At 61.3% G+C, this 52,692-nt stretch carries 40 protein-coding genes and 2 tRNA genes; 11 read left to right on the top strand and 31 right to left on the bottom strand.

From position 1 onward, the window contains the following. The 5 genes from JMJ97_RS07595 to JMJ97_RS07575 form a co-directional block, all read left to right on the top strand. Nucleotides 1–1,292, top strand: a 1,292-nt coding sequence (locus JMJ97_RS07595; protein ID WP_260699777.1) for a DUF6273 domain-containing protein, incomplete at its 5' end; no start/stop codon positions are given. 571 nt (nt 1,293–1,863) lie between these two features. Continuing rightward, the gene (locus JMJ97_RS07590; protein ID WP_260699776.1) at nt 1,864–4,203 is read left to right on the top strand and encodes a heavy metal translocating P-type ATPase; all 2,340 of its coding nucleotides are present in this window, start codon (nt 1,864–1,866) and stop codon (nt 4,201–4,203) included. Nucleotides 4,204–4,350: 147 nt separating this feature from the next. Continuing rightward, entirely contained in the window at nt 4,351–4,572 is a 222-nt protein-coding gene (locus JMJ97_RS07585; protein WP_260699774.1) for a heavy-metal-associated domain-containing protein, read from the top strand. Between the two features lie 138 nt (nt 4,573–4,710). Further along, complete coding sequence (locus tag JMJ97_RS07580; RefSeq protein ID WP_226812542.1) at nt 4,711–4,980, top strand: metal-sensing transcriptional repressor; 270 nt, start codon at nt 4,711–4,713, stop codon at nt 4,978–4,980. A 146-nt stretch (nt 4,981–5,126) separates the two neighbouring features. After that, nucleotides 5,127–5,600: a hypothetical protein gene (locus tag JMJ97_RS07575; RefSeq protein ID WP_055310332.1), complete on the top strand. Its 474-nt coding sequence runs from the start codon at nt 5,127–5,129 to the stop codon at nt 5,598–5,600. A 107-nt stretch (nt 5,601–5,707) separates the two neighbouring features. Here JMJ97_RS07575 and JMJ97_RS07570 read toward each other — a convergent pair whose 3' ends face one another. The 5 genes from JMJ97_RS07570 to gltB all read right to left on the bottom strand — a co-directional run bounded on the left by JMJ97_RS07570 (nt 5,708) and on the right by gltB (nt 15,891). Continuing rightward, nucleotides 5,708–7,078 (bottom strand): amidohydrolase family protein, encoded by a 1,371-nt coding sequence (locus tag JMJ97_RS07570; RefSeq protein WP_260699771.1) that lies wholly within the window; start codon nt 7,076–7,078, stop codon nt 5,708–5,710. A 297-nt stretch (nt 7,079–7,375) separates the two neighbouring features. Then, nucleotides 7,376–8,452, bottom strand: a complete 1,077-nt coding sequence (locus tag JMJ97_RS07565; protein ID WP_260699770.1) for a hypothetical protein — start codon at nt 8,450–8,452, stop codon at nt 7,376–7,378. A 193-nt stretch (nt 8,453–8,645) separates the two neighbouring features. Next, on the bottom strand, nt 8,646–9,353 hold the full coding sequence (locus JMJ97_RS07560) for a hypothetical protein (RefSeq protein WP_138375206.1): 708 nt from the start codon (nt 9,351–9,353) through the stop codon (nt 8,646–8,648). 353 nt (nt 9,354–9,706) lie between these two features. Beyond that, the gene (locus JMJ97_RS07555) at nt 9,707–11,188 is read right to left on the bottom strand and encodes a glutamate synthase subunit beta (RefSeq protein WP_260699769.1); all 1,482 of its coding nucleotides are present in this window, start codon (nt 11,186–11,188) and stop codon (nt 9,707–9,709) included. A gap of 5 nt (nt 11,189–11,193) precedes the next feature. Next, nucleotides 11,194–15,891 carry a glutamate synthase large subunit gene (gltB, locus tag JMJ97_RS07550; protein ID WP_260699768.1) on the bottom strand — a complete coding sequence of 1,566 codons (4,698 nt, stop codon included), beginning with the start codon at nt 15,889–15,891 and terminating at the stop codon, nt 11,194–11,196. Between the two features lie 554 nt (nt 15,892–16,445). Here gltB and JMJ97_RS07545 point away from each other — a divergent pair. Further along, nucleotides 16,446–17,702, top strand: a complete 1,257-nt coding sequence (locus tag JMJ97_RS07545) for an Nramp family divalent metal transporter (RefSeq protein ID WP_260699767.1) — start codon at nt 16,446–16,448, stop codon at nt 17,700–17,702. Nucleotides 17,703–17,855: 153 nt separating this feature from the next. On the opposite strand, the gene JMJ97_RS07540 is transcribed toward JMJ97_RS07545, so the two are convergent. The 6 genes from JMJ97_RS07540 to JMJ97_RS07515 all read right to left on the bottom strand — a co-directional run bounded on the left by JMJ97_RS07540 (nt 17,856) and on the right by JMJ97_RS07515 (nt 20,437). Further along, nucleotides 17,856–17,999 carry a rubredoxin-like domain-containing protein gene (locus JMJ97_RS07540; RefSeq protein WP_035137395.1) on the bottom strand — a complete coding sequence of 48 codons (144 nt, stop codon included), beginning with the start codon at nt 17,997–17,999 and terminating at the stop codon, nt 17,856–17,858. Nucleotides 18,000–18,087: 88 nt separating this feature from the next. After that, nucleotides 18,088–18,591, bottom strand: coding sequence for a flavin reductase family protein (locus JMJ97_RS07535; RefSeq protein ID WP_260699766.1), 504 nt, complete (start codon nt 18,589–18,591; stop codon nt 18,088–18,090). Nucleotides 18,592–18,797: 206 nt separating this feature from the next. Then, nucleotides 18,798–19,268, bottom strand: coding sequence for an SsrA-binding protein SmpB (gene smpB, locus JMJ97_RS07530; RefSeq protein WP_260699765.1), 471 nt, complete (start codon nt 19,266–19,268; stop codon nt 18,798–18,800). Continuing rightward, a complete protein-coding gene (locus JMJ97_RS07525) occupies nt 19,258–20,175 on the bottom strand; it encodes a tetratricopeptide repeat protein (RefSeq protein WP_260699764.1) in 918 nt (305 codons plus the stop codon). Before JMJ97_RS07525 ends, smpB begins: the two co-directional genes overlap by 11 nt. A gap of 94 nt (nt 20,176–20,269) precedes the next feature. Further along, nucleotides 20,270–20,346: transfer RNA gene (locus JMJ97_RS07520), tRNA-Glu, on the bottom strand. A gap of 17 nt (nt 20,347–20,363) precedes the next feature. Further along, nucleotides 20,364–20,437, bottom strand: a tRNA-Gln gene (locus JMJ97_RS07515). A gap of 276 nt (nt 20,438–20,713) precedes the next feature. Here JMJ97_RS07515 and JMJ97_RS07510 point away from each other — a divergent pair. Beyond that, a complete protein-coding gene (locus JMJ97_RS07510; protein ID WP_006235322.1) occupies nt 20,714–21,124 on the top strand; it encodes a hypothetical protein in 411 nt (136 codons plus the stop codon). A 196-nt stretch (nt 21,125–21,320) separates the two neighbouring features. On the opposite strand, the gene JMJ97_RS07505 is transcribed toward JMJ97_RS07510, so the two are convergent. From JMJ97_RS07505 to rpmE, 16 genes are all read right to left on the bottom strand, one after another. Continuing rightward, nucleotides 21,321–21,680 carry an arsenate reductase family protein gene (locus tag JMJ97_RS07505; RefSeq protein WP_118226386.1) on the bottom strand — a complete coding sequence of 120 codons (360 nt, stop codon included), beginning with the start codon at nt 21,678–21,680 and terminating at the stop codon, nt 21,321–21,323. A gap of 92 nt (nt 21,681–21,772) precedes the next feature. Then, on the bottom strand, nt 21,773–22,825 hold the full coding sequence (locus JMJ97_RS09615) for a MupG family TIM beta-alpha barrel fold protein (protein ID WP_260699763.1): 1,053 nt from the start codon (nt 22,823–22,825) through the stop codon (nt 21,773–21,775). Between the two features lie 117 nt (nt 22,826–22,942). Further along, complete coding sequence (locus tag JMJ97_RS07495; protein ID WP_195625107.1) at nt 22,943–24,373, bottom strand: PTS transporter subunit EIIC; 1,431 nt, start codon at nt 24,371–24,373, stop codon at nt 22,943–22,945. Between the two features lie 57 nt (nt 24,374–24,430). Next, a complete protein-coding gene (gene murQ, locus JMJ97_RS07490) occupies nt 24,431–25,354 on the bottom strand; it encodes an N-acetylmuramic acid 6-phosphate etherase (RefSeq protein WP_260699760.1) in 924 nt (307 codons plus the stop codon). Nucleotides 25,355–25,364: 10 nt separating this feature from the next. Continuing rightward, nucleotides 25,365–26,216, bottom strand: coding sequence for a MurR/RpiR family transcriptional regulator (locus tag JMJ97_RS07485; protein ID WP_055310345.1), 852 nt, complete (start codon nt 26,214–26,216; stop codon nt 25,365–25,367). 204 nt (nt 26,217–26,420) lie between these two features. Further along, a complete protein-coding gene (locus JMJ97_RS07480) occupies nt 26,421–27,002 on the bottom strand; it encodes a VanZ family protein (RefSeq protein ID WP_260699758.1) in 582 nt (193 codons plus the stop codon). Nucleotides 27,003–27,106: 104 nt separating this feature from the next. After that, entirely contained in the window at nt 27,107–27,712 is a 606-nt protein-coding gene (locus JMJ97_RS07475) for a recombinase family protein (RefSeq protein WP_055285671.1), read from the bottom strand. Between the two features lie 177 nt (nt 27,713–27,889). Further along, the gene (locus JMJ97_RS07470) at nt 27,890–30,025 is read right to left on the bottom strand and encodes a ribonuclease R family protein (protein ID WP_260699754.1); all 2,136 of its coding nucleotides are present in this window, start codon (nt 30,023–30,025) and stop codon (nt 27,890–27,892) included. Between the two features lie 190 nt (nt 30,026–30,215). Beyond that, nucleotides 30,216–31,136 carry a permease-like cell division protein FtsX gene (gene ftsX / locus JMJ97_RS07465; protein WP_117769462.1) on the bottom strand — a complete coding sequence of 307 codons (921 nt, stop codon included), beginning with the start codon at nt 31,134–31,136 and terminating at the stop codon, nt 30,216–30,218. Next, complete coding sequence (gene ftsE, locus JMJ97_RS07460) at nt 31,123–32,343, bottom strand: cell division ATP-binding protein FtsE (RefSeq protein WP_260699753.1); 1,221 nt, start codon at nt 32,341–32,343, stop codon at nt 31,123–31,125. The genes ftsX and ftsE overlap by 14 nt, the downstream gene beginning before the upstream one ends. Before the next feature lie 504 nt (nt 32,344–32,847). Beyond that, nucleotides 32,848–33,789 carry a transketolase family protein gene (locus tag JMJ97_RS07455; RefSeq protein ID WP_117769460.1) on the bottom strand — a complete coding sequence of 314 codons (942 nt, stop codon included), beginning with the start codon at nt 33,787–33,789 and terminating at the stop codon, nt 32,848–32,850. 1 nt (nt 33,790) lies between these two features. Next, nucleotides 33,791–34,621, bottom strand: a complete 831-nt coding sequence (locus tag JMJ97_RS07450; protein ID WP_006235308.1) for a transketolase — start codon at nt 34,619–34,621, stop codon at nt 33,791–33,793. Between the two features lie 208 nt (nt 34,622–34,829). Beyond that, complete coding sequence (locus JMJ97_RS07445; protein ID WP_006235307.1) at nt 34,830–35,720, bottom strand: YitT family protein; 891 nt, start codon at nt 35,718–35,720, stop codon at nt 34,830–34,832. Nucleotides 35,721–35,885: 165 nt separating this feature from the next. After that, complete coding sequence (gene prfB, locus JMJ97_RS07440) at nt 35,886–37,034, bottom strand: peptide chain release factor 2 (RefSeq protein ID WP_195521201.1); 1,149 nt, start codon at nt 37,032–37,034, stop codon at nt 35,886–35,888. Next, the gene (secA, locus tag JMJ97_RS07435; protein ID WP_260699752.1) at nt 37,034–39,841 is read right to left on the bottom strand and encodes a preprotein translocase subunit SecA; all 2,808 of its coding nucleotides are present in this window, start codon (nt 39,839–39,841) and stop codon (nt 37,034–37,036) included. The genes prfB and secA overlap by 1 nt, the downstream gene beginning before the upstream one ends. Nucleotides 39,842–40,187: 346 nt before the next feature. Further along, a complete protein-coding gene (rpmE, locus tag JMJ97_RS07430) occupies nt 40,188–40,613 on the bottom strand; it encodes a 50S ribosomal protein L31 (RefSeq protein ID WP_006235303.1) in 426 nt (141 codons plus the stop codon). A 305-nt stretch (nt 40,614–40,918) separates the two neighbouring features. Here rpmE and JMJ97_RS07425 point away from each other — a divergent pair, with 305 nt between their 5' ends. From JMJ97_RS07425 to JMJ97_RS07415, 3 genes are all read left to right on the top strand, one after another. Next, entirely contained in the window at nt 40,919–41,206 is a 288-nt protein-coding gene (locus JMJ97_RS07425) for an ACT domain-containing protein (protein ID WP_006235289.1), read from the top strand. A 75-nt stretch (nt 41,207–41,281) separates the two neighbouring features. Further along, nucleotides 41,282–42,700: a citrate synthase gene (locus tag JMJ97_RS07420; RefSeq protein WP_161159999.1), complete on the top strand. Its 1,419-nt coding sequence runs from the start codon at nt 41,282–41,284 to the stop codon at nt 42,698–42,700. Nucleotides 42,701–42,787: 87 nt separating this feature from the next. Continuing rightward, nucleotides 42,788–43,630, top strand: coding sequence for a Cof-type HAD-IIB family hydrolase (locus JMJ97_RS07415; protein ID WP_195920061.1), 843 nt, complete (start codon nt 42,788–42,790; stop codon nt 43,628–43,630). Between the two features lie 138 nt (nt 43,631–43,768). Here JMJ97_RS07415 and JMJ97_RS07410 read toward each other — a convergent pair whose 3' ends face one another. From JMJ97_RS07410 to JMJ97_RS07395, 4 genes are all read right to left on the bottom strand, one after another. Further along, complete coding sequence (locus JMJ97_RS07410) at nt 43,769–44,563, bottom strand: HAD family hydrolase (RefSeq protein ID WP_260699748.1); 795 nt, start codon at nt 44,561–44,563, stop codon at nt 43,769–43,771. 206 nt (nt 44,564–44,769) lie between these two features. Beyond that, the gene (locus JMJ97_RS07405) at nt 44,770–46,590 is read right to left on the bottom strand and encodes an adenine deaminase (protein WP_260699747.1); all 1,821 of its coding nucleotides are present in this window, start codon (nt 46,588–46,590) and stop codon (nt 44,770–44,772) included. A 364-nt stretch (nt 46,591–46,954) separates the two neighbouring features. Next, nucleotides 46,955–48,166 (bottom strand): tyrosine--tRNA ligase, encoded by a 1,212-nt coding sequence (gene tyrS / locus JMJ97_RS07400; RefSeq protein ID WP_006235283.1) that lies wholly within the window; start codon nt 48,164–48,166, stop codon nt 46,955–46,957. Nucleotides 48,167–48,262: 96 nt separating this feature from the next. Beyond that, nucleotides 48,263–50,221, bottom strand: a complete 1,959-nt coding sequence (locus JMJ97_RS07395; RefSeq protein ID WP_260699746.1) for a U32 family peptidase — start codon at nt 50,219–50,221, stop codon at nt 48,263–48,265. Nucleotides 50,222–50,383: 162 nt separating this feature from the next. On the opposite strand from JMJ97_RS07395, the gene JMJ97_RS07390 reads away from it, so the two are divergent. Then, nucleotides 50,384–52,594: a transglycosylase domain-containing protein gene (locus tag JMJ97_RS07390; RefSeq protein ID WP_260699745.1), complete on the top strand. Its 2,211-nt coding sequence runs from the start codon at nt 50,384–50,386 to the stop codon at nt 52,592–52,594. The last annotated feature ends 98 nt before the right edge of the window (nt 52,595–52,692 follow it).

Here is a 52,692-nt window from a genome sequence, read left to right as displayed (position 1 = left end):
CATGCGAACCTCCAGTCCGGACCGCCCCACGGTCCAACTTTCTGTCCGCACCCCCCTTTGAGTCGACGGACGCCGCTGCAACCGGCTCGTTCTATCTCGTAAAGACCAAGACCAAGCCGGCACCGCTCGAGCCGCGCTGCGAGGGCGATGAGGCGCTCGTCCAGATCATCATGAAGGGTCTCTCAGTCGAGCAGTGCGATCGTCCCACCGAGCAGCAGATGCTCGAGGTGCTCTCGGCATACCTCACCGACGCCGAATCCGAAGGCCGCGAAGGTGCAGGAGACGAGGCCGCAATTGATATCGATTCTGGCACGCACCTTAAGGTCGACGTCGCCGGCGAGCACGCACGAGAGATCCTGAATCAGGCCCGCCACGATGCCATGACCCGCCGCCGCTTTATTATCGGCGGCGCTATCGCAGCCGTTGCGGGGCTCAGCGTTATCGGGGCGGCAACCCATGGCTTTGGCATCCCCGACTACCTCGACGGCATCCGCGGTTCACTTGACGACTACACCTGGGATCAGCTGCAGGAGATTTCGCTCAAGATTAAGGCCGCCGAGACCCGTAGCGAGGCACGCGAGATTGCCAAGCGCTATCACCTGCTCGATGCCGATGGGCATATCCCCTATCCGTGTACCAAGCGCGTGAAACTCACCAACGGGCTGGAGGTCGGCGCGCAGCTTGTGGGCATCCGTCACGATGAGCTTCTGGACGGGACGGGCAAGGCCGGACTGACGTTTATGTTCGACGCGGGTATTGCCGAGCGCAACGCTGCGGCTGAACCGCCGAGCGCCGGCTGGGCAGTTTGCGAGCTGCGGGAATGGCTCGACGGCGACGGCCTTAAGCTGCTGCCCAACAAGTTGCGCGCGCTCATCAAATCTGTCAAAAAGGTCTCGAATAACGCTGGCGCCGCCAACAGTGCATCGTGTCTGAGCGAGTTGCCCGCAACCCTTTGGCTGCCCGCCATGGTCGAGCTGTGCGGTACGCAACCGCCCGATTCGTTTGCCAAGGACTATCACTACCTGGCAGAAATCTACAACGGCGAGGGCAAGGAGTATCAGCTCTTCCGCGAGCTCAAGGTGAGCCCGTATTCCACGAACGAGACGATGGTCCGCCAGTGGAAGGGCAAGGACACCTGCTGGTGGGAGCGCACGGTGAGCCCCGACTCATCGGAGACCGAAGGCACGCTCTACATAAACCGTGTGGGCCACGACGGCGACGTCTTTACGTACGCAACGCCTGCGGAAAAGCCAAACAAGCTAACCTGTGTGATTCCCGGGTTCTGTATCTAGGCGGCGGGCGTCTTGCCGTGACGGGACCCCTCCCCGGCAGTTGTCTCGATTTGTAACACTAGCTCGGCAGATACAGGTCTAGATGCTACAGAACGAGACAAACCCCAATCCCGCGAGACAACATCTCAATCTGTAACAGTAAGGGGTCATATTTCCCGCCAGATGTTACAGATTGAGACATTGAGTTTATTGCTGAAGGTTCGTCTCGATCTGTAACATCTGGAATCCAAAAACCGGTCTAACTGTTACAGATGGAGACAAACTCAAACCTCTCAAAACAAAATCTCAATCTGTAACAGTTAGAGGTCATTTTCCCCGCTAGATGTTACAGATCGAGATATTGATTTGCCGCCGGAGAGTTTGTCTCATTCTGTAACAGCAGCTCGGCAAAAACTGGGCTAGATGTTACAGATTGAGACGAAGGGCGGGGATGGTGCACCAACCCGGCAGCCACCCTCATCTGTAGCGAAATGTCATACATTTCTTTCTGTACTGGACACCCCCAGGGGGTATGGGTGTATAGTATCGGCAGGTTAACATTTCCGACACTACGTCACAGAAAGGAGAAGCCATGGCTCAAGATAAGTTCGACGTGGGCGGCATGACATGCGCCGCCTGCCAGGCGCATGTGGATCGCGCCGTGAGCAAACTCGACGGCGTCCAAAGCGTCGCGGTCAATCTGCTCGCCGGCTCTATGCTGGTGGACTACGACCCTGCGCAGGTCTCCCCCGACGACATCTGCACCGCTGTCGACCGCGCGGGCTACTCGGCCTCACCCATCAGCACGGGCACCGACGCTGTCCAAAGCGGAAGTGCGCAAGCCAGGTCCGGCGCCGCCCATATGGAGTCACCGACCAAAAAGTTGGAGGCCGCCGCCTCTGCCATGCGCACCCGCCTCATCGTCTCGATCGTATTCCTCATCCCACTGTTCTACATAGGCATGGGGCACATGCTCGGCTGGCCGCTGCCCGGCATCTTCACCGACCACACCCACAGCATGACGCTCGCGCTCACCGAGCTCGTCCTGCTCATTCCCATCGTCTACGTCAACGACGCGTACTTTATCAACGGGTTTAAATCGCTCGCGCACGGCGCGCCCACCATGGACGCCCTTATTGCCGTGGGCGCCACCGCCTCCATCGCCTGGTCGCTCTACGCCATGTTCATCATGGCCGACCAGCTAGCCGCAGGTCAGGTGCACGAGGCCATGATGACGAGCATGGACAACCTGTATTTTGAGAGCGCTGGCACCATCCTGTCGCTCGTCACCGTGGGCAAATACCTCGAGACGCGCAGCAAGTCCAAGACCGGCGGCGCTATCGAGGCGCTCATCGACTTAGCACCCAAGACCGCGACCGTCGTGGCAGAGGACGGCAGCGAGGCCACCGTCGACGTCGATGCCATTCTGCCCGGCCAGGTGCTGCGTGTGCGCCCCGGCGAGTCCATCCCTGTCGATGGCGTGGTGCTCGAGGGCAGCTCGGCCGTGGACGAGAGCGCGCTCACCGGCGAGTCCATCCCCGTGGAGAAGACCGCCGGCGACACTGTCAACGCCGCCACTGTCAACCGCACCGGCTCGTTTACCTTCCGCGCCACGCGTGTGGGTGCCGACACGTCGCTCGCCAAGATTATCCAGCTCGTCGAGGACGCCAACGCCACCAAGGCGCCCATCGCCCGCATGGTCGACAAGGTCGCCGGCGTGTTCGTGCCCGTGGTGTTTGTAATCTCTGCCGTAACTTTTGTGGCGTGGATGGTGCTGACCGGAAGCGTCAACGAAGCGCTCACCTCCGCCGTCGCCGCACTGGTGATCAGCTGCCCGTGCGCGCTGGGCCTGGCCACGCCCGTCGCCATTATGGTCGGCACCGGCAAGGGCGCCGAGATGGGCATTCTGTTCAAGAGCGCCGAGGCGCTGGAGAACCTGCGCAGCGTGGGCACCGTGGTGCTCGATAAGACGGGCACCGTCACCCGCGGCAAGCCTGCCGTGACCGATATCGTGGTAGCCACGCGCGCTGACGGCTCGCCCGCCATGAGCGAAAAGGCGCTGCTCAAGTTGGCCGCCGCGTTGGAGCGCTCGAGCGAGCACCCGCTGGCCGAGGCGATTATAGCCGAGTGCGAGACACGCGGGATCGTCGCGCGCATGGTCGAGGACTTTACTGCCGTGCCCGGGCGAGGCGTTACGGCGCGCGAGGGGCAAAACGCCATTGCAGCCGGCAACGTACGCCTGATGGACGAGCTGAGCGTTACCGTGCCCGCGGGTCTTGCCGAACAATTTGCCGCCGAGGGCAAGACGCCGCTGTTCTTTGCCAAGAACGGCGAGCTTGCCGGCACCATCGCCGTGGCTGACGAGGTCAAGGAAACGAGTGCCGGAGCCATCGCCGCACTGCGCTCGCTTGGCGTCGACGTGCGCATGCTCACCGGCGACAACCGAGTCACCGCCGAAGCAATCGCCCGCCGCGTGGGGCTGAGCAGCGAACAGGTCATCGCCGACGTCCTCCCCGCCGACAAGGAGCACCACGTACGCGAGCTGCAGGATGCGGGCAGCAAGGTCGCCATGGTGGGCGACGGTATCAATGACTCCCCCGCCCTGGCGCGCGCCGACGTGGGCCTTGCTATCGGCACCGGCGCAGACATCGCCAAGGAGGGCGCCGACGTGGTACTCATGCGCAGCGACCTCATGGACGTCGCCCGTGCCATCGAGCTGTCGCGCGCCACAATTCGCAACATCAAGCAGGACCTGTTCTGGGCGCTGTTCTACAACGGCATCGGCATTCCGCTGGCGGCGGGCGTGTTCTTCCCGCTCACCGGTTGGCAGCTCTCGCCGATGTTTGGCGCCGCGGCCATGAGCCTGTCGAGTGTCTGCGTCGTAAGCAATGCGCTGCGCTTAAAATCCTTTAAGCCAAAAGTGGCAAAATAGGCTCACCATTAAGTCCATCTAGAACGGGTTTTCCAGACGCCCGAGATTGACCCGAAAGAGGAGCGACGCGCACTTTGGTACGCGAGCGACGGCTTGAAGGTCAAGGTCGGGTGCCTGGGAAAGCCGACACAACAGGGAGGAATACCCATGCGTTACACAATCAAGACTTCCGGCCTCATGTGCGGCCATTGCGACGCCACCGTCGAGACGGCGTTGCTCAACGTGGCCGGCGTGACCGACGCCGACGCCGATCACGAGACCCAGACCGTCCAGGTGGAGTGCGCCGACACCGTGACCGTCGAGCAGCTCACCGCCGCTGTCGAGGGCGCCGGCGAGAAGTTCCACGCCCTTTCGGTGACCGCCGCATAGCAGTCGCTGCCTACTGAATCCTCAGAAGTTGCGGTGAAATACGGACTGTTGTGCCGCCCTAGGCCTTTAAACGGTCCGTATTTCACCGCAACTGACGGGGACATCCGGAAGATCGACCAGAAACGAGGACCCGACATGATGGCAGACCATAAATCGGTGACCCGCATGCTCAAGACGGCACGCGGCCAGATCGACGGCATCTTGCGGATGGTCGAGGAGGACCGTTACTGCGTCGATATTTCCACGCAGCTCATGGCAACGCAGGCGCTCCTCGCGCGCATTAACGCCGACGTGCTCAAGGCGCATATCGAGGGCTGCGTGACTTCGGCAATCGAATCGGGCGACGAAGACCTCAAAGCCGCCAAGCTCGCCGAAATCGAACGCGTCGTCGACAAGCTCTCCAAGTAATAGGGGCATTGGGGACAGATTTCTTTGCACCGTCTTGGTATTCCGGGGACAGGTATGTTTGCACCACATTGGTGCAGATTAACCTGTCCCCCTTGCTCTAAATCGGGTATAAAGGCGTGCAGCATATCGAACGAAAGGCAATTTGCATGAATGACTTTATGAAGGGTCGCAATGGTGCCGATGAACTCACCATCGTGATGGGTTTTGCCGGCATCGTCATCGCGATGATCGGATCGATAGCCCGCATCCAGTGGCTCAGCTGGATTGCCATCGCCGTAATCGTGATTGGCGTGCTGCGCGGCCTGTCCAAAAATATCGACGCACGTCACAAGGAGAACGAGGCCTTTGTCGCCGCGACTGCAAACGTACCCGGCTTGGGCAAGTTTGTAGCTAGCTTGGGCGGCGGAGCTGCAGCGGCCAACGCCTCGCGCGCAGCCGGTACTAGCAAGGAAGACTTTGAACGTGCCAAGCGCACAGCCAAGAAGATGTGGAAGGGCCGCAAGACCACGGCCTATCTTAAGTGCCCCAACTGCGGCCAGATGCTCTCCGTTCCCAAGGGCAAAGGCAAGATCCGCGTCACCTGCCCCAAGTGCCATGCCAAGATGGAGACGCGCTCATAGCTGCCATACTATGGGACAAATAAAAGCCGAGGCCTCGCACTGGGACCTCGGCTTTTTCTGATTATGACAAAAGGATTGTCCCTTTGTCGCATCGCCATATCGCGCGCTTACGCCACGCCATCGCGGGCAAGCTCCTCGGCCAACGCCTCGGCAGGCATGGCCATAATCGCGTCGAGCTCGGCGTCCACCTCGGGAATACGCTTCACCTTGAGTTTGCGCACCAGATCACCACGGCACATCACGTGCATCGGCTCACGCAGGGCGCACGGGTCATCGAGCGGGTTCTTGCGCGTCACCAGGATATCGGCGGCCTTACCGCACTCGATTGTGCCGGTCTCGCCGCCCAGCCCCAGTAGCTCGGCATTGACTTGCGTGGCCGTATGCAGCGCGAAGGCGTTGCTCACGCCGACATACTTGGCAAAATAGGCCACTTCACGCCACATGTCATACTGCGTCACAAACGGGCAGCTCGAATCTGTGCCAAGGCCCACCTTAACGCCAGCTTCCAGTGCGGCACGAGCGCTCTCGATAATGCCCGAGCACACGATATCGCCGTTCTTCTTTTGCGTATCGGTCGAATGGGTCTTTTCCGGGTCGAGCAATACAAACGGCAGCGCCGGGCTGATGGTGCAGGTCACGCTGGGCGCACGCCCCTCAAGCTGCGTGCCCGCGGCGCCACGGTACAGTTCCAGGATCTCGGGCGTCAACGGAGCGCCGTGCTCAATCGTGTCAACGCCGGCCTCAAGCGCGGCCCTCACGCCCTCGGTACTCTCGACATGGGCCATAACCGGAAGGCCAACCTCGTGCGCCGCCTTGCACGCCGCTGTGGCAACCTCCACCGGCATACGCAGCACGCCCGGCTCGCCCACCTCGGTCGCGTCGAACACGCCGCCCGTTACGAACAGCTTAATGACGTCGGCACCGCGCGCATACAGGTCGCGCACCTGCTCGGCTGCCTCGGCGGGACCGTTGGCCACCTGGGCGAACAAGCCCGCACCATGGCCGCCCGGCACCGTGACGCCCGTTCCCGGCGCCACCAGGCGAGGACCTTGATACTTGCCGGCATCGATAGCATCGCGCACGGCAAGATCGGCAAACAGCGGGTCGCCCGCGCCGCGCACCGTAGTCACGCCACTTGCCAGCTGCTGCTGGGCGCTACCTTTGAGGATATGGCACACGATGGCGCGCCCCACGGGATTATCGAGCTTCTTCATCAGCGCGCCCGCATCGCCCGCCGAAACCGGCTTGCCCGAGCCGCACAGATGCACATGCATATTGATGAGGCCTGGCATGAGATACGCCCCTGCCAGGTCGATGACCTCGGCACCTGCAGGCGCCTGCGCCACAGCACTCGGCCCCATCCACGTGATGAGACCGCGCTCAACGGCCACGGCCATGTCGGGCTGTGGCTCCATATGTTTCGAGCCATCCAGGACGGTCGCATTGATAAACAACGTAGAACGATCGGCAGACGCCATATCGAGCTCCTCCCCCTCAGAAAACTTGAACATCTGTCCATTATTATCCAGTGCGGCAGGATTGCTGCGGACATATCGGTTAACGGAGGGAAGAGGGGATGTGGGGGGGACGGAATACGTTGCAGCCCCACCCCAGCAACATCAGGGGAATGTCTCGATCTGTAACAGGTACAGGGTTATTGGGCCCCTTGATGTTACAGATCAAGACATTCGGTCGACGTTTCACCGGTTTGTCTCGATCTGTAACAATTACGAACTCAAACAACTTCTAAACGTTACAGATCGAGACAAAACCTCTCAGCGCCCATACCACTGGCGTCTCCATTCCTCAGCCAGATCGGCCCGCTGTTGAATTCCCGCCAGTCTCATCTTTTCAGCCAGCTTCCCCGGGTTCTTGAGTTCATCAAACGTAAACCGAAGCACCTTGTGCCCGAGCATCGTCAGATGAGACTCTCGCTGACGTTCTGCCACGAATGGGTCGACCGACCCCCGATCCCCACCATCCTGCAGGGTATACTTTCCCTTCCCGTCGAGCTCGCCGATGACACACGTCCCGTTCTCGAGCCGCCAAAAATAGTCGACGCGAAACACCTGGCTCGAATCGAGCGGGTCGCGAAACTCCACCTGCAGCTCCGGAACTGGAAAGCCGTACGCAATAAAGAACGCTCGGAACCGAGACTCGCCGCCGTTTTCGGACAGCCCGTCCGCATACGACGCAATCACCTGTGCCCTGCAACACCCTCGCCTGCCCTCGCAATCGGCGCGGAGGCGCTCGCACAAATCCCAACGTGATACGCCTTTCGCCCGCAGTGCAGAATCGGCAATCGCCAACCCGTAGGAGAACGGCGCACGCAGTAAGCAATCCTCCACCGTGCGCCAAAACGACGTCACCCGCACGCCATCAACACGCTCGAGCACGCCCGCCATCTGCGGACGCAACAACCTGCACCCGCCGCTCAACGTCACCGAACAACCCGTCTTAACAAGAAAGCGCGGCCCGAGCAGATCATTCGGCACCTCCAGACCCCACAAAAGCGCCGCGTCATAGCCCCAAAACGCCCAATCGGGATGAAATTCCGCAAGCCCTTTGATAGTCCTCAGCGCTCGCTCCGCCGGCGTCAATGCATCCCAATCATGCTGAAAACAGAACAGGTACGGCTCGGGCTCCGCGATATCGTCGGTTCCAACATGGCGTCGCAGCCACATGAGCTCGGTATTGTCATGCGTTGCGAGCAGCGCACCTTGCTTGGCCGTCTCCGTGAGCCGCGCGAGCATTCTATTCCGCGCCAACGTGTTGCGAGTCGCATGTTTGTGTTTGAGAACGGTATTAGACACTTTCGTCACCACCACGTCAGACAAATGGACCATCGTCACCGTTGCCTCCGCTGACAAATGTCTTGATCTGTAACAGGAAGACAGTCTTTGAGCCTCTAGTTGTTACAGAACAAGATCTTTCGACAGCCGCCAACCTTCCGTCTCAATCTGTAACAGTTACGGGCTCAAACAGCCGCTAAACGTTACAGATTGAGACAAAGTCAGGGCTGTAGGGCGACACCAGTCACATCCCCTACTCCCATTCTTGTTCGTAGATGTTGAGGGACTTTACGTAGCGCCCCTGGGCGCCCATGATGTCGCGGACCAGGCGCAAAAAGAAGCTGATGCACGAGGTGTCAAAGCCATCCTGCAGGTCCTCCGGATGCACCGCACCCGGCCCATCGACTGCCGTGTCACTCAGGCGCGCGATGTCGTACAGATAGAGCTGTCCCGCCGTCAGCCAGACATCGTCGACGCAAGCGAGGCGCACCGCAATCGCGCCGTCGCTCCAATGCTCCTTTTGCACGATATGCGGGTCGTAGACATCAAAGCGACGGTCGGTGCGCGTATCCTTCAGCGCAACTATGCCGTTCGCAGGATCCTTGTCCAAAATGCCAAAGCGCGAGAAATACTGCGTGTCGCGTACCTGCTCGAGCCGCTTGAGCGAGGCAGGCGAAAGCGATGCCGGCGGCTCGTCAACATACAGCTCGAGCAGCGTCTTGCCATGGCGATAGGAGCGCTCGAAGAGCAGCCAATCGGTAAACGCCATGTTGTAGGCCATGATTTCGTTTTGCGAAGGCTCGGTGCAATAGCTGAGCCACGGGTCGACAATGATCTCGAACTGTTCGCGCGCCGGCTCCAAAAACTGGAACTTCCGCAGCATCCAAAAATGGGCTATGTCGGCAATATCGTTGCCGACGGCTTCGGCTAGCTGCGCTCGGTCTAAAGCGTGGTCAGTCATGGCATCCTCCTCAAACTGATAGACCTCAATTTGAGCTTACGAGGAGGGTGGTCGGCCACGACCAGCGCGGGCAAAATAGGCCTCCGGCTGCAAACCAGATGCTGACCAAACACTTGACGAAAAGCTTGACCGAAAATACGCACCGCAACAAAACCGCAGGTAAACATAGACGGCCAACCCGCCCTTTTGAGCCAGATACCCACAGCCACCACAGAAACAACAGGTGACCACAGCCCAAGAAGTCGACAAATAAACACCCGTACGTCGACAAACGAGCAAATCGCTCGCAAAGAGTGTCCCCAACGACTAGACAAAAAATGACTAGTCATTGGGGACGTTCTTAAATGACTACTTTACAGCTCCAGCGCCTCGGCGACTTCGGCAGCGCAGGCCAGGGCGTCGGCCATGGCGCTTACCACGAGCGAACTGCCATTGCGAGCATCGCCGGCCACGTATACCGGTGTGGCGCCCGCGGCGACGCCGTCGACACGGGCCGCAAGGTGCGAGCCCTCGGCAGCCATCACCGGCAGCGGACGACCAGCGGTGGCAACAGGCACGCCAACGGCGTCGAACACGCCATGCTCGGGACCCGTAAAGCCGCAGGCGATGAGCACCAGCTGGGCCGGCACCTCGTGCTCGGAGCCCGCGATGCGCTCGGGCTTGCCAGCCGACCAATCCAGATCGACCACGCGCAGGCCCGCGGCCGCGCCCTTCTTGTCCAACAGTACCTCGAGCGTATCCACACCCCAAGCGCGCATCTCGCCGCCCATGGCAGCGATGGCCTCCTGCTGGCCATAATCGGTCTTCTTCACGTTGGGCCACTGCGGCCAGGGGTTGCTCGCCGCGCGCGCATCAGGCGCCGCCGGCAAGAACTCAAACTGGCGCACGCTGCGCGCACCCTGACGTACCGCGGTGCCCACGCAGTCGTTACCGGTATCGCCGCCGCCAATGACCACAACGTCCAGGCCGCGCGCGTTCACCGCGGGCTCGCCGCCATCGAGCACCGAGACGATCGAAGCCGCCAGGTAGTCCACGGCATACACCACGCCCGGGGCATCAATGTTCGCAGCCGAAAGCCCACGCGGAGCACGGGCGCCGGCAGCCACCACGACGGCGTCAAAGTCGTCGAGCTTGGCGGTAACCTTGGAATCGCTCACGTCGGCACTCAGCTCGAACACAATGCCCAGCTCGCGCATGAGCGCCACGCGACGCTCGACCACGGACTTCTCGAGCTTCATGTTGGGAATGCCGTACATGAGCAGACCGCCCGGGCGGTCGTCGCGCTCAAACACCGTCACGCGGGCGCCACGACGCGCAAGCTCCCATGCTGCCACCAGACCAGCGGGACCGGAACCCACCACGGCAACCGTGGGTGCACCCTCCCCTGCCGGCTCAAAGCGGTGCGGACCGCCGTTGGCCCACTCATGGTCGCTGATCGCGCGCTCGTTGTCATGAATCGTCGTGGGCTGGCCATCGACCGAGCCCAGGTTGCATGCGGCCTCGCACAGCGCCGGGCACACGCGACTCGTGAACTCGGGCATGGGCGAGGTGAGTGACAGGCGCTCGGCAGCCTCGTCCCAACGGCCGCGGTACACCAGCTCGTTCCACTCGGGAATCAGGTTGTGCAGCGGACAGCCGCTCGGACGTGCCTTGCCAAAGCTCGCGCCCATCTGACAAAACGCCACACCGCACATCATGCAGCGGCTCGCCTGGGCACGGCGCGCATCGTCGTCGAGCTCCACGTACAGCGGATCGAAATCGCGGCTGCGCTCCTCCACGGGGCGCAGCTCGTGGGTCACGCGATCGATATCAAGAAAAGCACCGGGCTTACCCATGGCACTTACGCCTCCTTCTTGGTCGAAGCAACAGAGCTGGCGGCGGCGGGCACAGCGCCAGCGACACCACCCGCCACATCAAAGCGAGCGACATCGGCGGCGTCGGCGCGACCGGTCACAATGTCAAACGCCAGCTCCTCGGCCTGCTCATGCGTCTTGCCGACGGCCTCGGCGGCGGCGACAATCGCCAGCACGCGCTCGTACTCGGTCGGAATGACCTTCACAAAGTGCTTGCTCATCGTCTCAAAGCTGTAGAGCAACTTAATGCCGCGCGGGCTCTGCGTCGCGTCCACGTGCTCCTGGACGAGCGCACGAATCTGCGCCAGCTCACCGGCCGTCGGGGCTTTAAGCTCAACGCTCTCGTGGTTCACACGGGCATCGAGCGTGCCGTACTGGTCAAAGACGTAAGCCACGCCGCCCGTCATGCCGGCGGCGAAGTTCTGCCCGACCTCGCCCAGAATGAGCGCCAGACCTCCCGTCATGTACTCGCAGCCATGGTTGCCGCAGCCCTCGACCACCACCGTGGCACCGGAGTTGCGTACGCCAAAGCGCTGGCCGGCCAGGCCGTTAATGAAGCCGCGGCCACTCGTAGCGCCAAAGAACGCAACGTTGCCCACGATGATGTTCTCGTCGAACTTGTAGGTCGCATGCGGGTTGGGGCGCACCGACACCTCGCCGCCCGAAAGGCCCTTGCCAAAGTAGTCGTTGGCGTCGCCGCACACGTTGAGCGTAATGCCGCGCGGCAGGAAGGCGCCAAAGCTCTGACCGGCCGAACCATCGCAATCGATGGTGATGGAGCCGGCGGGCAGGCCCTCGGGATGCGCCTTGGTCACCGCGTTGCCCAAGATGGTGCCCACGCAGCGGTTGACGTTGGCGATATCGGCGCGGAAGCGAATCGGACGCAGGTGCGCACGGGCATCGGCCGTATAGGGCACAAACAACGTGGAGTCGAGCGTCTTTTCGAGCTCGCTGTCCGCAGCCATCTGCGGCAGGAAGTGACGACCGTCGGCACCCGGGATGTGGGCACCGAACTCGCAGGTTGCGCTCGCCAGCACGGGCGACAGATCGAGCAGGTTGGCCTTGCGGTTGCCCGGGACCTCAATCTGGCGCAAGCACTCGGGATGGCCGACCATCTCGTCGACGGTGCGGAAGCCCAGGCTCGCCATGACCTCGCGCAGCTGCTCGGCAACAAAGAGCATAAAGTGCTCGACGTGCTCGGGCTTGCCGCGGAAGCCGCGACGCAGGCGACAGTTTTGCGTGGCGATGCCGGCCGGGCAGGTATCCTGCTGGCAGTCGCGCTGCATAAGGCAGCCCATGGAGATGAGCGGCATGGTCGCAAAGCCAAACTCCTCGGCACCCAGCAGGCAGGCGACGGCGACATCGGTGCCGTCCATGAGCTTGCCGTCGGCTTCGAGCACCACGCGTGAGCGCAGGCCGTTTTGCAGCAGCGTCTGCTGGGCCTCGGCAAGGCCAAGCTCCAGCGGCAGACCCGCGTGCCAGATAGAGTCGCGCGCAGCGGCACCCGAGCCGCCATTATGGCCGCTGATCAAGATCTTGTCGGCGGCACCCTTGGCCACACCGGTGGCGATGGTGCCGACGCCGGCCTCGCTGACCAGCTTGACCGACACGCGTGCGCCGGGGTTGGCGTTCTTAAGGTCAAAGATCAGCTCTGCCAGGTCCTCGATAGAGTAAATATCGTGGTGCGGCGGGGGCGAGATCAGACCGATGCCGGGCGTGGACTGACGGACCTCGGCGATCCAGGGGTAGACCTTCTTGCCGGGCAGGTGGCCGCCCTCGCCGGGCTTGGCGCCCTGGGCCATCTTGATCTGAATCTCGAAGGCGCTGCACAGGTAGCGGCTCGTCACGCCAAAGCGCGCGCTTGCCACCTGCTTGATGGCGGAATTCTTGGAGTCACCGTTGGCCAGCGGGGTCTCGCGACGCGGATCCTCGCCGCCCTCGCCCGAGTTGGAACGGCCATGCAGGCGGTTCATGGCGATGGCCATGCACTCGTGTGCTTCCTTGCTGATAGAGCCGTACGACATGGCGCCGGTGTTAAAGCGGCGGACGATGTTGAGCGCGGGCTCGACCTCGTCGAGTGCCACCGGGGTGCGGCCGCTGGCATCAAAGTCCAGCAGGTCGCGCAGGCGCACGGCACGGCCGGTGCGATGCAGGCGGGCGCTGTACTCCTTAAAGGCGTCGTAGCTGTCCTCGCGACAGGCGGTCTGCAGCAGGTAGACGGTCTGGGGGTCAATCAGGTGGTCCTCGCCACCGAGCGGGCGCCACTTGGTCAGACCCAGCGTGGGCAGCTGATCGGGAGCCGGGCTCTTAAGGATGGCGAGCGCGGCGTCATAGCGTTCATTCTGCTCGCGCTCGACGTCCTCGACACCCATACCGCCCACACGGCTCACCGTGCCGGCGAAGTACGCGTTGACGAACTCCGGCGTAAAGCCCACGGCCTCGAAGATCTGCGCCGAATGGTAGCTCTGCACCGTGGAGATGCCCATCTTGGACATGATGGAGACGATACCGGCGGTTGCAGCCTTGTTGTAGTTGTCGATGCCCTGTTCGGCCGTCACGTCCAGGTCGCCGTGCGCCGCCAGGTCGCGAATGCACGCATGCGCGTTGTACGGATAGATGCCGCTCGCGGAGTAGCCCACCAGCGCCGCAAAGTCGTGCGGGGACACGGCATCGCCGCACTCCACCACGATGTCGGCAAAGGTACGCACGCCGGCGCGAATCAGGTGGTTGTGCACGCAGCCCACGGCGAGCAGCGACGGTACGGGCACCTCGCCCGCAGCGGCACGATCGCTCAACACCACGATGTTCACGCCGTCGCGGACCGCGGCCTCAACGTCCTCTGCAAGCTGCTTGAGCGCAGCCTGCAGCGCACCCTCGCCGGCATCGCGGCGGTAGACGGCACGGAAACGGCGGGTTTTAAAGCCCACGCGGTCGATGGCGCAAATGCGGTCGAACTCCTCCTCGCTCAGCAGCGGACGCTCCAGGCGCACCAGCTGACAGGCCGTACGGGAGTCCTCGAGCAGGTTGCCGTGGTTGCCCAGGTAGAGCGTGGTCGAGGTAACCATATGCTCGCGAAGAGCGTCGATGGGCGGATTCGTGACCTGAGCGAACAGCTGATAGAAGTAGTCGAAGAACGAGCGCGTCTTCTTGGACAGGCAGGCCAGCGGCGCATCGATACCCATCGAGGCGAGCGGCGCCTTGCCCTGCTGGGCCATGGGGCGCACGACCTCGTCAACATCATCCCAGTGATACCCGAGCTTGGCCATGCGCACGGCGGCGGGCACCTCGGTATCCTCGGCGGGCGTGGGCGCGACGGGCTTGTCGAGCGCGTCGACGGTCAGCGTCTCCTCGGCGATCCAGTCGCGATAGGGCTTTTCCTTGGCGTAACGGGCGCGCAGCTCGTCGTTGTAGATGACGCGGCCGCGGGCAAAGTCGACCTCGAGCATCTGGCCCGGCCCCAGACAGCCGCTCGTCAGGATGTTCTCGGGGCTTACCTCGATGGTGCCCACCTCGCTTGCCAGCATAAAGCGACCGTCGCGCGTCACATAGTAGCGGGCAGGACGCAGGCCGTTACGGTCGAGGGCGGCGCCCAGCGTGCGACCGTCGGTAAAGGCGATGGCCGCCGGGCCGTCCCACGGCTCCATGAGCATGGACTGGTAGGCGTCGTAGGCGCGGCGCTCCTCACTCAGGCTGTCGTTGTGGTCCCACGGCTCGGGCAGCAACATGGACGCGGCACGCGTGAGCGGACGACCATTCATGACCAGGAACTCGAGCACATTGTCCAGAATCGCGGAGTCGGAACCCTCGCGGTTGATGATGGGCATCACACGCTCAAGATCATGCTGCAACACGGGGCTGTACAGGTTGGGTTCGCGGGCGCGAATCCAGTTGACGTTGCCCTTGAGGGTGTTGATCTCGCCGTTATGGATGATAAAGCGGTTGGGGTGCGCGCGCTCCCAGCTGGGCGTGGTGTTAGTGGAGTAGCGCGAGTGGACGAGCGCTACGGCCGTCTTGACGGCGGCGTCGTTGAGGTCGATGAAGAAGCGGCGCATCTGCGTGGCGACCAGCATGCCCTTGTACACGATGGTATGCGAGCTCATGGAGCACACGTAGAAGATCTTATCGCGCAGGGCAAACTCGGCGTCGGCCTTCTTCTCGATGGTGCGGCGGCACACATACAGACGGCGCTCGAAGGCGTCGCCCGCCGGCGTGTCGTCCGGACGGCCCAGGAAGGCCTGCAAGATGGTGGGCATGCAGGCGCGGGCCGTCTCGCCCAGGTCGTGCGGGTCGACCGGCACCTCGCGCCAAAAGAGCAGCGGCACGCCGGCCTCGGCGCAGCCCTCCTCAAACACGCGGCGGGCATCCTCTACGCCCTTGTCGTCCTGCGGGAAGAACAGCATGGCCACGCCATAGTCGCCCTCTGCCGGCAGAATCTGGCCGCACTTTTGAGCCTCTTTGCGAAAAAAATGATGCGGAACCTGGAACAGGATGCCGGCGCCGTCGCCGGTGTTCTTCTCGAGTCCCGTACCGCCGCGGTGCTCCAAGTTGACCAGAATGGACAGTGCATCGTCCAGAATCTGGTGATGGCGCTCACCGTTGATATCGGCGAGCGCGCCGATGCCACACGCATCGTGGTCGAATTCGGGGCGATAAAGGCCCTGCTGCTGAGCGGAATCTGCCTGCATCGCGATCCTCCCCTAGATATTTAGTCAGTCAGTTGAATAGGCATACTAGGAGCATCGCCGGCCCGTTGTGTTTCCCACCCGTTTCGAAACAATCGCGTAACGCACGCCCTACGAGTGGGTGCCGCAGGTTGAGCATGCGCCCGAGATGTCGATGGAGCCCATCGACAACGCCACCTTCCGCGTACCGGGTGGTCTGTAAACTCACTGCATCTAACATCTCAATCTGTAACAGGAAGACCCAATTTTGGCGCCTAGATGTTACAGATTGAGATCTTCTGCAGGACGGTTTTGGTTTGTCTCAATCTGTAACACGAAGAGCCGGTTTTGGCGGTCAGCTGTTACAAATCAAGATTTTTCATAGGACCATTTCTTCCTGTCTTGATCTGTAACACCTAGACCCAATTTCCATCCTTAGTTGTTACAGATCAAGACATTTCGGTAATCCCCTTTCACCATCCTATTCAAATGCAACAATTTTGTTAGTCTTGGTTAACTTTTTAGCATAAAACGGGTATCCTTTGCGGCGTCAAACAAACGGCACGCAGGAGCTCACCATGCTCAACCATCTCAAACAACACTTTGGCTCGCACCGCACCGGAGGCCACGGAGGTCTGGATATCGCCCGGCATATCGGCCCCGGGCTGCTCGTGACCGTCGGCTTTATCGATCCGGGCAACTGGGCCTCCAACATGGCCGCCGGCTCGCAGTTTGGCTACGCGCTGCTGTGGATCGTCACGCTGTCCACGATCATGCTCATTGTGCTGCAGCACAACGCGGCACACCTGGGTATCGCCACGGGCACCTGTCTTGCCGAGGCCACGACACGTTACCTTCCCCGCTTCGTTGGGCGCACGGTGCTTGCCAGCGCCTACCTCGCGACCATCGCCACCGCCATGGCCGAAGTCCTGGGCGGTGCGATCGCGCTCCAGATGCTCTTTGGGCTGCCCGTGCGCGCGGGCTGCGTCATCGTGGCGACAGTATCGATGGCGATGCTCATGACGAACTCCTACAAGCGTGCCGAACGCTGGATCATCGCCTTCGTCGGCGTGGTAGGACTCTCGTTTTTGGCCGAGCTTGCACTAGTCAAGGTCGACTGGCCGCAAGCCGCCGCAAGCTGGATCACGCCCAGTATGCCCACTGGCTCTGCCGCGATTATCGTGAGTGTCCTGGGTGCGGTCGTTATGCCCCACAACCTCTTCCTGCACTCCGAGGTCATCCAATCCATGCACTTCGAAGGCCAAGGCGAGCAAGTTATCGAAGAGCGTCTGCACTACGAGCTCTTCGACACGCTCTTTTCGATGGGCGTGGGCTGGGCAATCAACTCGGCCATGGTCATCCTGGCCGCAACGACCTTCTTTGCGCATGGCATTGTCGTAGACGACCTCGCCGTCGCAGCGGACACGCTCTCCCCCATTCTGGGCCCGGCAAGCTCGACCATCTTTGCGGTGGCACTGCTGTTTGCGGGCATATCGAGTAGTGTGACGGTGGGCATGGCGGCGGGAACCATCACCGCGGGCATGTTCGACGAGGAATACGACATCCACGACCGACATTCCTCGATCGGGGCGGCGGCTTGTTTCGTCGGCGCAGTGGCGGCGTGCTTGGTCGTCCCGAATCCTTTTGAGGGTCTCATCTGGAGTCAGGCGCTGCTGTCGCTTCAGCTGCCAATTACGGTCTTTGTGCTCATACGACTCACCAGTTCGCCCCGCGTTATGGGCAAATACGCCAACTCGCGCCCGCTCAACGCGCTGCTCGTAGGGATCGGCGTCATCGTGACGATTCTCGACATCGTGCTGCTAACGGGAATGTAATTGGGATGGCGTGGCTGTCCAGATATAACGTCTTAATCTGTAACACGTAAGGCCGTTTTAAACCGTCAGATAAATCAAAAGGGTCCCAGCCGGAATATCCAGCCGGGGCCCTTGGACAGAGCTCTGTATGGCTAATCGCCGTGTGTCTACGAGCTACTCCTCGACGAGCTCAAACTGATCGGGACCGACGCCGCAGACCGGGCACACGTAGTCCTCGGGCAGCTCGGGCGTGTCGACCTCAACCTCGTAACCGCAAACGGTGCACACAAACTTATACGTCTTCTTCTCCTCAGCCATGATGTTCTCCTCTCGAACGTGACTGCTGGTGTACTTACTTATTAGTATATATTCTCAATAACATAATGCAAGTATTTTTAGAACATTTCTAGCCTTGATACGACGAGGCTTTGGGCGGCGTCTTGCCCTTTAGCACCTTGTGATAGTAGTCGTACGTCAGCGGCGTCTCGTCGCTCAGGCGCTCGGCATCCTCGACCTCGCCAATAAACAGCAGATGCGTGCCCACATCCACAGTGTCGATCAAACGGCAGCTAAACAGGGCCGCCGCGCGCTCAGGCACATAGGGCATGCCCAGAGCCGTCTCGCGGGTCTCGTATTTGGCAAACTTGTCATAATCGCTGCTGGTGCGGAACCCAAAGTTACCGATGTAGAGCATGTCGGCGGTCTGATCGATCACGGTCAGCGCGAACGCTTTGGCCGATGCGATGACGCCCGAGGTGACATTGTCCTTGTTCACGGCAACCGAAATACGCGGCGGCATGGACGTCACCTGCACCGCAGTGTTGATGACGCAGCCGGCGCGCAGCCCGTCTGCCGCAGCGCTCGCCACGTACAGACCGCTCGGCATGGTAAAGAACGCAGTTTTGTCCATAACGATCACTCCCCTAGCTCGGGTTGGAACCTCATGAATGTATGTACCCACAAAAAAGGCGGCACCCATAACGGACGCCGCCTTTAAGACATATGTGTCAGAACAGTAAGAAAGATGAGACGCCCGCAGTTGCGGTGAAATAGGGACTGAATAGCCCCTCAAACAGGCAAAACAGTCCGTATTCCACCGCAACTTATACAGAGTGCCTAGCGGTTGCGTTCCTTAAGGGCGCGGTCGATCTCGCGTTGGACATCACGCTTGGCCATGTCCTCGCGCTTGTCGTAGAGCTTCTTGCCGCGACCCAGACCCAGCAGCAGCTTTACGCGGCCGTCCGTATTAAAGTAGAGCTCCAACGGAACCAGCGCATAACCACGGTTGCGAAGTTTGCCGTCAAGAAAGTCGATCTCCTTGCGGTGCAGCAGCAAACGACGCCGACGGTCGGGATCGCGATTCCACACGCCACCATGGCTATAAGGGTGGATATGCAGTCCGATGAGCCAGCACTCGCCGCCACGAATCAGCGCAAAAGTGTCAGTGATCTGGCAGGCGCGCTCGCGAATCGACTTGACCTCGGTGCCGCTCAGTTCAATGCCGCATTCGAACGTCTCATCGATAAAGTACTCGTGATGTGCCGAGCGATTCTTGGAAATGAGCTTGCGCTCGCGCTTACTGGGCATCGCCGGCCTCCTTGGCGCCATCGGCGTTTGAGCCCGCAGCCTCGCGCTTTGCCTTGCGCTCGGCATTGAGCTCGGCATCGCTCTCGCGCACCAGTTTGATAATCGCCGCGCAGGCCTCCTCGCCCACCAAGTCGCGAGCACGCACCGTCAGGCGCGTCGCCTCCTGCTTGTCGCCGTCGCTTGCAGCATCGGTCGCACACATGATCAGGCAGATGGCAATCTCGGCCGAAGGCGAGGTCGGCACGGCTTGCAGGGCCAATTCACCCATCACGTGGTCGTCGCTCTCATCAGCGGCATCCGGATAGGTGGTATGGATCTTGTTGAGCAGGCGCGTCGTATGCGCATCGTTGGGCGCCAGGCGCAGCGCCAGACGCGCGCAGCCCACGGCAGCCGAAACGTTCTCGGTCTCGGGCTCCAAGAAGTACTGACCTAGATTGGCGTAAGCGCGGGCGGCGCACTTGCCATCGCTTGCACGCTCCAGCACCGAGAACGAGAGCGATGCCCATTCCTGCTTGTCCTCGAGTGCGCGGAACAGCTCGGCCAAATCCAAGCGATAGTTGCAGTTCATGGGGTCCCAACGCACAGCCTGCATCAGGGCATTACGAGCGCTTACATAATCCTGCTGGCGAATGTAGGCAAACGCCATGTCAGAGTACAGGCGGTCAAACGGCACCTCGACCTGCACGAGCTCGCGCGGATCCTTCTCCACGCGGCGATAGGCCAAGCGCTCAAACTTGCTATCGAAGCTAAAGTATTGACGCTTCTCCTCCGTCTTGCACTCGGCGTCGATATACTCCTCGGCGAGCTCCACCAGACGCTCCAGCAGCGGCGTCGCCGTAGCTAGGTCGCCCTGCGCCAGATAGTTCTCGGCATACGTGATGTCTTGCAAGCTGATGGGCAGATCCATGGCTACTCCTCGATCTGAGCGAAACACGGCAGGCGCCGTATATACGGTCAATACACAAAACCCGGGTCTCTTACGAGGCCCGGGCGTTCAATTTTGGTAGCCCGTACCAGATTCGAACTGGTGATCTCCGCCTTGAGAGGGCGGCGTCCTAAACCGCTAGACGAACGGGCCATATGTAGCAAATGCAATGGCTGGGATGGAGGGAGTCGAACCCCCATTGACGGAACCAGAATCCGCTGTCCTGCCATTAGACGACATCCCAATGACTGCATCGCTGCGCTCGGCTGTGCCTTTGCGCAAGAAAGAAATATACGGGAAGTCTCGCCGTGACGCAAGCCCCAATTTTGACTTTTTTGAAATTCAGTCAAATTGGCCTAATTTAGTCCAACCCGTGAAGGACCTGTGAAGCCAACCGCTGTACACGAAGGGCAAAACGCCGTGAGCGGTAGCCGTCAACCGTTGGCAGATTCTACCGTGAAAACGATAGCACCAGGCAACACAATCGAAGTATCAATGATCGCGTAGATATCGAGGCGCCATGGACGAAGAGCTTGATTACCTATGGGAGACCCTGGGCCTCGAGATCACTGCCGACCTTTGGCCCGAACGGGACAAAATTCACCCCACGTTACGCCCCGCCATTACTGTGGTGCAGGCAAAATACCGCCGTGCATCCTTTTTAATCATGCGGATGTCATGGCACGCGGGACTCCCCGACCTTAAGCGAATCCAGGCAAGCCTCGTCGAGCTGTCCGGCATGCCGACCGTCATATCCGAGGCGCACCTGGAGCAGCGCCAGCGCGAGCGACTGCAACAGCAGCGGATTCCCTTTATCTGCCCTGGCGTTCAGGCATATCTGCCCTTTATGGACGAGGAGTACTGGAGCGGCAAGCCCAACAAGCACGTAAAGGTCTACGATCCGCACGAATGGGCACAGCTGGCGGACTGACTGGGGCAGGCCCGCCGACGGAAAGTGCATCCCAGATTTCAAGCTCAAACTGGTCCCCACTTTCCCGTCGAGCCCTCAACCGGAAACCGTGCCCCACAATCGAAGCTCAGAATGGGACGTGCTTTCCGCAACCGGCCACTTTGGGAAAGTGCATCCCATTCTGGAAGCGAATTCCGGGTCGCACTTTCCGCAGCCGCTACAGCAACGCCTCGGCCCAAGCCGATTCCCTAAAGCCGGGAATCGCAAAGTCGTCGCCCACCAGCAGCGGACGCTTGACCAGCATGCCGTCGGTCGCCAGCAGCTCGTAGCACTCCCGATCCGTCATGCCCGCATCCAGACGCGCCTTCAGGCCCAGCTCTCGATATTTCATGCCCGACGAATTAAAGAAGCGCCGCACCGGCAGCCCCGAACGAGCAATCCAGGTCGCAAGCTCATCAGCCGTGGGATTGTCCAAAACGATATCGCGATCGATATACTCTACCCCATGTTCGTCCAGCCATGCCTTGGCCTTCTTACAGGTCGAGCACTTGGGATATTCAACAAACAGTACGGTCATGGGAATCCTCCGAATATAGATCGGCCAACGCAGGCACACGCCACACGAGGCGCCTTCGTATGATGGGCCAATTGTAGCCCACGGGTCACACGCTAAACGAACCGTACCCCGAATCCGCGTTTAATGAACGGCAGCAGCTCCATTGCCTCGGTCGTGATATGGCCCGCAACGTTCATGCGCTCGTCACCGGGAAGATCGACCCGCGCAATCTCAAGCTCGCCTTCGTAGCGCCCATATCCGCTATTGCTCACAGCGATCGACCCCGCCTTTCGCGGCAGGCCGGCTCCGACATCCGTCGGCACGGAATCCGGCTTAAGCGTCGTACGTGACTCCTGAGACCTAAAAATGAGGACGCTCGAGTCGGGCCGGTCGTGATGAATCTGCCCGCGCACATAGGCATAACCGGGCTCAAGCTCGCATTGCAAATCCACGTATCCGGCGGAAACTTGAGCAAACTGCGCCCAGCCCGCATCGGATAGATCGGGGTCGCCGACCAACACAATGTCGCAATCGGCGCCATGTGCAAGCTCAAGCATATTGAGAGCAACCTTTGACGCGCGACCGCGCTGCGCCTCGACCGTCGGCAGTCCCTCGAATACCGGCCCGCGAACGTTAGCATCACCCGGCACAAAAGCCATGATTTCGAATCCAAGCGCCGCAAGACGAAGATTCACCCGAGCAATGTCCTCCAGAGCTAAACCGGTATAAGGCTTGGGGTAAAAATTGTGGCAGGCGGCAAAACGAGTCACATCGGCACCGGCCTCACGCCACGATGCGATTTCATCAGAACTCACCGTCGATGCATTGACCACAATGTGAAATACACCGGACAGCTCCGCGACCCGCTGGGCGCTAAAGCCATAGTCCAAACGAAGGTATTCCAACCCCAGATCGCGCAGGTCCTCGATGCGCTCAAGCCCGAGCAAATCGCACGTGCGAGGCCCCACATCGGCAATGAGCGCAATGCCGCGGGCGGAAAGCAGCGACAGCACATGACGGACCTTATCGGCATACGCCGCTCCCCCATCCTCGGGAATATGCAGCGAGGTGAACGCATAGCGCGCACCCGCCGCGGCACCATGTTCAATCGTCCGCTCAATATCCTGCAGAGGGCTGGAAAGATAAATCGAAATACCCGTTTTCACGCTTCAACGCTCCTTTAAAAAAGGCCGGCGGAGCAGCTAGCCCCGCCGGCACAACCATAACATCAAGAAATCTGCCGCGCGCCGCGAACCCCGAGCAACACGGCTCGCGATATCAAACTACTCGCCAAAGAACTCGTTGATTTTCTGCTCGTCGACGCCAAAGAACCACGTCAGGACAAAGCCGGCGGCATAGGCAAGCAGCATAGCGGCAACGTAGCCGAGCTGCTGGCCAGGAACGACGATCAGCAGGCCAAACAGACCGGAAACGCCCTGAGAAACCGTGCCGATGTGAAGCAGCGCCGCGAGCGCGCCGCCAAATCCGGCACCCAGGCAGGCCGTCACAAACGGACGAACGAGCGGCAGCGTAACAGCATACATCAGAGGCTCGCCCACACCCAGGATTCCAACGGGAATGGACTCTGCGACGTACTTCTTGAGCTTGGCGTTCTTGGTCTTAAAGTACAGCGCCAAACCGGCACCGACCTGGCCGCCGCCAGCCATCATAAGGATGGGAAGCAGGTAATTGATACCCTTGGTAGCGCCGTCGGGATCGTTGAGCATAGCGTGGATCGGCGTGAGCGCCTGATGCAGGCCGACGGAAACCAGCGGCAAGAAGCCTGCCGACAGGATATAGCCGCCCAGGACGCCCAGCTTCTCGAAGATAAAGGTCAAAACGCTAAAGATGGCAGTCGTCAGCCATGCGCCAACCGGCTGGATGACGAGCATCAGAGCAAAGGCGCCGATGATGAGCACCAGCAGCGGAGACAAGAACGTGTCGAGTGCGTTGGGCATAACCTTGCGAATCTGACGCTCCATCCAGGCAAAAAATGCGCCAGCGATGAGAGCCGCGATCATGCCGCCCGCTGCGGGGTTGTACTGCGCACTGGTGAGCGGCAGCAGAATGGCAGTGGCAGGATCAGCCGCGCCAGGCGCAAGCAGGGGCATGGCACTGTTGGCGATACACATCATGCCGGCGATGCCGCCCAGCGCAGCGGAGCCACCAAACTCACGTGCCGCGTTATAACCCACCAAGATGGGCAGATAGGCGAACAGGGCCCAGCCCATGGAACGAATGCCCTGGTACCACCACTCGCCTGCAAGCGCGCCTGCCGTCGAGACGTTAATGACGTTGCAGATACCGTTGATGAGGCCAGCCGCAATGATGCCGGGAAGCAGGGCGACGAAGACATTGGAAATCTTCTTGAGGAAGGCCTGAACCGGCTTGGACTCGTACTTGGCCTTCTGCGCGGCCTTGTTCGTGGCCGCAGCGTCAACCACGCTCTCGTCGGCAACGCCTTTCGCAAGGCCGGTGAGCTTGGAGAACTCCTCGAGCACCTTATTCACCTTGCCCGGACCCAGCACGATCTGCATCGTGTCGTCCTCGACCAGGCCCATCACGCCGTCGAGCGCCTTAATGCCCTCCGTGTCGACGTTGCCCGCGTCTTTGACGGTCACGCGCAGGCGCGTCATGCACGCCGCGTTTGCTAGCACGTTGTCTTTACCGCCCAAAAGATCCAGCAGCTTTTGAGCCAGCTCTTTGTTCGTCATAACTCCTCCTTGTATTGGATATCTCGTCTGGATGTCATATCAGCTCACGCCGCGCACCTATCGGGCGTCGGCATTGCTCTTCTCATGGCCACTCACCGCAGCACGGACATGGCCTCGCGCCCGCTCAAGAGCTACCGCGGCCTGCTCGGCATCGCAGTCCAGCAGCACCGAGACAATAGCGGTTTTTACGTGGCCGCCGGCATCTGCAAGCGCCTGAACAGCGCGCTCGCGCGTGCAGCCGGTCGCCTCCATCACGATGTTCTGGCCGCGCACCACCAACTTCTCGTTCGTCTGCTGCACATCGACCATCAGGTTTTGGTATACCTTGCCGATCTTGACCATGGCACCGGTCGAAATCATGTTGAGAATGAGCTTCTGGACCGTTCCCGCCTTGAGCCTCGTTGAGCCGGTCAGCACCTCGGGACCGGGCACGGGCTCAATGGCAAGATCTGCGCTCTCCCCGATCTTCGACCCTTGGTTACAGGCAATTGCAATGGTCTTGCACCCAGTTGCCTTGGCGTACACAAGGCCGCCCACCACATAGGGAGTACGACCGCTTGCCGCCAGGCCAACGACAAGATCCTTGTCCGAGAGTCCACGCTCCCGCAGGTCGCTCGCGCCAAGCTCCTCGCTGTCTTCGGCACCTTCGACAGCCTTGATAAACGCCGTCTCGCCCCCAGCAATGAGCCCGACGACCAGATCGGGCGATACGCCAAACGTAGGCGGGCACTCCGAAGCGTCAAGCACGCCCAAACGACCACTAGTGCCCGCGCCCATGTAAAAGACGCGACCGCCGCGCTCAAGCGCCTCGGCAGCCCAGTCGATTGCCGTGGCAACCTGTTGCAACACTTTCGTGACCGACTGGACGGCACGGAGATCCTCATCGTTCATCGTCGTGACGATTTGCAGCGATGTCATCGTATCGAGGTCCATTGACCTTTGATTACGCTGTTCGGTCGTGAATTTTGTTAAATCGAGCATTTCATTCACCTCATCTTTCCTGTTTCTCGATGTAGTTTTGCTTTATGACATGCGTCGCCCGTTCGTAGTCGCTGGCAACGTAAGCAGCGTACAGGGCATCGACAACCATAAGCTGGGCCATACGCGAAGCCATGGCACCGCTGCGGACCAAGGGTTCACTCGCAGCAACGCCGAGCACGGCATCGGCCATGGTGGCAAGCTTGGATGATCCATCTACTTTGGTAACGGCCACAACGGGACAGTTGTGACGTTGAGCCTCAGCGGTGCAGTCCAGCACCTCTTGCGTCAAGCCCGAGTAGCTAAAGGCGATTGCCATATCGCCCTCATGCATGTTCTTGGCACATAAGAGCTGATCATGCCAGTCGTCGTACAGATGGCACTCTTTGTCGACACGCATGAGCTTTTGCGCCAGGTCGTGCGCGACCAAACGAGAGGCACCAATACCGAACAGATTGACCGCGCGTGCCCGCTTAAGACGGGCCGCGCATCGCTCCAAGACGGTGTAATCGAGCGTTCGCGCCGTCGCCTCGATCGTGCGCACGTTGCTTTTCATCACCTTCCCCACGATACGTTCGACGCTATCATCCATGGAGATGTCCTCGAGGGCTACGTCTTTCTTGTCACCTAAGAGCGCCAGCTCGGCAATCAGTTCGCGCTGGAACTCCTTGTAGCCCGCAAAACCCAAACGCTTGCAAAAGCGCAAAATGCTCGAGGGCGAGGAGAACGTGACATCGGCAAGACCGCGGACGGACAGCCCGACCACCTCGTGCGGATGAGCGCTTACATATGCGATGACATTGCGTTCCGCCGGGCTCGCGCTGAGCTCACGCTCGCGAAGCCGCAAAAGCAATCCGTTTGCCATCTCAAACACCTCCGTTGAGAAGAATTAAAGACCAACGAACGATTCGTACCGGATACAAACATCTTTTGCGGTACATTGTGCCGCATCGTGGCGCACAAAGGGCGAGCGTTCTACCGCTCGCCCCTCAAATCCGACCGCTCGGAAATACGCGCGACACAAAATAATTCAACAAGGTCGCATTATCAGAAACGGGTTTGTTACCGGCTAGCGCCTCGCATGGGCGCCGATCGGCCGAGTCGCATGGCGCACCAACGCCGCTGCCAGCAATACCAACAGCATGGCGGTGACATAGCCCGCAGCATCGAATCCTAAATCGATAACGTCGAAATGCCTGCCGGGAACAAAGATCTTATGCACCTGATCGCCAACGGAGCAGGCGGCGCAAAAGAGCAATACGGGCACGCAACGGGAGCATACGCTCCACGGACGCCTGGAAAGGCAAACCACGACCACGGAGGCGAATAATCCGACGAAGAAAAACTCTACGGTATGGGCAACGCGACGGACGTTTGTGCCCACCCACATGCGAATGGAAGCAAGTCGGCCAGACCGGACATTCGAGGCAGCCGAATCGGCGCCCCCGGTCATTCCGTTCTCTGTCTGGGCTTCACCCGTGGCATCAGCAGCCTGAACGCCCGTAGCCTGGCCCTCCACCACACGCGCGGTGGACTCGCTCAGCAACGACGTCTCCACCGCATTTTGCTCCGTCAGCACCCAGATGCCCGCCAGCGTTGCAGCGAACAGAACGATCGCGGTCCATCCGATTATTTGTTTTACGCGCGCCAAGGGCCAACCTCCTTTTTTGAATATCAGCGAGTGTAGCCCCAAATGGCATCGTCACCGTATCAAAATTTGAATCGCAACAGGAAGCGACAAAGCGACGCAAACCCCTACCCCGCCTCGCGCATCCAGCGATCGAACGTCCCCACGCACACGCCCAGGCACTTTGCCGCCTGGCTGCGGGTAATATCGCCCGCCTCATAGCTATCGCGCACCAGCTCAAACTGAGGAGGGCACGGCTTGCGAGGTCGACCGAAACGGACCCCTCGCGCCCGCGCCGCTGCAATTCCCTCCGCTTGGCGCCGATGGATATTCTCGCGCTCTACCTGCGCCACGTAGCTCAGCAGTTGCAGCACAATATCGGCAATCAGGACGTTGGTCACATCCGGCGCGCCGCTGGCCCTAGCGCGCGTGTCAAGCAATGGCATGTCCAACACCACAATGGCAACCCCGAGCTCCTTGGTAATGCGTCGCCATTCCTCAAGAATCTCGGAGTAATTACGGCCAAGCCGGTCGATAGAAAGCACCACCAGTACGTCCCCGTCTCCCAGGACGTGCAGCAGCTCGCGATAACGCGGTCGATCGAAGTCCTTGCCGCTCGCATGGTCGGCATAAATATTCGCCGAGCCCACGCCATAGGCGCCCAGCGCATCCAGCTGCCGATTAAGGTTCTGATCGCGCGAACTCACCCGCGCATAACCGTACACCGTCGCCATCTCATCCCCGCTTTCTTGTAAACCTGCCAAAAAGGGACAGGTTTATTTTGGTAGGTTTTACCTCTCAAATAGCAGGTAAGCGGGCGGCCGAGCAGACGGCAAGGTAGCCACGATTCAAATGCGAAGGGCGGTCCCGAAAGGCCGCCCTCCGCTCCCCCACCATGAGTCGGGATTTGGCTAATGGATAAGCTTAAAGTCCAAGTGCCCACGCGTGGTATTGACGCGCGAGACCTCGACAATCACGCGCTGCCCCAGCTCGTAACGGGTGCCCGTGTCGGCACCTGTGAGCGTGAGCGCGTCCTCGTCGAACTCGAACCACTCGTTGCCCAGACTCTTGATCGAAACCAAGCCTTCGACCTGCGTTAGGTCCAAGCGCACAAAAAGGCCCATGCTGCTAACCCACGAGACGGTTCCGGCATAGCGCTCGCCCAGACGGTCCTCATAGTACTGGGCAATCTTGATCTTTTGCGTCGCATGGCTGGCCGCATCTGCCGCGCGCTCGGCATCGCTGCATGTGCGGCAGATCTGCGGCAGAATGCGCGGCAGCGACTCGCGCCCCTTGCCGATCAGCCGCGACGTACGGACCAAGGCGTCCTTGCCGCCGAGCTGCTCATAGGCCAACTGCAGTTTGAGCACGCGGTGCACCACCAGATCGGGGTAGCGACGGATGGGACTCGTAAAGTGACAGTAGCACGGCGCGGCGAGCGCAAAGTGGCCCTCGTTGCACGGCTTGTACAGCGCGCGCTGCATGCTGCGCAGAAGCAGCGTGTTGACGAGCGGTGCGTTGGCCGTACCGGCGGCAGCATCAACTGCAGCCTGCAGCTCATCGGGGCTCCCCATGGCAATACCGGCAGCACGGCGATCGTCGATGATGCCTAGCTGCGCCAGCGCAACGGCGGCACCGTGCAGGCTATCGGGGCTCGGATCCTCATGCACGCGATAGCAGGCCTCGATATCACGGTCTGCCAGCCACTCTGCAACGCACTCGTTGGCGAGCAGCATGGCTTCCTCGATAAGCGACGTGGCACACGAACGCTCACGCGCCACAATCTGCACGGGTACTCCGTCCTCATCCAGCAGAGCACGAATCTCGGCCGTGTCAAAATCGACTGAGCCGCGGGCGCGACGGATACGACGGCGGAGTTCGGCGAGTTCGTTGGCGGCGACAAGGAAATCGCCGAGGTCGACGTTGTAGCCGCGGGCGGCCTCCTCGCACGCAAGACCGCGCTCAAGCGCTTCCTCGCGCGAGGTCTCGGCAGCCGCAACATCCTCGGCCGCACCCTCCAGCACCGAATACTCAACCGCGCCGGCACGCACCAGCAGTGCCTCGGCGCCGTCATAGTCCATACGCACACGCGAGCGAATCACGCTGGGGTACGGATCGTAATGCCGCACGCGACCCTGCGCATCGAGCTCAATGTCAACGGTAAACGCAAGGCGGTCCTCGTCAGGGCGAAGCGAGCACAGGTCACAGGACAGGCGTTCGGGCAGCATGGGAAGCACGCGATCGGCCAGATACACCGATGTCGTACGATGGCGAGCCTCAAGATCGATATGCCCGTCCCAAGCCACATAGTGTGAAACGTCGGCGATATGCACACCCAGCTTGTAGCCACCCTCGGGCGTGCGCTCCAGCGAAATGGCGTCGTCAAAGTCGCGCGCGTCGACCGGGTCGATCGTGATGACGAAGCGGTCGCGCAGATCGCGGCGGAGCGGGTCCTTAAGCGCCGCGGACACATCGAGCGAAAGCCCCTCGGCCTCGTCCAGCGCGGCCTCGGGATAGCTATCGGTATAGCCGTAACGCGCCATCACATATTGAACGCCCAAATCGGGCGCGTCATCTCCGCCAATGCGGCGTTCGATCGTCACGGTGCCCGATTCCAGGCGCGTCGGGTAGGTCAAAATGCGCGCGACAACGGCATCACCCGGGTGGACGCCCAGACGATCCGCCGAGGTATCCTCGGGCAGAATGAAGAAGTCGGCCTTCAGACGCGAATCGAGCGGCTCAATCACACCGAGCGGACCAGCGGTCTGGTACGTGCCCACCACGCTTATAGCTGCGCGCTCAACCACGCCCTCGATCACGGCGCGACGCTCGCCATGCGGGCTATTCTTAATGCTCACGGCAACGGTATCGCCGTCCATGATCTCACGCTTGCCGCGACCCATGACCTTGTAGTCGCCATTCTCGGTTATGACATAGGCACTGTGCTCATGGAGCTGCACGCGCCCGGTCAGGCTCGGACGGCGTTCGCTGCGCACCGGCCCGCGCTTATTGCGAGCTCCACGCTTATGCTTGTTATTGCGCCCCATGGCGCCTCCTAACTATCGATTGCCGTTTACATCCCAAGAGTCTACCCAAATGATCCCTAGGGGATGAAGGAAAACGGATCACATAGATAGACCAGCGCTACGATGATTCGTTTCCTTCGTCCCCTAGGGATCAAAAAACGGGCCGCCCCATAAGAGACGACCCGTTGGAAGGGGTGAATTCCAGGCATGCTTACACGCGCAGGTAGCGGCGCATGGCGATGGCAGAACCAAAGAGACCGATAATCACGCCGACCAGAATCAGCGCAGCATAGGTCACCAGGTAGTACTGCATCGGCAGGGCAAACGACATCCAGCCGATGCTCTCCTGCAGACGCGGAATCATCAAATTGCGCAGCAGCTCCAGAACGCCGATGGAAAGCAGCGAGCCCAAAATGGCCTGCAGCACGCCCTCGGTGATAAACGGGCCACGAATGAAGCCGTTGCTGGCGCCGACCAGACGCATAATCGCAATCTCACGACGACGCGCCGTGATGGACAGGCGAATCGTGTTGTTGATGAAGATGAATGCGATAAAGGTCAGAAGACCAACGAGCACCACGGCGGCGATGCGGATGTAGTTGGTCACCTGGAACAGGCGGCTCACTTCCTCCTGGCCGTACAGCACGCTCGCGTTGACGTCGCCGTCATCCGCGATCTTCTGGAAATCGGCATCCTTCTTGAGCTTCTTTGCCGTGCTCTCGACCTTGGACGGATCGTCCATCTCAATAGCGAAGGAAGCCGGCAGCGGGTTCTGGCCATCGAGCGCGCTCATGGTGGCGTCGGCGTTGCCCGACATCTTGCTCGTATACTCGGCCAGCGCGTCGTCCTTGTCCTTATAGGTCACGGACTTGACGTTATTCCACGTCTTAAGCTCGGCCTCAAAAGCCTGAACATCGGCCTGATCGGCGTCATCACTAATGAACGCGTTGATGACAACCTGATCCTCGACGGTGCCGATCACGGAGTTCAGCATCGCAGAGCCCATGATGAACAGGCCGATGATAAACAGCGAAAGGAAGATCGTGATGACGGCGCCGAGCGAGGTAGTCCAGTTACGGAAGAAGTGGCTGATTGCCTCTTTGAAGGAGTAGCCCACGTTAGTTGGTGCCATAGTTGCCGTAACCTCCCCTCTCCTGGTCGCGGATGACGTGGCCGCCCTCGAGGGCGATCACGCGACGGTGCATGCTATCGACCATCTCGCGGTCGTGCGTGGCGACGATCACGGTGGTGCCGGTGCGGTTAATACGCTCAAGCAGCTTCATGATGCCCAGCGAGATCGCCGGGTCGAGGTTGCCCGTGGGCTCGTCGCAGATCAGCAGCGGCGGACGGTTGACCATAGCACGGGCGACGGCAACGCGCTGCTGCTCGCCACCGGAAAGCTGGTCGGGCAGCGAGTCCATCTGATCGGCCAGACCGACCAGGCGCAGCACCTCGGGCACCTGGCTGCGAATGACGCCCTTGGGCTTGCCGATGCACTGCAGGGCAAACGCCACGTTTTCGTAGGCGGTCTTTTGCGGCAGAAGCTTAAAGTCCTGGAACACGGCGCCAATCTGGCGGCGCAGGAACGGAACCTTGCGGTTCTTGATCTTCATGAGGTCCTGACCGGCAACCAGGATGCGGCCGCTCGTCGGCTTGACGTCGCGGTTGAGCGTCGACAGCAGCGTGGTCTTACCCGAGCCGGAGTGACCGACCAGGAAGACGAACTCGCCCGGATAGATCTCGATGTTGATGTCGTCGAGTGCAGGCTTGTTGGGCTGTGCCGGATAGATCTTGGTGACATGCTCCATAAGGATGACGGGCTCGACACCGGCCTGCTTGGCCATCTTCTTGCGGCTGGCCTGCGGATCGATGGGCGCAAACACCGACGTAAAATCGGGGTTGTTGAGCGCGTTATCGAGGCTTGCGACCTCGGCTGCCTGATCGCTCTCGACCACCGGGGCAGCAGGCTGCGTGGGGTCGGGAATAGCGGCAAAGAGACCGGACTGCGCAGGCTGAGGAGCCGGCGTCGCAGGGGCCAAGGGGTCGGGAATGCCGGCCATGGTAGGCTGCGGCGTGGCGGCACCAGCCTGAGGCTGCTCCACGCGAGCGGTCACGGCCTGAACGGGCTCAAAACCCGCCGTGCCGGAAAGCGCGACATCGCTGGTTGGATTGTAGGCAAAGGGATCGGATGCCGGCTGTGCCTGATCTGCCGGCTGAGCGGGGGCCTGAGCAACAGGCTGGCCCTCTGAATCCGGAGTGACGAAACGACTGCCCTGGACGCCTGCCTGCGTCTTGGGGGCATCATCGCCCGCACCGGAGGTACGGAAGTGGTTACCCACTGGTGCTCCTTATCGTCGTGCGTTTAAACTACATGAGCGCTTTGTATTTTAGCAGCATTAGCTTTGCTGCACATAAGAAGCATGGCGTGGTTAGGGATCCCGTCGGCCGGACACAGGGTTACTCTCCAAATCGTCCTCGGACATGTCGGAGCCCCCGCTGCGCGCTTCGCGCGGCGGGGGCTCCTCCGTCCTGCGGAAAGATTTGGAGAGTAACCCTGTGCCCGGCCTGCGATAACTAAGGGGTCGCCGCGTTTATCTTGAGGTGCTGCATATACAAAGCTGGAAGGGTCTGAATTGCGCTTTGTCGATATATGCCCTTTTTCCTGATGGGACCGTGCTTGAGGGGCGTCTTCATGAGTTGCGGTGAAATAGGGACTGTTTTACCAGTTAAAAGGTCTAATCAGTCCCTATTTCACCGCAACTGAAACAGGGGCGCTCTCCAAGAGAGCGCCCCTGCCGGGTTTCCATAGTTCTGGCGAAGCAGTCCTTGAGATCCGCCTTGCCTTATGCCAAGAACTCCTTGGTGGTCGCCACGATGTTGGCGGCGTCCAGGCCATACTTGTGCAAGAGCTCGGCACCCGGGCCGGACTCGCCAAAGGTGTCGTTGACGCCGATCTTCTTGAGGGGCGTCGGGCACTGCTCGCACAGGACGTCGGCAACGGCGCTGCCCAGGCCACCGATTACAGAATGCTCCTCGACGGTCACGACGTGGCCGGTCTTGGTGGCGCTCTTGACGATCAGGTCGGCATCGATGGGCTTGATGGTGTGCATGTTGATGACCTCGGCGTCGATGCCCTCGGCAGCGAGCTGCTCGGCGGCCTCGAGAGCCTCGCCGACCATCAGGCCGCAGGCGATGATGGTGACGTCGGCGCCCTCGCGCATGACAATGCCCTTACCCAACTCGAAGTTGTAGGTCTCGGGGTCGTTGATAACCGGCGAGGCCAAACGAGCGAAGCGCATGTACACCGGACCGTCGCACTCGTAGGCGGCGCGCGTCACGGCGCGGGCCTCGACGTCGTCGGCAGGAACGATCACAGTCATGCCGGGGATGACGCGCATGAGGGCGATATCCTCGCAGCACTGGTGCGTGGCACCATCCTCGCCCACCGAGATACCGGCGTGCGTGGCACCAATCTTAACGTTGAGGTGCGGGTAGCCGATGGAGTTACGGACCTGCTCAAAAGCGCGGCCGGCTGCGAACATGGCAAAGGTGCTCGCGAAGGCAACGCGGCCGGTGGTCGCGATACCGGCGGCGACGCCCATCAGGTTGCTCTCGGCGATACCCACGTCGAAGAAGCGGTCGGGGCAGGCGGCCTTGAACTTGCCGGTCTGCGTGGCGGCGGCCAGGTCGGCGTCGAGGACCACAAAGTCATCGTGCTCGTTGGCGAGCTCGACGAGGGCCTCGCCGTAGCTTACGCGCGTGGCGATTTTTTTGACGTCTGCCATCCTAGAGCTCCTCTCCGGCGGCCGTGAGCTCTGCCATGGCCTGCTCAAACTGTTCATCGTTGGGGGCCTTGCCGTGCCAACCAACCTGGTTCTCCATAAAGGAAACGCCCTTGCCCTTCATGGTCTCGGCGATGATAGCGGTCGGCTGACCCTTGGTGGCGCGGGCCTCGGCAAAGGCGGCGCGGATCTGATCGAAATCGTTGCCGTCGGCAAGCTCCACCACGTGGAACTTAAAGGCGCGGAACTTGTCGGCGAGCGGCATGGGGTCGTTGACCTCCTCGACGGGGCCGTCGATCTGCAGGCCGTTGTGGTCGACGATCACGCAGAGGTTATCGAGCTGCTGGTTGCCGGCAAACATGGCTGCCTCCCAGACCTGGCCCTCCTCGCTCTCGCCATCACCCAGCAGGGCGTACGTGCGGTAAGTATCGCCCCAGTGCTTGGCGGCAACCGCCATGCCCACGGCGGCGGAGATGCCCTGGCCGAGCGAGCCGGTGGACATATCGACGCCCGGGGTGTCGTTCATGTTGGGATGACCTTGCAGGTGGCTGCCGATATGGCGCAGCGTCTCGAGATCCTCCTTGGGGAAGAACCCACGCTCGGCGAGCACGGCGTACAGGCCCGGAGCGCAATGGCCCTTGGAGAGCACAAAGCGATCGCGGTCGGCCTTGCGGGGATCGGCCGGGTCGACGTTCATTTCCTCAAAGTACAGATAGGTCATGATGTCGGCAGCGCCGAGCGAACCGCCCGGATGGCCGGACTTGGCAGCGTGCACGCCGGTGACGATGCCCTTCCTTACCTCGTTGGCAACCTTTTTGAGCTCTTCGTCGCTCATTGTGCCTTCCTTTCATCCTCATTAGACAAAATGCGCACGGCACGGAAAGGTAGTCCCAACACAGCCGCAATGCACGTACGTCATTCATTATGCTGGAAACTGATGGCTTTACCAGAGTTTTTATCATTATTTGAACAATTTAGCAGGCAGAACCGCTGATGAAACGGTTTATCAATGTGAACGTCTTTTGGATGGAACGCGGTCGACCCTACGCGCTAATGTCCTTGAATCCCTCGCCGAAGGCTTCCGTAACGTCAGCGACCGTCACAATGGCGTGAGGATCGCGCTCGCGCACGATCGTCTTGAGGGTATTGAGCTCTCGACGGCTCACGATGACCATAATCACCGGCTTCTCGGCACCCGAATACATGCCAGTCGCCTTAAACTTGGTACAACCACGACCCAGGCCATACATGATATCGGCAGCGATATCAGGGAACTTGTCCGAGATGATGAGTACCATACGGCGTTTGTTGCCACCATCGACCACGGCATCGATCACGTAGCCGCTAATGACCATCGAAAGGCCTGCATATAGTGCGTTTTCGATTGAAAAGACCGGAGCCGATAGCGCGCATACGGCAACATCGATCGCCATGACGGTCGAGCCCACCGGCAGCGAGGTGTTACGCGAGATGATTTGGCCAATCGTGTCCGAGCCGCCGGTGTTGGCGCCGGCGCGCAACACCATGCCGTAACCGATGCCCGTAATAATGCCGCCCCACATGGCAGGGAGCATCAGGTCCGCATCCGCCAGAGGTGCTACAAACGGGGCGAACAGATCGGTAAAGAAGCCCAGCAGCACAAAGCCCGTCGCGGTCTGCACCACGTAGAACATGCCACCCTCGCGCATAACGACCAACAACAGCAAGGCGTTCATCACGATGGTCTGGATACCGACGGGAAGCGACACGCCTCGCGCCGCGCCGACAGCCTGGATAATAGTCGCAAGGCCCGTAACGCCACCGGCGGCAAGACCGTTGGGAATCAAAAACAAGTCGGTCGCGATGGCGGCCAAGGCACACCCCAACATGATCTGGGGCAGGTCGTGAAAGAAGTTCATCGAAAGAATGCGCTTGATGTCCAGACGATATGCCATGCTGCCTCCCTCAAAAAAGCGCACCCAAACGGATGCGCTTTGAACTTCTTGCTGTATTCGATTCTACCGATTCGCCGAACAAAAACCACCCCTGCGCAGGGTTTGTTCTGGATACAAACCCGTCCAACCGTTAGGCTTGGCATCGGCTTGAAGCCGCCCGATGTTTTAGACCTCCGAGCCTTCTGCATCGGCGTTGCCGGTCGCCCAGCGATGGTAGCCAATAACAAACGGGTCCAGGTCGCCATCGTCAAGAACTGCCTCGACATTGCTGGTCTCCACGCCCGTGCGTAGGTCCTTAACCATCTGATACGGGTAGAGCACGTAGCTGCGAATCTGGTTGCCAAAGCCGATCGTGGTCTTGGGTCCACGAATCTCATCCAGGGCCTCGGCGCGCTTCTCGAGCTCAATCTCGTACAGGCGAGCCTTGAGGATCTGCATGCACGCGGCCTTGTTCTGGATCTGGCTGCGCTCGTTTTGGCAGGTGACCACAATGCCGCTGGGGAAATGCGTCACGCGCACGGCGGAGTCGGTGGTGTTGACGCCCTGACCGCCCGGGCCGCTCGCGTGGTACACGTCCACGCGGATGTCATCAGGACTGATCTCGATGTCGATATCATCGGGTAGCACGGGGATGACCTCGACGCCGGCAAACGTGGTCTGGCGGCGCTTCTTGTCGTCGGTGGGGCTAATGCGAACCAAGCGGTGGACGCCGGCCTCGGCGCGCAGCATGCCAAATGCGTCCTTGCCCTCGACGGTAAAGGTCGCGCGGTCGATGCCGATGACCTCGGCCGCGGGACAGTCGTTGATGGTGACCTTCCAGCCGCGACGCTGGCAGTACTTCATGTACATCTTAAAGAGCATGAAGGTCCAGTCCTGGGCCTCCAGACCACCCTGTCCGGGCTTGATGGTCACGATGGCATCGCCGTGATCGAACTCACCGGTAAACCAGCTCGAAAGCTCAAGCTCATCGATGGCACGGGCCAGGCGCTCAGCCGTGGCTGCAGCCTCCTCGCGAAGGGCGGCGGCGTCGGGGTCATCCCCCATCTCCTCGGCAAGCTCCAGCGCGGCGCGGGCATCGGAAAGCTCGCCGCGCGCGGTGTCCACGGCAGCGATATCTTCCTTGGTGCGCGCGATCTCCTCCATGGTGGCACGGGCGGCGTCGGCGTCATCCCAAAAGCCAGGGGCAACACTTTTGGCCTCGAGCTCGAACACGCGGGTACGCTTCTCGTCCAGGTGGAGATACGACTCGACCTCACCGAGCCGGTCCGCGAACGCGTCCAGCTCGGCGGGCGTTACCTCTAAAGCCTCAGCCATTAACGATTCCTGCCGTGGCAGTACTTAAACTTCTTGCCGCTACCGCAGGGGCACGGGTCGTTGCGGCCCACGTTGACGTACGGATCGTCGCTCTCGGACTTGCGATAGGTGGTCACCTTGCCACCGTTGTTGACGGCAGCCGGACCACCCTGGACAGCCGTGCGGGCCTGCACCTGCGCCTGCTTGCGCAGCACCGAGTCGCCGTTGTCACCATCGACCTCGGCAGGACCGGAGAAGCGCGCACCCTCGAGCGCGGGCTCCTCCTTGTGCTCCACGGCACGCGGGGCAGCCTTGATCTCGATGCGCAGAACCGTGCGCAGGTAATCCTCATACATGGTATCGACGAGTATCTGGAACGCGCCGTAGGCCTCGGTCTTGTACTCAACCAGCGGGTCGCGCTGGCCAAAGCCGCGCAGGCCGATGCCGGTCTTGAGGTAGTCCATCTCCTGCAGGTAGTTCATCCAGCGGGTATCGATGACGCGCAGCATGACCTGGGTGTTGAGCTCGCGCATCAGGTCCTCACCCAAGCGCTCGGCCTTCATGTTGTAGCACTTCTCCACGTAAGCCAGGACATCGGCAGCCAGGGCCTCATAATCCTCGTCAGGGAACTTCGGCGTATCGATGTGGCCGGTGAGCTCCACAACCCACTTGCGCAGGCCCTCCAGGTCGCGCTCGCCATCGTGGCTGTCCTTGGTGCAGAACTCCTGCACGCAGCGGTACACGGTGTCGTGCATGACCTCGGTGATGTGGTCGGTCAGGTCCTTGCCGTCCAGAATCTTATTGCGCTCGGCGTAGATGACCTGGCGCTGCTTGTTCATGACGTCGTCGTACTCAAGGACGCTCTTACGCATGGAGAAGTTGATGCTCTCGACCTTGTGCTGGGCGCTCTCGACGGCCTTGGAGATGATCTTGTGCTGGATGGGCATGTCGTCGCCCATGTCGGCCGTGACCATCATCTTGGAGACGCGGTCCATCTTGTCGCCGCCGAACAGGCGCATGAGGTCGTCCTCGAGCGACAGGTAGAACTGGGTCTCTCCCGGATCGCCCTGACGGCCGGAGCGGCCGCGCAGCTGGTTGTCGATACGACGGGACTCGTGGCGCTCGGTTCCGATAACGGTCAGGCCGCCGGCGGCAAGCACGCGCTCGCGCTCGGCCTTGCAGGTCTCCTTGGCCTCGGCGTTAAACTGCTCGAGCTGCTCGGGCGTCACGTCCTCCATGGTCAGGCCCTCGTACTCAAGGCGCTCGCGCACCAGCTCGTCGGGGTTGCCGCCCAGCAGGATGTCGGTACCACGACCGGCCATGTTAGTAGCGATGGTCACGGCGCCGTAGCGTCCGGCCTGGGCAACGATGTGGGCCTCGCGCTCGTGATGCTTGGCGTTGAGAACCTCGTGCGCGATGCCGCGCTTGGTAAGGGCGGCGGACAGCTTCTCGGAGCTTTCGATGGAGACGGTGCCCACCAGGACCGGCTGTCCCTTGGCGTGACGTCGCTCGACGTCGTCGGCAACGGCGTTGTACTTGGCCTGGATGGTACGATATACCAGGTCCTCGTGGTCCACGCGCTGCACGGGCTTGTTGGAGGGGATGACCTCGACGGGCAGCTTGTAGATCTCGCGGAACTCGGCATCCTCGGTAAGTGCCGTGCCGGTCATACCGGAAAGCTTGTCATACAGACGGAAGTAGTTCTGCAGGGTGATGGTGGCCAGGGTCTGGTTCTCCTCGCGTACGAGCACGCCCTCTTTGGCCTCGATGGCCTGGTGCAGGCCCTCAGAATAGCGGCGGCCCTCCATGATGCGGCCGGTGAACTCGTCGACGATCTTGACCTCGCCGTTGGTGACCACGTACTGCTTGTCGCGATGGAACATGTACTGGGCCTTCAGCGCCTGCTGCAGGTGGTTGACCAGCTGGCCCGAAAGGTCGGCATAGATGTCCTCGATACCCAGGCGGCGCTCGATCTTCTTAAGGCCGCGCTCGGTGGCGGCAATGGTGTGCTTGGCCTCGTCCATGACATAGTCGCCCGTGGGCTCCACGTCCTCGGTGGCGGTGAGCATGTCGTGCGACACGTCCTCGCCGCGCTCAAGGCCGCGCACGGCACGCGCGAAGTCCTTGTAGGTGCTGGCGGACTTGGTGCCGGCACCCGAGATGATGAGCGGCGTTCTGGCCTCATCGATCAGGATGGAGTCGACCTCGTCGACGATGGCGTAATGGTGGCCGCGCTGCACGCGCTGCTCGGGACGGGTGACCATGTTGTCGCGCAGGTAGTCGAAACCGAACTCGGAGTTGGTGCCGTAAGTGACGTCTGCCTGGTAGGCCGGGCGCTTGAGCTCGAGCGGCATGTTGTTCTGGAGCAGACCGACGGTCATGCCCAGGTACTTGTAGATGCGGCCCATCCACTCGGAGTCGCGCTTTGCCAGGTAATCGTTGACGGTAACGACATGCACGCCCTTGCCGGCGATAGCGTTGAGGTAGCCGGCCAAGGTGGAGACGAGCGTCTTGCCCTCGCCGGTCTTCATCTCGGCAATATGACCCTCATGAAGCGCCATGGCGCCGATGAGCTGTACGTCAAAGTGGCGCATGCCCGTGATGCGCTTGGAAGCCTCGCGCACGGTGGCAAAGACCTCGGGAAGCATGTCGTCGAGCGACTCGCCGTTGGCGTAACGCTCGCGGAACTTATCGGTCTGGGCGCGGAGTTCCTCCTCGGTCATCTTCTCAAACTGGGGCTCAAGACCGTTGATCTGGTCGACGATCTTGTAGTAGCGCTTAAGGTCCTTATCGGATCCAAAGGACAGCAGCTTTGACATGAATCCCATGTGGTTTTCCTTTTTGGCCATCGCCCACGCCGTGCAGCTGCGGGCGAGTTAAACACAGATGATTGTACTTTAGCCAAACAAGGCGCGGCCTATACGGTCGACCTCGACCGCCACGTAATAACTACGACCCGACCGACCTGCCAAAAAGGGACTGGTTTATTTTGGCAGGTTTTATCTGGGAAAACGCCGTCACTCTGCCATTTGGTGCAAACCAACCCGTCCCCTTCGCACCAATCTGGTGCAATGGGAACGGGTTAGCCTGCACCAATAAAAAGAAAAGGGCCGCGCACCCAAACGGATGCACGGCCCTTTTGCCATGAATGCGAGCGATTCCTCGGCGAGCTATTTACTCAGCAGCCTCGGTGGTCTCGGCCTCGGCAGCGGCCTCCTCGACGGGAGCCTCTGCGGGAGCCTCGGCGGCCTGCTTGGCAGCCTCCTCGGCAAACTTAGCAGCACGCTTAGCCTTCTCGGCAGCCTTAGCCTCAGCGGCGGCCTTGCGAGCGGCCTCGGCCTCAGCAGCCTTGGCAGCCTTGGCAGCCTTGGCCTCCTCAGCCTTCTTGAGCTGGGCGGCAGCGGCGCCACCGAACTTGTCGGCGAAGCGCTGGACGCGTCCACCGGTGTCGACGAACTTCTGCTGGCCGGTGTAGAACGGGTGGCACTCGTTGCAAAGCTCGACCTTCATCTCAGACACGGTAGCGTGCGTCTTGAAGGTGTTGCCGCAGGAGCACGTCACCGTGCACTCGACATACTGGGGATGGATACCCTGCTTCATGGTAGGACTCCTTATTGGTCAGGCGCTGGTTACCGATCAGCGCATAAGGCGTCTTGGTTTCCGACCAAGACAACAAACTTGGCTATGATACCACGGCGCCGCGCGTCCCACAAAAGGTTCACGGTCTTTGTGCAGGGCGGCGTGACCAACCGCAGCGAGCACGCACCCCGACGAGCCTTCACCCATGTTGCAGACGTGTAACGCCGCAGTAAGCACACCCCTTTTGGCGCCAGACAGGTACAATGATGAACACTGTACCGTAGCGGAGCGCCCGCGCGCGCCGCAACCACGCGAAAGGGTTTCCCATGGCCGAGATCTCGTCCTCCCGTATCGTCATCACCGTCCTTGGCAAGAACCGCCCCGGTATCGTCGCCGGCGTCACCCGTGTTCTAGGCGAGGCCAACGTCGACATCCGCGACATCACGCAGTCCATTATCGAGGACATCTTCACCATGACCATGCTGGCCGACACCGCCGAGTCCAAGCTCGACTTCGCCGAGCTGCAGAAGGCGCTGGCCGAGGCCGGCGAGCTTTCGGGCGTCAACGTGTCCATCCAGCGCGAGGACGTCTTCAACTTTATGTACCGCCTGTAGCGAACGAGCCGCTCGGGGCAGCTTGACGTCATATCGTCCAAGCGCGCCCCCAAAGCGGACCGGAGAGGAGCGCACATGGCCTACGACGCCAAGAAAATCTACTACCGCTTCGACGATCACCTGAGCCGCCTGGTTCTGGATTACGAGGCGAGCCGTCAGATTTCGCCCGAAAGCGAAAACCTCTACCACGGCCTGCCGACCGCCCCGTACGACGAGGACCTGTTCGTAGAGCACAACGTCAAGCGCGGTCTGCGCAATGCCGATGGCTCGGGCGTGGTCGCGGGCCTTACCCGCATCTCGGACGTGCACGGCTACAACAAGGTCGACGGCAAAGTCGTGCCCGATCAGGGCAAGCTCACGCTTCGTGGCTACAGCATCGAGGATCTGGTCAACAACGCCCAGGCCGAGAACCGCTACGGCTACGAAGAGGTCGCCTATCTGCTCATCACGGGCTCGCTGCCCACCAAAGAGGAACTCGACGGTTTTTGCGGACGCCTGGGTGCTTTTAGGCACCTGAGCGACGAATACGTCCGCGAGTTCCCCATGACCACGGTGTCGTCGAGCATCATGAATGTGCTTCAGCGCGCCGTGCTGCTGCTCTACGCCTTCGACGCCGAGCCCGACGCCATTACACCCGAGCACGAAATCGACGTCGCCATCTCCATGCTCGCCCGTCTCCCCCGCATCGCCGCCTTCGCGCATATGGCCTCGGTCGCCAAGCGCCGCGGCTCCGAGGTTCATGTACCGCACCCCACACCCGGCCTCTCAACCGCCGAAACCATCCTGCAGGTGCTACGCGGCGGCATGGCGTTCACCCGCGATGAGGCGATGCTGCTCGACGTGATGCTCATGCTGCATGCCGAGCACGGCGGCGGCAACAACTCCACGTTCGCCTGCCGCGTGCTGTCCTCATCGGCCACCGACCCGTATTCCGCCTACGCCGCGGCTATCGGCTCGCTCAAGGGCCCGCGCCACGGCGGCGCCAATGCCAAGGTCGTGTCTATGCACGAGGATATCCGTGCGCACGTCTCCAATTGGGAAGACGAGGACGAGGTCGCAGCCTACCTGGGCAAGATCCTCGACAAGCAGGCCTTCGACGGCACGGGCCTCATCTACGGCATGGGCCACGCCGTCTATACGCTCAGCGACCCGCGCGCCGAGGTCTGCCGCCGTTACGCGCGCACGCTTGCCGCCAAGAAGGACTTGGGCGAAGAGTTCGCACTCATCGAGCGTATCGAGCGTCTGGCCCCGCAGGTGATGCGCGATCACGGCATGACCAAGCCCATCTGCGCCAACATCGACCTGTACACGGGCTTTATCTACAAGATGCTCGGCGTACCCGAGACGCTCTTTACGCCGCTGTTCGCCGTCGCCCGCATGGCCGGCTGGTCGGCGCACCGCATGGAAGAGCTCTTCTGCGCGCACCGCATTATTCGCCCCGCGTATCGCCCGGTTATCGAGCCGCTGGAGTACAAGCCGCTCGCCGATCGCTAGGACGCGGACCGTTATAGAACCCGAGCGTGGCCAGGGCATCATCGCCCTCGGCCACGCTTTTTATGCCAGCAGAAAGGGCTGCATCAAATGATTGTGTTTTCCGATATGGACGGAACGCTGTTGACGAGCGATAAGCAGATGAGCGATGCCACCTGGGCGATGCTCGACGAGCTCGCTCGACGCGGGATTGAATTTGTGCCCTGCACGGGACGTCCGCTGTCGGGCATCTTTGAGCCCATCCTCGCCCATACCGCCGTGCACTATGCCGTTTGCGCCAATGGCGCCAGCGTCTGGCAGCTCGACGACGATGTGCCCACCGACGCCTCGCGCGCCACGTGCATCTTGAGCCGTCCGCTCGATTGCGGCATTGCCCATCGCATCCATCGCATCGCCGCCGGCCACGATGTGACCTTCGATATCTTCGCGGATGGGCAGTGCTTCCTCCCCCGCTCGCTCTACACGCGCCTGGACGAATTCTGCGGCGGCGACCCCCACATCGCGGCTTCGCTCAAGCGCACACGAACACCGATCGACATGGATATCGACAGCAAGATCGACGAGGTCGAGACGCTCGAGCGCATCGCCATGTACTGGCACAACCCGGCTGATCGCGACGCCATCGCGGCGGAACTCGACACGCTCGGAGGCATTGAAGTCACGCGTTCGTACGCCATGAATATCGAGGTCATGGGCGAGGGCGCCACCAAGGGAACGGCCCTCACGTGGCTCTGCGAGCACCTGGGCGAGCGTCTCGCCGACGCTTGGGCGTTCGGCGACAACATCAACGACATCCCCATGCTGCAGGCAGCGGGCCACGGCATGGCCATGATCAACGCCGAGCCCGAGGACCGCGAGGCCGCCGACGCCATCACCGAATACGACAACGACCACGACGGCGTCGCCCGCACCATCATGGCCGCTCTCGCCTAGCAGCAGCAACCCGGCAGGGTAGCTAAAACAGTCATTGGGGACGTTCTTGAATGACTAGTCGTTGGGGACACTCTTCGCAAAAAGCTGCAAGGATTGTCCCCCACTGTCGGCAGAAAAGGAACGTCCCCATCTGCCGGATTAGGAGAGACTCTCCAGCACGCGACGGAGCTCCTGCTGGACGGCGTGGTCGCGGTTACAACCCACCACGCGATCGGCCACCGCCTTGAGCGCGGGGCGCGCATTTTCCATCGCGCAGCCCGTGCCGACAAAGCGAATGATCTCGTAGTCGTTCATCGAGTCGCCAAACGCCATGACCTCGTCGCGTTCGACGCCATAGTGCTCCATGAGCTGCTCGATTCCCGAGGCTTTCGACACACCGGGCTGCATGGCATCGATCCATGCGTTTCCAGAAGGCGCAAAGGTAAAGAGCTGGCCAAGCTCGCGCTGCAGTACGTAGGCACTGTCCATAACGGCACAGTCATCGCAAAAGATACTCGCCTTGATGATATTTACGCTGGGATCGGGCAGCTCCCAAATGCGCTCGGCATTGGGAAGGTCCTTATCGACCTCACGCACGAACTTGCACTCGTCATCGAGCAGGAAGGACTTGGTTCGGTCAAAGAGCGCAAGATGCAGATTGGGAAACGTCCTGACGGCTTGGGCGAGCCTTCGAATCGCCAGGTGGGAATACACCTCACGGTCCACCATCTTACCGTCGGCGTAGACTTGGGCGCCGTTAGCGGCGACAAAGTCCATCTTGTCGCGAACGGGCGCAAAGAACTCGCACAGGCGATCGTAGCGACGACCGGACGATGCAGCGAAATGCACGCCATGCTCGTGTAGCGCCAGAATCAGTTCGTAGGTCTCGGGAGGCACCTGGCCGTTTTCGTCAAGCAGTGTGCCGTCCATATCGGATGCAATCAGTTTAAACATAGAAAAGCTCCCTTCGGGCTTGTTGGAATCAAACGCGTATCCGATTCCAACGTACCCAAAGGGAGCTCAAATAAGACTCCGCGGGCGTAAACGTTACAAGGACCTGGCAAATAGCTCACACATGCCAGAGGTCCTACGGTCGCGGCGTCAGGCAGCGCGCCAAAGAGTGTCCCCGATGACTAGTCGTTTAAGAACGTCCCCGATGACTAGTCGGCGTAGGTGAAGGTTGTGACGTCGAACATGCCCTCGGGGCGGATGCGGAGCGTCGGGATGACCGGCAGGGGCAGGAAGATGATGCCCATGATGGGGTCGAGCGGCGGCTCAATACCCATGGCGCGCGCCTTGACCATAAAGTCGTCGTGCTGCGCAGCAACGTCCTCGGCCGTGCCTTCGCTCATAAGGCCACCGAGCGCCAGCGGAATACGCGCCACGACCTTGCCGTTGCGCACCAGCACGTGGCCGCCCTGGCCCACGGCCTCGACGGCAGCCATCATATCAGCCGCGCTGTCGCCCACCACGCACACGTTGTGCGAGTCGTGGCCGATCGTCGAGGCGATGGCACCGCCCGTGATGGTAAAGCCGCGCACCCAGCCGCGACCGATATGCTTGCCGACCAGGCCCAGGCCAGCGGGGCCGTCGCCATCGGCGCCCTCGGCCTGCAGCGACACGCCGCGGCCGTGGCGCTCGATCAGCATAATGCGGCGCAGGCCCTCGGCACTCTCGGGGCGAGCCATACCCGTGATGGCCTTGCCCGGCACCACGTCGATCACGGCCTCGCCCGGCTTAAAGGCATAGTCGAACACGTCGAGCGAAAGCTTCGGCAGCTTAACGGAGGCGCGCAGCTCATCGGCAAGGGCCGCAACCTCGGCCATCTCGGGTGCGATCTCGCCCACAAAGGTGCCGTCCTGCGCCACCAGGGCACCGGCGGCATATACACGATGCGGAGCCGTGGCAAACGTCAGGTCATTGAGCACCAGCAGGTCGGCACGCTTGCCCGGGGCAATCGCACCGCGGAGCTCGTGCGGGTCGCGGCAGCCGTGATCCAGGCCAAACGCCTCGGCCGTGGAGAGGGACGCCATAGAGATAGCGACCACGGGGTCGATACCGGCCTCAATCGCCACGCGGCAGGCATTGTCGATCATGCCGGTTGCAAGCGCATCGGAAGGAGCGCGGTCGTCAGTCGCAAAGCAGCAGCGGCGGGCGCGCGCGGGATTCTCCAGCAGCATCGGCGACAGGTTGGCCAGATCATGGCTGCACGTACCCTCGCGCAGCATCACGTACATGCCGCGAGACAGCTTGTCGAGCGCCTCCTCGGGAATCGTCGACTCGTGGTCGGCAATAATACCCGCCGCGGCATAGGCATTGAGGTCCTTGCCGGCAACGAGCGGCGCATGGCCGTCGACCTGCTTGGACGGCGTCTGGTTGGCAGCATCGATGCGAGCGCAGGTCTCGGGATCGGCCATAAAGACGCCCGGCAGGTTCATCATCTCGCCCAGGCCAAAAACGTCGCCCGGATGCTCGGCAAAAAACGCCTGCATGTCAGCAGCGGTAATCACAGCGCCCGCTTGCTCATCGGGCAGCGCGGGCACGCATGAGGGCATCATGTACTTGATGGAAATGGGCGCGCGGCGACCGTCCTCGATCATAAAGCGCAGGCCGTCGAGCCCCGCCACGTTGGCGATCTCGTGGCTGTCGGCAATGGCGGTGGTGGTACCGCGCGTCGCCGCCATGCGCGCATACTCGGCGGGACGGATGTTCGAGGACTCAATGTGCAGATGTCCGTCGATAAAGCCGGGGGCGAGATAGCGGCCCTGGCAGTCAATGACCTCGGCAGCCTCGTAGGTGCCGGCGGCATCGTCGCGACCATCGTAGAGCACGCCGACGATCACACCGTCCTTGACGGCAACGCTGCCGGGCGCCACACGCTGGCCATACACGTCGACAATCTGCGCATTGATAAACAGCGTGTCGACGGGCACGCGGCCCTCGGCGGCCTCGATCACAGACCTCATGACCTCAACGGACATACATACTCCTTTAACCGTAGAAAAAAGCTGCGGAGCGGACAGACCTTCACCGCAGCAAACCAATAGCCATTGTATGCCCAAACGATGGGTCAACAATACGCCTCTCCGCTTAACGGCACACGCCACTTGGTGCAATGGGGACTGCCGCTGAGCACCAATGACTACTCGACGACTACTAACTGCCGTCCCGACAACAAAAACGCCGATGTTTTGGCATCGCCAGCGAGCGGGTCGCATTTGAGACAAGGTGACGTGAAACGAAAGGGCGCTGACCTTCTGGTCGCGCCCTTGAAGTTGAACGTCAGATTGTCCAAATGCGGCCCGCGCAGCGTCGGCCGGTCCGCCGTTCGGTAGAACGGCGGAACTAAATCAACTTGAAGCCCTTGCGCTTGCCCACGGAGAGGGTGTCGCCCAGCTTGAGGGCGCTGGGATCGATGTTATAGCTCTTGGGAGCCACGGCCTTGCCGTTGATTTTGACGCCGCCGCCGTCGATATCGCGACGAGCCTGGCCGGCGCTCGCCGAAAGACCCAGGTCCTTGAGCAAGCCGGCGAGGTAGATCTGGCCCTCGTCGTTGACGGTCAGCTCAACGTGCTTCTCGGGGAAGTCGGCGAGCTGGCCCTCCTTGAACACGCGGTCGAACTCGGCCTGAGCCTCGTCGCCGGCGCCGGCGCCGTGGTAGGTGTCGCACAGGTCGCGGCCCAGAGCGCGCTTGAGCTCGTAGGGGTCGGCAGAACCATCGGCCAGGGCGGCGTCGATCTTGTCGACCTCGGCCGGGGTGAGCGAGCTGGCCAGACGATAGTACTTGCCGATCATCTCGTCGGGGATGGACATGGTCTTGCCGAACATATCCTTGGGAGCGTCGGTCAGGCCGATGTAGTTGCCATAGGACTTGGACATCTTGCGCACGCCGTCGGTGCCCTCGAGCAGCGGCATGGTGAGCGCGATCTGCGGCTCCATACCCATCTTCTCCATGAGCTCGCGGCCGGCGAGCAGGTTGAAGAGCTGGTCGGTGCCGCCCATCTCGACGTCGGCCTTAATCTGAACGGAGTCGAAGGCCTGCATCACGGGGTACAGGAACTCGTGCAGGGCGATCGGCGTCTGAGACTGGTAGCGCTTGGTAAAGTCGTCGCGCTCAAGAATGCGGGCAACGGTGAACTTGGAGCACACCTGCAGCAGGCCGGCCAGATCCATCGAAAGGATCCAATCGCCGTTGTGCACGATGGTGGTCTTCTCGGGGTCCAGGATCTTCATGGCCTGGCTCACGTAGGTCTCGGCGTTGGCCTCGATCTGCTCCTGCGAAAGCTGCGGACGCGTGGAGTTCTTGCCCGAGGGATCGCCGATCAGCGCGGTGCCGTTGCCGATGATGAGGGTGACGTTGTGGCCCAGGTCCTGGAACTGGCGCATCTTGCGCAGCGGCACGGCATGGCCCAGGTGCAGGTCGGGGCTGGTGGGGTCGACGCCGAGCTTGATGTTGAGGGGCTCGCCCTTCTCAAGCTTCTTGCGAAGGTCGGCCTCGGGAACGATCTGCGCGGCGCCCGAGGTGATGATACGCATTTGCTCGTCAACAGACAGCATTGGGTATCCTCCTTTTGCTATAGCACCCTCACCGGATACGGCGGTGCTGGAAGTCCATAAACTCTCATATGATAACAAACTGACGCGACGCGGCACCTACGACAGGAAAATCCTCGTCCTGCCGCACGCGTCAACGGCGACCGGCAGACGTGTACCGTCACGCTCGACCAGATAGCGTACCTGCCGACGGCGCAAGCAGTCGCGGCAACGGACCTGTCCCGTCGCATCGGTAGCGCAGACGCCCTCGGCGGTCAGCAGGCAGTGCTCGCACACCATAAGCTCGGGACGGTCGGCGTCGACCGGACCCCAGACGCCGGGTTCAGCAGCCAGTTCGGCAATACGCTCCACATCATTGCCGAGCAACTCGGCCGGCAAGTACACCCGCCCCGCACCGAGTCCGCGCAGCCAGGTAAGCGTGGCCCGATTCGCGCAGAACACCGGCGCCGCCACGTCAAACGTCACGCCCAGCTCGCGAGCAATCACCACCTGTCCCAGGTTGCGGCAGACGACGCGCCCGGCACGCTGCATCAGCGAGCGGGTCCGGTCAGCGTCACCCGTGCGGCACACCTCGTCAAGCACCACAACGGTGTCGGACAAATCGAGTTCTCTGCGCGGGTCGGTATCCATCAGCTGCCAAGCAAAAACCATGCGAGCGGGAACCGCGCACTCCACCAACTCCGGCGACGCACCGCTATCCACCGCAACGTCCTCAAAGGGCAGCACCTCAACGGAACGTGCAACGGGCGCAATCGCATCCGCCTCGGCCCGCATGCGCTCCAACACCGCCGCCGTCTGATCCAACACGCCGGCGCTACGAATCAGGTATACCTCGCAGCCCGCGTCCACCTTACGCTTGCAATGCACGACGACGCGCTTCCCCGCTGCGGCATCCACCGGGCAGGGCACCTGCGGCCAGCGCTTGGGCACATCGGGACGCGCGTCGACACCCGGATAGAACCGAATCTCGAGCGTGTCACCCGCCGCCACGGCGGCATCGAGCTCAACGGTCACCTCTTCGTGGCCCACAGCGACCAAGCGCCCCACGCGCACGCCCTGGTTAATTGCACGCTCAAAGCTCATCAGCTCGGCACCCGAACGCCCTCGCAGGTACGCATCGGTAAACCCACGGTTAAACGACCTTCCCAGCTCGCGCTCAAGCTCTTCCACGGCACCGGGGTCCCACGCGCCGTCGCGCAGCATATCGAGCGCCCGGCGCCAAACCCGCACCACGTTGAATACGTAATCGGGGTTCTTCATGCGTCCCTCGATCTTGAGCGACGCAACGCCAGCATCTACAAGCTCGGGCAGATGCGCAATACCCAGATAGTCATGCGGACACAGCAGACGATCCCCCTCAACGGCGACAACGCTCTGCCCCGCCTCGTCCACTAGGTCGTACGCCAGACGGCACGGCTGCGTGCAGTCGCCGCGCATCGCCGATCGTCCACGCCGCAGGGCCGAGAACTCGCACGCCCCCGAATAGCCGATGCAAATCGCACCGTGGCAGAATACCTCGATGGGCACGCCCGTGGCACATAGCGCCGCAATCTCGTCGACCGTCAGCTCGCGTGCCGTCGTCACGCGCTCGACCCCCAGCTCATCGGCGGCAAGCCGCACGGCACCCTCGCTATGAGCGCCCGCCTGCGTGGACAGGTGAATCTCGACCCCGGGAATCGCCGCGCGCAGCGCGCAGGCCAACCCGGCATCGGCGACAATCAGAGCATCGGCGCCCAGCTCCAGTGCATGAGCTCCCAACGCCACCGCGTCGGACAACTCATCGTCAAACACGAACACGTTGAGCGTTACGTACACACGCACGCCATGGGCATGCGCCACGGCGCAGCCGCGCGCAAACTCGTTATCCGTAAAGCCATGGGCGCTCACACGGGCGTTAAAGCCGCCCAACCCCGCATAGATGGCATCGGCGCCCGCGGCGATGGCCGCAAGCATCTGGTCGAGCCCGCCCGCCGGCGCCAGCAGCTCGGGCAGCGCCGCACCGGCAGCATCCAATCCAGTCTCGTATTGTCCGCTCGGCCCCATCGTCCGAATCGCCATCGACAAACTCCTTACCAAGGTATGCATTCACTCTGAAAAATGCCGTCTTCCAGCATACACGAGGCCTCGCGCGCCCCGTTTGGTTTATCGTGTAATAACTTATGTCCATCCTGCCCCGACGGCACATCCACCGTCTGGCACGACATACCTGGAGGTCAATATATGGGTCCTCGCCAACGACAGGGACACAGCCGTTCAAAGACGCACGCCCTGCCCATAATCCTGCTCTCGTTTTTGGGCTTTCTGCTGATTGCGGGCGTGGCGTTTGGCATCGGCATGGTCGGTAACGTCAACCGCTGGCTGTCCGATCTGCCCGACTACACCGACGCCAACGCGTATCTGGTGAGCGAGCCCACCGAGATCGTCGACTGCAACGGCAACAAGATCGCGAGCTTCTACACGCAAAACCGCAAGTCCATCACCAAGGACGAGGTCTCCCCCTACGTGCTGCAGGGCACCGTTGACGTCGAGGACGAGCGCTTCTACGAGCACGGCGGTATCGACCTGTGGGGTATCGCGCGTGCTGCGGTGGCAACCCTCGGCGGCGGGCACGAAGGCGCCTCGACGATCACCCAGCAGCTTGTGCGCAACACCATCCTGCAGGAGGAGCAATTCGACTCGACCATTGAGCGTAAGGTGCGCGAGGCCTACATCGCCATCAAAATGGAGGACATGTACTCCAAAGACGAGATCCTCATGATGTACCTCAACACCATCTATTACGGCCACGGCGCCTACGGCATCGAGGCCGCAGCCGAGACCTATCTGTCCAAGAGCGCCGCCGACCTCACCCTGAGCGAGGCCGCGCTGTTGATCGGCCTTCCCAACTCGCCCTCGCAGTACGACCCCACGGTCAACCCCGACCTGGCGCTGTCCCGTCGCAACAAGGTCCTCGACAACATGTTGCGCCTGGGCCACATCACCCAGGAGGAGCACGATGCCGCACAGGCCGAGCCCATCACCCTCAACGTGACCGAAATCTCGGGCAGCGGCGTCGACGTTTACTCGCAGCCCTACTTTGTCTCCTACGTCAAGCAGCTGCTGGAGCAGGAGTTCTCGACCGACGTGCTCTTTAAGGGCGGCCTGACCGTCAAGACCACCATCGACCCCACGATGCAGCAGGTGGCAGAGAATGCCGTCCGCGAGCAGCTCGACACGCTCTCGCTTGACGGCCTGGACATGGGCATGGTCGTCGTCGACCCCAAGACCGGCTACATCAAGTGCATGGTGGGCGGCTACGACTACAACGCTGACGAGAACCACGTAAACCATGCCACGGCCAAGCGTCCCGTCGGCTCCACCTTTAAGGCCTTTACGCTGGCAACTGCCATCCAAAACGGCATGAACCCCAACGTCACCCTCAACTGCAACTCGCCGCTCAAGGCCAAGGGCACCACGACCGAGGTCCAAAATTACGCCAACCAGAGCTATGGCAACATCACGCTTAAGCAGGCGACGGCATACTCCTCCAACACCGGCTACATCCAGGTGGCGGAAGCCGTCGGCAACAGCAAGATCATCTCGCTCGTCAAAAAGCTCGGCATCGACCCCGCCAAGGACAACATCGAGGACGTTCCCGTCATGACCCTCGGCACCGGCTCGATCTCGCCGCTCGAGATGGCCGCCGCCTACGCGACGTTTGCCAACGGCGGCTACTATCGCCAGCCGATCGCCATCACCGAGATTGACTCTCGTACCGGTTCGGTGCTGTACCAGCACACCGACAATCCCTCACAGGTGCTTACCGAGGGCGAGGCCGCCGCGGTCACCGATGTTCTGTCCGGCGTCATGAAGGGCAGCGGTACGGGTGCTGCCGGCGCCCTGAGTGTCAACCAGCCCTATGCCGGCAAGACGGGCACCACCGACAACACCACCAACCTGTGGTTCTGCGGCTATACCCCGCAGCTGGCGTGCGCCCTGTGGACCGGCTATTCCGCGGGCGAGATCCCCATCCAAAAGTACGGCACGGACCTGCTGGGCGACAGCACCAACCTGCCTGTCTTTAAGCGGTTTATGAACACCGTTCTGACCGGTACCGAGCGCGAGGAGTTTGCGACCGGAACGGCGCCCACCTACAAGAACAACAGCGTCTGGAAGTTCTACGGCACCAACAACACCAAGAAGTCGGAGAACGACGGCAAGGACAAGGACGAAGAGGAAGAGGAAGAGGAAGAGGAAGAGGAAACCACCACAACGACTACCACGACGACCACGACCACCGACACCACGGGCGGCGACACCACCGGCGGCACCGGTACGACCGGTGGCTCGACGGGCGGCTCCACTGGTGGTTCGACCGGTGGCGATGGCGGCACGCCTACGCCTACGCCCACTCCCGACCCCTCGCCCACGCCTGACGATACTGTTGGCTAGAAATTCATCCGGCCATTAGCAACAACGCCCCCGAGCAGCTTATTGAACTGCCTCCCATTTCTTGGACATGAGAAATGGGAGGCTTTTTATGCGTGTCG

The sequence above is a fragment of the Collinsella aerofaciens genome (assembly GCF_025289055.1).
In the GTDB taxonomy this organism is placed as follows: domain Bacteria; phylum Actinomycetota; class Coriobacteriia; order Coriobacteriales; family Coriobacteriaceae; genus Collinsella.
Note: the sequence above shows the minus strand (reverse complement) of the source record. Positions and strands in the feature narration are given on the sequence as shown.

What these genes read in the sequence shown, in the direction of transcription:
- JMJ97_RS07590 (WP_260699776.1), top strand. Translation starts at nt 1,864, where the DNA reads ATGGCTCAAGATAAGTTCGACGTGGGCGGCATGACATGCGCCGCCTGC.
- JMJ97_RS07585 (WP_260699774.1), top strand. Translation starts at nt 4,351, where the DNA reads ATGCGTTACACAATCAAGACTTCCGGCCTCATGTGCGGCCATTGCGAC.
- JMJ97_RS07580 (WP_226812542.1), top strand. Translation starts at nt 4,711, where the DNA reads ATGGCAGACCATAAATCGGTGACCCGCATGCTCAAGACGGCACGCGGC.
- JMJ97_RS07575 (WP_055310332.1), top strand. Translation starts at nt 5,127, where the DNA reads ATGAATGACTTTATGAAGGGTCGCAATGGTGCCGATGAACTCACCATC.
- JMJ97_RS07570 (WP_260699771.1), bottom strand. Translation starts at nt 7,078, where the DNA reads ATGGCGTCTGCCGATCGTTCTACGTTGTTTATCAATGCGACCGTCCTG.
- JMJ97_RS07560 (WP_138375206.1), bottom strand. Translation starts at nt 9,353, where the DNA reads ATGACTGACCACGCTTTAGACCGAGCGCAGCTAGCCGAAGCCGTCGGC.
- JMJ97_RS07555 (WP_260699769.1), bottom strand. Translation starts at nt 11,188, where the DNA reads ATGGGTAAGCCCGGTGCTTTTCTTGATATCGATCGCGTGACCCACGAG.
- gltB (WP_260699768.1), bottom strand. Translation starts at nt 15,891, where the DNA reads ATGCAGGCAGATTCCGCTCAGCAGCAGGGCCTTTATCGCCCCGAATTC.
- JMJ97_RS07545 (WP_260699767.1), top strand. Translation starts at nt 16,446, where the DNA reads ATGCTCAACCATCTCAAACAACACTTTGGCTCGCACCGCACCGGAGGC.
- JMJ97_RS07540 (WP_035137395.1), bottom strand. Translation starts at nt 17,999, where the DNA reads ATGGCTGAGGAGAAGAAGACGTATAAGTTTGTGTGCACCGTTTGCGGT.
- JMJ97_RS07535 (WP_260699766.1), bottom strand. Translation starts at nt 18,591, where the DNA reads ATGGACAAAACTGCGTTCTTTACCATGCCGAGCGGTCTGTACGTGGCG.
- smpB (WP_260699765.1), bottom strand. Translation starts at nt 19,268, where the DNA reads ATGCCCAGTAAGCGCGAGCGCAAGCTCATTTCCAAGAATCGCTCGGCA.
- JMJ97_RS07525 (WP_260699764.1), bottom strand. Translation starts at nt 20,175, where the DNA reads ATGGATCTGCCCATCAGCTTGCAAGACATCACGTATGCCGAGAACTAT.
- JMJ97_RS07510 (WP_006235322.1), top strand. Translation starts at nt 20,714, where the DNA reads ATGGACGAAGAGCTTGATTACCTATGGGAGACCCTGGGCCTCGAGATC.
- JMJ97_RS07505 (WP_118226386.1), bottom strand. Translation starts at nt 21,680, where the DNA reads ATGACCGTACTGTTTGTTGAATATCCCAAGTGCTCGACCTGTAAGAAG.
- JMJ97_RS07495 (WP_195625107.1), bottom strand. Translation starts at nt 24,373, where the DNA reads ATGACGAACAAAGAGCTGGCTCAAAAGCTGCTGGATCTTTTGGGCGGT.
- murQ (WP_260699760.1), bottom strand. Translation starts at nt 25,354, where the DNA reads ATGCTCGATTTAACAAAATTCACGACCGAACAGCGTAATCAAAGGTCA.
- JMJ97_RS07485 (WP_055310345.1), bottom strand. Translation starts at nt 26,216, where the DNA reads ATGGCAAACGGATTGCTTTTGCGGCTTCGCGAGCGTGAGCTCAGCGCG.
- JMJ97_RS07475 (WP_055285671.1), bottom strand. Translation starts at nt 27,712, where the DNA reads ATGGCGACGGTGTACGGTTATGCGCGGGTGAGTTCGCGCGATCAGAAC.
- JMJ97_RS07470 (WP_260699754.1), bottom strand. Translation starts at nt 30,025, where the DNA reads ATGGGGCGCAATAACAAGCATAAGCGTGGAGCTCGCAATAAGCGCGGG.
- ftsX (WP_117769462.1), bottom strand. Translation starts at nt 31,136, where the DNA reads ATGGCACCAACTAACGTGGGCTACTCCTTCAAAGAGGCAATCAGCCAC.
- JMJ97_RS07455 (WP_117769460.1), bottom strand. Translation starts at nt 33,789, where the DNA reads ATGGCAGACGTCAAAAAAATCGCCACGCGCGTAAGCTACGGCGAGGCC.
- JMJ97_RS07450 (WP_006235308.1), bottom strand. Translation starts at nt 34,621, where the DNA reads ATGAGCGACGAAGAGCTCAAAAAGGTTGCCAACGAGGTAAGGAAGGGC.
- JMJ97_RS07445 (WP_006235307.1), bottom strand. Translation starts at nt 35,720, where the DNA reads ATGGCATATCGTCTGGACATCAAGCGCATTCTTTCGATGAACTTCTTT.
- prfB (WP_195521201.1), bottom strand. Translation starts at nt 37,034, where the DNA reads ATGGCTGAGGCTTTAGAGGTAACGCCCGCCGAGCTGGACGCGTTCGCG.
- secA (WP_260699752.1), bottom strand. Translation starts at nt 39,841, where the DNA reads ATGGGATTCATGTCAAAGCTGCTGTCCTTTGGATCCGATAAGGACCTT.
- rpmE (WP_006235303.1), bottom strand. Translation starts at nt 40,613, where the DNA reads ATGAAGCAGGGTATCCATCCCCAGTATGTCGAGTGCACGGTGACGTGC.
- JMJ97_RS07425 (WP_006235289.1), top strand. Translation starts at nt 40,919, where the DNA reads ATGGCCGAGATCTCGTCCTCCCGTATCGTCATCACCGTCCTTGGCAAG.
- JMJ97_RS07420 (WP_161159999.1), top strand. Translation starts at nt 41,282, where the DNA reads ATGGCCTACGACGCCAAGAAAATCTACTACCGCTTCGACGATCACCTG.
- JMJ97_RS07415 (WP_195920061.1), top strand. Translation starts at nt 42,788, where the DNA reads ATGATTGTGTTTTCCGATATGGACGGAACGCTGTTGACGAGCGATAAG.
- JMJ97_RS07410 (WP_260699748.1), bottom strand. Translation starts at nt 44,563, where the DNA reads ATGTTTAAACTGATTGCATCCGATATGGACGGCACACTGCTTGACGAA.
- JMJ97_RS07405 (WP_260699747.1), bottom strand. Translation starts at nt 46,590, where the DNA reads ATGTCCGTTGAGGTCATGAGGTCTGTGATCGAGGCCGCCGAGGGCCGC.
- tyrS (WP_006235283.1), bottom strand. Translation starts at nt 48,166, where the DNA reads ATGCTGTCTGTTGACGAGCAAATGCGTATCATCACCTCGGGCGCCGCG.
- JMJ97_RS07395 (WP_260699746.1), bottom strand. Translation starts at nt 50,221, where the DNA reads ATGGCGATTCGGACGATGGGGCCGAGCGGACAATACGAGACTGGATTG.
- JMJ97_RS07390 (WP_260699745.1), top strand. Translation starts at nt 50,384, where the DNA reads ATGGGTCCTCGCCAACGACAGGGACACAGCCGTTCAAAGACGCACGCC.